This is a genomic window from Streptomyces sp. NPDC097617 (genome assembly GCF_044761485.1).
Lineage (GTDB): Bacteria > Actinomycetota > Actinomycetes > Streptomycetales > Streptomycetaceae > Streptomyces.
Window position 1 is genome coordinate 465,902 of sequence record NZ_JBIWCL010000001.1, and the last position, 55,645, is coordinate 521,546.

A 55,645-nucleotide genomic window follows, 5' to 3' on the forward strand; every position below is an offset into this window, starting at 1 on the left:
CGTACGTCCGCGGCCCGGACCCCTTCACGTCCTGCCCAGCCGCGGCGGCCGGGGTGCTCGTGGCCCCCGCCAACGCCACAGCCGCACCCGTCGCAGCCGTGGTACCCAGAAAAGTCCTACGGTCGAACGCCATACCATCTCCCCTTTTGAGGCGTGAACAACGCGCGTAGATTCTGGCCCACCAGCAACAGGACGCAACACCCCCGCCAGGTTTCGATCCGGTGACCACACCCGAACGAGCGACAGTGCGACAGTGGAAACCATGACCCAGGACGCAGCGCACACACCGCACGCATCCCACCAGCCCTACGGAACCCCCGAAGTACCCCGCGTAGCAGTCCGCGGCGAAGCCCGCATCGAAGTCGACCCCGAGATCGCCCGCATCGGCATCACCGTCAGCGCCCGAGGCACCGACCGCCGCACCGCGCTCGAAGACCTCACCCGCCGCAACAACGCCGTCCTCGACCTCATCAAGAGCTACGGCGACCCCGTCGAAAAGCTCGAAACCGGCGCCTTCTCCATCACCCCCGAACTCACCCGCCACGGCCGCGCCGAACGCGTCCGCGCCTACCACGGCCGCGTCCACATCACCGCCGAACTCAGCGACTTCACCACCCTCGGCGAACTCACCACCCGCCTCGCCGACCTCGAACTCACCCAGATCGACGGCCCCTGGTGGGCCCTGCGCCCCACCTCACCCGCCCACGGCCAGGCCCGCCGACAAGCCGTACTCGAAGCCGTCCAGCGCGCCCGCGAATACGCCGAAGCCCTCGGCGCGAACCTCGCCGCCCTCGTCGAACTCGCCGACCTCGGAGCCGAGAACGCCGAACCCTTCCCCTCCCACCCCGGCGGCGGCATGCGCACCATGGCCTTCAGCGCCACCGAGGACGCCGGCCCCCCGCCGCTCGACCTCGAACCCCAGCGCCAGACCGTCCACGCACAGGTGAACGCCCGCTTCACCATGACCCCGCCACAACTCTGAACGACTCTGAACAACTCTGAAGAACCCACAAAAGAGGCCCCCGGGGGTGCTCATCAGAGCACCCCCATGCACATTCAACAGTTGTCAACAACCCTTTTGCTCAAAGGTTGTTGAGTGGACACCCGGAAGCGATTACCTACCCGCAGGTAGGGGAATACGCTCGACCCATGCGCCGAGCGAAAATCGTATGTACCCTGGGCCCCGCAACCGACTCATACGACCAGATCAAAGCCCTGGTCGAAGCCGGAATGGACATCGCCCGCCTCAACCTCAGCCACGGCACCTACGCCGAACACGAGGAGCGCTACCAGCGCGTACGCAAGGCCTCCGACGAGACCGGCCGCAGCGTCGGCATCCTCGCCGACCTTCAAGGCCCGAAGATCCGCCTCGGCCGCTTCCGCGAAGGACCCGTACTCCTTGAACGCGGTGACGCATTCACCATCACCGTCGAAGACCACGAAGGCGACCGCCACACCTGCGGCACCACCTACAAAGGCCTCGCAGACGACGTCACCACCGGCGAACGCATCCTCGTCGACGACGGCCGCGTCACCCTCGAAGTCACCGCGGCCCAAGGCCCCCACGTCCACACCCGCGTCATCGAAGGCGGCATGGTCTCCGACCACAAAGGCCTCAACCTCCCCGGAGTAGCCGTCTCCGTCCCCGCACTCTCCGAAAAAGACATCGAAGACCTCCGCTGGGCCCTGCGCACCGGCGCCGACGTCATCGCCCTCTCCTTCGTCCGCAGCGGCCGCGACATCCAAGACGTCCACCGCATCATGGACGAAGAAGGCCGACGCCTCCCCGTCATCGCCAAAATCGAAAAGCCGCAAGCCGTCGAAAACATCGACGACATCGTCGCCGCCTTCGACGGAATCATGGTCGCCCGCGGCGACCTCGGCGTCGAAATGCCCCTGGAACACGTCCCCATCGTCCAAAAGCGCGCCGTCAAACTCGCCAAGCGCAACGCCAAACCCGTCATCGTCGCCACCCAGATGCTCGACTCGATGATCGACAACTCCCGGCCCACCCGCGCCGAAGCCAGCGACGTCGCCAACGCCATCATCGACGGCACCGACGCCGTCATGCTCTCCGGCGAAACCAGCGTCGGCAAATACCCCGTCGAAACCGTCCGCACCATGTCCCGCATCGTCGAAGCCGCCGAAGAAGACATCCTCGCCAAGGGCCTCCCCCCACTCACCGACCGCAACAAGCCCCGCACCCAAGGCGGAGCCGTCGCACGAGCCGCCGCCGAAATGGGCGACTTCCTCGACGCCAAATTCCTCGTCGCCTTCACCCAGAGCGGCGACACCGTCCGCCGACTCTCCCGCTACCGCTCACCCATCCCCCTCCTGGCCTTCACCCCCGACCAGGCAACCCGCTCCCAGCTCAACCTCACCTGGGGCGTCGAAACCTTCCTCGGCCCCCACGTCGACTCCACCGACGCCATGGTCGCCCAGGTCGAAGAAGAACTCCTGCGCATCGGCCGCTGCGTACCCGGCGACGTCGTCGTCATCACCGCCGGCTCACCCCCCGGCGTCACCGGCTCCACCAACCTGGTCCGCATCCACCACATCGGCGACCCCGTCCACTGACACACGCACCACACCGCGTCGGGCCACCACCCACCGCCCGACGCGGTCACCCGCCACCCCCGGACCCCACCAGGACACCGGCAACGGCCACCCGCAATCAGCGGCCACCCGGGCTCAGCAACGCAGCCGCGGCAGCGACGAAAGCCACGGCCGCCTCCTTCGCCGCACGCCGCCGCGAGTCCAACTCGGCACGACCAGTCGCCTTGCGCAGCGCATACGTAGCATCCGCAGCCTGCTCAGCCGCGCCGGACAACTCAGGGACCAAAACCTGAAGCCGGATATGCGGCGCAGTGATCGCCGCCCGCGTGTCATGAGACCTCGTCTGCGCCTCCAACTGATGCTCCGCACCAGCCTCGGCCAAAGCCAGCCGCTCCCGATGAAACATCGCCGAACGATGCGCATCCAGAGCCGCCGCGAACTCCGTGACAGCGCCCAGCTGATCCTGGAGATAACTGTCGGCACGCTGCTCGGCGCGTGCCGTACGTGCCGAACGGTGCTGGAGGAGACCAGCGGTCAAGGCACCGGCAAGAGTGCCGAGCACGGCAACGATCGAAGGCCATATGGACATCAAGGCCGGGTCCTCTCGGGTAGACGGATTCTGCGACGGGGTCACGTCCGGGCGCGTACCGGACCCAACTGCCGGCCAGATCGCGGCCGGGCCGATCCAGGAGTCCGGAGTCGGCCCCTTCGACCGCATCAACTCCCGTCATCATCCAGGCCGAGCGCAACGAACAACTCCCGGGCCCGCGCACCCATCACACAACTCCTCGGCCAGGAAGATCCCTTGACCTCAACCTGACCTGAGGTCATACGGTCATCACATGACGATCAAGGAACACACCCAGCAGCAGCTCGCCGCCCAGCCCATCGGCTACTGGACCCGCGAAGCCGCCAACCTCGTGATCGGCCGCCTCCGCGCCCACGACCGCAACGCCAAGGTCCACACGACGATGCGGGAAGGCATCGACGACGCCGAGTACGCAGCCACCATCAACACCCTCCGCCGCCTCGTCGCCAACCTCGGCGGCAACGGCGACCTCCCGTAACGGCACACTGGACCCCGACAACGCATCCACACGGGAAAACGGACCGAATGACCACGAGGCCGCCACACGACGACTGCACACCCCGCCCGGGCACCTGCCGACTGCCCGAACCATGGATGTGCGACGTGTTCTACATCGACGGAAGCCTCCGCGACATCACCGTCACCGACACCGACGACACCGACTGGCAGCAGGTCCTGCACCACTTCCGCGGCGCCGCCGACCAGCTCACCTGGTACGACGGCGCCGAAGGACGGGACCTCGGCCGCAACGACACCGAGGACCCCTTCAGCACGATGGAGGAGGGCTGCACCGCAGCCCTCGGCATCCAATGCGGCCGCACCCGATTCACGGGCCACCTGCCCGTCGACGGGATCGAATTCTCCCTCTGGCCCGACGGCATCGAGGACGGCGACCACGTCGCCGACGTCCTGCGCTTCCTCACCGAACTGGGCACGGCCTGCGGCCGCCCGGCCGTCCTGACCGCCGAGACGGTCACCGGCCACCACGAACTGCCGCCCCTGATCACCTACGACCCGTCCACCGGGACCGTCACCCACCGCGGGAGCTAGTACTTCGGCCCGATGTGGGCGTCCATGAGGGCGACGGAGTCCTTCCGCGCGATGGAGACATTGAACGGATCGCTGCCCCGGGCCAGCACGGTCCATCGGACCCCGACCGCGGTGAGCGTGTCGGTGCAGAGCCTCCGGATGTCGTCGGACTTGTTGGTGAAGAAGTACCGCGGGTACTCGTAGCGCTTCCCGTTGCGGACGGTCCAGTTGGTGACCCGACACCCGTCGGAATGGATCAGCCCCCGCAGGAACTCCCACGGATGCGCATCGACGATCGCCTGGTGCCACCCCTCGAGCACGATCCGCCGATCATGCTTCCTGCCGGGCCCGTGCTGAGGGAACAGACACTCGAGGTGTTTCGAATAGACCTTGACGTTGTGGCATCCGACTCTGCGGACCCGGCACACTCGATTGAACGGGAACACTTGATGCATCGCCTGTTCGGCGCAATTCATGAGCCCCGGCCAGTTGTCATCGCAGGTGATCATGAGATTGGGGACACGGTGCGCCGAGTAGTGGCTTATGTGTCCGTCGCCCAGGTAGAGGCCCAGTAGGTAGGCGTACGCCTTGGCGTCCAAGTGACTGGCGTCGCATCGAGGGCAGCCCGGGTCGTGAGCCCCAGGGCACTCGCCGCGCTTCGCCCGATCTAAATGTTTCCAGTACCCGACCGTGCCCAGCGGCACATTCAGTCGACGCGCGACCTCGGCGTTCCTTGTGCCTCCGCGGAGCAGGGCAAGCGCCGACTGTCGCGTTTCTAGGCTGTGCAACTTCATGGAGCCACTGTCCGTGACGATGGCTAGCCTTGTGTAGCAAAAAGCGGACGTTCACACGAATGTGAACGTCCGCTTTTCGGACGTGTACCGGGTGCGGGATTCGAACCCGCACGTCCTTTCGGACAGATGTGTTTGAGACATCAGCGTCTGCCATTCCGCCAACCCGGTTTGGTCGCTGGTCGGAGTGTACCGGGTGACGATCGTGCACTGCAGCTAGGTAGGCTCATCCAAGCAGCAGAGCCCCGCAAAGAGGAGCATCCGTGACCGCCGAGCACGAGTCGACGCCCACGCCCGACGCCGACCAGTCGCACGTTCCGCCGCTGACGACACGCGTCGTCATCGCCGAGGACGAGGCGCTCATCCGTCTCGATCTGAAAGAGATGCTCGAAGAAGAGGGCTACTCCGTCGTCGGCGAGGCCGGCGACGGTCAGACGGCCGTCGAGCTGGCCCGCGAGCACCGTCCCGACCTGGTGATCCTCGACGTGAAGATGCCCGTCCTGGACGGAATCTCCGCCGCCGAGAAGATCGCGGAGGAGTCCATCGCGCCCGTCCTGATGCTGACCGCGTTCTCGCAGCGCGACCTCGTCGAGCGGGCCCGGGACGCGGGCGCCATGGCGTACCTCGTGAAGCCGTTCAGCAAGAGCGACGTGGTGCCGGCCATCGAGATGGCCGTGTCCCGCTTCGCGGAGCTGCGTGCGCTGGAGCAGGAGGTCGCCGACCTCTCGCAGCGGCTGGAGACCCGAAAGCTGGTGGACCGCGCGAAGAGCATCCTGCAGACGCAGTACGGCCTGACGGAGCCCGCCGCCTTCCGCTGGATCCAGAAGTCGTCCATGGACCGCCGGATGTCCATGCAGCAGGTCGCCGAGGTGGTCATCGAGGACGCCGAGGCGAAGAAGAAGGAGAGCGGCAAGTAGGAGCCGCCCCCGGACATGCGTGAGGCCCGCCTCCCCCCGAGGGGAGGCGGGCCTCACACGTGCTGTCAGTCCTCGCCGAGGTAGGCCTTGCGGACGTCCTCGTTGTGGAGGAGTTCGCGGCCGCTGCCGGAGAGAACGATCTTGCCGATCTCCATCACGTGCGCGCTGTCGGAGAGCGAGAGCGCCGCCTGGGCGTTCTGCTCGACGAGCAGGATGGTCATGCCCGTCGCCTTGAGTTCCTTGATGGTCGCCATGATCTTCTGCATCATCAGCGGCGACAGGCCCATGGAGGGCTCGTCCAGCATCAGGAGCTTGGGGCGGGACATGAGCGCGCGGCCCATGGCGAGCATCTGCTGCTCGCCGCCCGAGAGGGTGCCGGCGGCCTGCTTGCGACGTTCGCCCAGGATGGGGAACATCTCGTAGGCGCGCTGGACGTCCTTCTCGATGCCGTCCTTGTCGGTGCGCAGGAAGGCGCCGAGCTGGAGGTTTTCGGCGATCGTCAGCCGGGGGAAGATGTGGCGTCCCTCGGGGGAGTGGGCGAGGCCCAGGGAGACGATCTTGTGTGCCGGTACGGCGGCCAGGGGCTGGCCGTCGAAGGTGACGGTGCCGCTCTTGGGCTTGATGAGCCCGGAGAGGGTGCGCAGGGTGGTCGTCTTGCCGGCGCCGTTGGTGCCGACGAGGCAGACGATTTCGCCTTCGTTGACTTCGAAGGAGATTCCCTTGACGGCTTCGATCTTGCCGTAGGCGACCTTGAGGTCTTCGACCTTGAGCAGTGCGGTCACTTGGCCTCTCCTTCCGTGCTGGTGGTGCTGGTGGTGCTGGTGGTGCTGTCCGCGTCCGCGTCCGCGTCGGCGTCGGTGTCGGTGTCGGTGTCCGTGGTGGACTCCGTGTCGGCCTCGACCTCCGTGTCGGCCTCGGCGGCGGCTGCCTCCGGCTCGGCCTCGGCCTCGGCCTCCGCATCGGCCTCGACCTCGGCGGCCGGCTCGGGCTCGGCTTCCGCCGCCGCTTCTTCGGCGGCGGCTTCCGCGGCCTCGACCTCGGCCACCTCGGCGGCGCCCGGGTCGCCCTCGAAGGGCTCGCCGAGGTAGGCCGCGATGACGCGCTCGTCGCCCTGGACCTCGGCCGCGGTGCCTTCGATGAGCTTCTCGCCCTGGACGAGGCAGGCGACGCGGTCGCAGAGGTTGAAGATGAAGCGCATGTCGTGCTCGATGACGAGGACGGCGATGCCCATGTCGCGGATGGCGAAGATGAGTTCTTCGGCAGCGCGGGTTTCCTGCGGGTTCATGCCGGCGGTGGGCTCGTCGAGGAGGATGAGGCCGGGGTCGCTGGCGAGGGCGCGGGCGATTTCCAGCTTGCGCTGTTCGCCGTAGGGGAGGTTCTTGGCCAGGTGCTGGGCCTTGTTCTCCAGCCCGATGAACTCGAGGAGTTCCATGGCGCGGGCTTCGCTGGCGGCTTCGGCCCTCTTGAAGCCGGGGCCGCGCAGGAGTGCGGACCAGAGGCCTTCCTTGGTGCGGGTGTGGCGTCCGACGAGGACGTTCTCCAGCACGGTCATGTTGTGGAAGAGCCGGATGTTCTGGAAGGTGCGGGCGATGCCGGCCTCGGTGACCTTGTGGGGCTTGGGAGGCAGGACCGTGCCCTTGTAGCTGACGGAGCCCTCGGTGGGGACGTACAGCCCGGTGAGGCAGTTGAAGAAGGTGGTCTTGCCGGCGCCGTTGGGGCCGATGAGTCCGACGATCTCGCCCGCGTTGACCTGGAGGTCGACGCCCTTGACGGCGGTGAGGCCGCCGAAGCGCATCGTGACGCCCTTGGCTTCGAGAACCGTGGTCTTGGTGGTGGTGCTCGTGGTGGTGTCAGTGGTGGTCGTCATGTCGTTCACGCCCCCGCCTTGGCGGTGGCCAGGTCCGTGGGGGCCTGGTCAGCGGTGTCGTCGTGGTACTCGAGCTGCGCGCGCTTGTTGGCGATGAGGCCTTCGGGGCGGAAGCGCATGAGCAGGATGAGGGCGATGCCGAAGGCGAGGAGCTGGTAGTCCTGGAGGAAGGCCAGCTTCGCCGGGATGAGGAAGAGGAGTGCGGCGCCGAGGATGGGGCCGCGGATGGTGCCCATGCCGCCGAGGATGACCGCGGCGAGGAGGAACGCGGAGTTCGGCGGGACGGGCCCGGCGAAGACGTAGTTCTCGGGGACCACGGTGCTGTTGACGTGTGCCTGGACGGTGCCGGCGAGGCCGGCGAGGGTGGCGCCGAGGGCGAAGGCGATGAGCTTGACCTTGAAGCCGTTGATGCCCATGGCTTCGGCGGCGGTCTCGTCCTCGCGGATGGCGACCCAGGCGCGGCCGATGCGGCTGCTGCCGGCTCGGGCGAAGACCACGACGACCAGTGCCATGACGAGCAGCATCAGGAAGTAGTAGTTGGCGTAGGCGCCGAGGGTGATGCCGCCGACGATGTGGGATTCCCCGAAGTTCCACCCGAAGATTTCGAGGTGGGGGATGTTGGGGATGCCGTTGGGGCCGTTGGTGATGTCCGGGCCCGAGGTGCCGTCGAGGTTGCCCATGGCGATGCGGAAGATTTCTCCGAAGCCGAGGGTGACGATGGCGAGGTAGTCGCCGCGCAGGCGCAGGGTCGGGGCTCCGATGACCACGCCGAAGATGAGCGAGGCGAGGGCGCCGACGATGACCGCCGCCCAGAAGGGGAGGTGGATGCCGAAGGCGGATGCGGTGCTTCCGGAGACCAGGGCCGCGGCGTAGGCGCCGACGCCGAGGAAGGCGACGTAGCCGAGGTCGAGGAGGCCGGCGAGGCCGACGACGACGTTGAGGCCGAGGGCGACGGTCGCGAAGATCAGGATGTTGACCGCGATGAGCGTGTAGGTGTCGCCGCTCTGCTGGATGAACGGGAAGGCGATCGCTGCGGCCGCGGTTCCGATGAGGGTGACCTGGCGGTGCTTGGCGGTGATGCCGCCGAGGCGTGCGAAGAGGCCGGCCTTGTTCAGTGCGAGGGCGGCGAAGCCGACGGTGATGAGGTAGGCGACGAAGAGCTGCGGTTCTTTGTCATCGGTGTCGATGCCGAAGGTGATGACGAAGAGGCCGAGGGCGAAGACGCCGGTGATGATGAGGATCTCGGCCCAGGAGGGCAGCTGCTTGGCGGGGGCCGCCTTGCGGGTGTCGTCCGGGAGCTTGTGTGCGGCGAGGACGGGGATGACCGAGCCGACGAGGGCGACGTAGGCGCCGGGTTCCAGGTTGACGACGCCGCCGAGGACCACGGTGATGGAGAGGACCGTGAACCAGGTGGCGGCGAGGTTGCCGAGGGCGAGGAACCAGATGGCCTTGCGGGAGCCGGCGGGGGTGAGCCAGCCGAGGCCCTTGACGCCGAGCGCGGAGAGCGCGTAGGCGAGGGTGAGGGCGGCTCCGGCGAGGGTGACGAACTGGAGGCTGGCGGGGCTTCCGTAGTAGGTCAGGTCGCCGGGGAATTCGGCGGTCCAGGTCCAGGCCAGGAAGGCGCTGATGAGGGTGAGGAGGCTGCCGCCGATGACCGCGTACAGGAGCGTGGTGGGCGCGGGGCCCTGCTTCACCGTTTCGGTCTGCGGGGTGGTGATGGTGGTCATGGTTCTCACGCCCGATCCGCGACGCGCTCACCGAGCAGGCCTTGTGGCCGCACGAGGAGGACGACGATGAGGAGTACGAACGCCCAGACGTTGGACCAGGCTCCACCGCCGAGCTGCGACATGCCGGGGATCTCTTCGATGTAGGCGATCGAGAGGGCTTCGGCGAGTCCGAGGACGACGCCGCCGACCATGGCTCCGTAGATGTTGCCGATGCCGCCGAGGACGGCCGCGGTGAAGGCCTTGAGGCCGAGGATGAAGCCCATCTCGAAGTTGATCTGGCCCTTGTCGAGGCCGTAGGCGACGGCGGCGACGGCGGCGAACGCGGCACCGATGGCGAAGGCCATGACGATGATGCGGTCGGTGTTGATGCCCATCAGCTTCGCGGTGTCCGGGTCCTGCGCGGTGGCCTGCATGGCGCGGCCGCTGCGGCTCTTCTGGACGAAGACGCCGAGGGCGAGCATGCAGAGCGGGGCGAGGATGAGGACGAAGAGGTCCGCGCGCTGGATCGCCAGGCTGTCGGTGATCTTGAAGGCTGCGCCCTTGAACTCAGGGAAGCTGACGGCCTTCTTGGCGTCCGGGTAGAACTGCCAGACGAGCTGCTGGAGCGCGATCGAGAGGCCGATTGCGGTGATGAGGGGTGCGAGCCGGGGGGCGCTGCGCAGGGGGCGGTAGGCGAAGCGTTCGGCTGCGCATGCCACGGCGACGGAGCAGATGGCACCGCCGACGATCATGACGGGTATCGCGATCAGCAGGGAGGTGCCGGTCGGGAGGATGGCGTAGGCGGTGAGCGCGCCGAAGCCGCCGATCATGAAGATCTCGCCGTGGGCGAAGTTGATGAGCTGGACGATGCCGTAGACCATGGTGTACCCGATGGCGATGAGACCATAGAGAGCGCCGAGGGCCAGGCCGTTGGCCAGCTGTTGCGGCAGTTCGTGCACCGCAGGGCCTCCGATGAGCGTGTCGGATAAGACTCCGCGCGAGGGCGCTGTTTGCGCCCTCGCGCGGCGGATGGTTCAGGTGTTGCGGGTGGTGCTGGGGACTACGGGCTTACTGGTTGAAGGTGTCGCTCTTGACGTCGACCCACTTGCCGCCCTCGACCTTGTAGACGGTGAGCTGCTTGTTGGTGGTGTCGCCGTACTCGTCGAAGGCGACCTTGCCGGTCACACCCTCGAAGGAGACCTTGCCGAGCGCCTCGACGACCTTGGCGCGGGCGTCGGTGGGCAGCTTGCCGCTGTTGGCGGCGGCGACGGCCTTGACGGCCTGGATGACGGCCCAGCCGGCGTCGTAGGAGTAGCCACCGTAGGCGGCGTACGGGTCCTTGTAGCCCTCGGTCTTGTAGTCCTCGATGAACTTCTTGGCGGTGTCCAGCTTCTCGACCGGGTAACCGATGGAGGTGGCGAGGTCGCCCTCGTTGGCCTCACCGGAGGCGCTGATGAAGGCGGGGTCCTGGATGCCGTCGCCGCCCATGAGGGGGATGTTGGCGCCGGTCTTCTTGATCTGGTCGGCGAGCAGGCCGCCCTCGGGGTACTGGCCGCCGAAGTAGACGGAGTCGGCGCCGGAGGACTTGACCTTGTCGGCGCTGGAGGAGAAGTCGGTCTCCTTCACGGTGACGTGGTCGGTGCCGACGACCTCGCCGCCGAGCTTCTTGAACTCGTCGGCGAAGATCGCGGCGAGGCCGGCGCCGTAGGTCTGCTTGTCGTCGACGATGAAGACCTTCTTCTTGCCGGCGTCCTTGAAGAGGTACTGGGCGGCGAACTTGCCCTGCACGACGTCGGTGGCGGCGGTGCGGAAGTAGGTCTTGAAGCCGCGCTTGAACTCGCCCTTGCCCCAGTTGTCGCCCTGGCTGAGCGCGGGGTTGGTGTTGGCGGGGGAGACCTGCGCCAGGTTGGCGGAGTTGAAGACGCCCTGCATCTGCTGGGCGACGCCGGAGTTCAGCGGGCCGACGACGCCGAGGACGTCCTTGTTGCCGACGAGCTTGGTGGCGTTGGCCTGACCGGAGGCGGGGACCGCCTGGTCGTCGAGGGCCTCGACCTTGAACTCGATGCCGGGGACCTCGTTGTTCTTGTTGGCCGTCTTGGCCGCGAGGTCCACGGAGTTCTTGATGCCCTGGCCGAGCGCGGAGAGCGAGCCGGTGAGCGGGGCGTCCACGCCGATGACCACGACGGTCTTCTTGCCGCCGCCGTTGTCCTTGGAGTCTCCGTCGCGCGATCCGCAAGCGGTGAGGGTCAGTGCTCCCGTGGTGATCACGGTGGTGAGGACGAGCAAAGAACGGTGTCGCACGATTCTTCCTTTCCCTGGCGCGGCTGCCTCGTGAGAGGTGCCGTTAGGTCGCCGGGCCGCACTGGGAGGTCCACGGCCGTGCTGATTCGCGCCCTGCGGCGCGGTGACTGGCCGTGACTCTAGGCCCGAGGTGGTGAGCACGGGGAGCAGGGAAAGGAGGATGTGACGCTCTTGTTATGCCAAGGCCAAGAATGTGTGGCGGGAGTGTGGACAAAACGGACGTTTTCTTACCTTGGTGGGTGTCCGCATCCTGAGAATCACCTGTTCTTCTAAGGGGCTTGAGGCCTCCATGCACCTGTCTTAGATCATTTTCGGCCGAATGTGGCTGCGCGTGCCCAAAGGATTCCTCCGGGTGGTCTTTCTTAAGGGAAAAGGCGGATTAAGGCCCTCATGGGCATGACGCACAGTGACGGTCAAGCCCTCGCTTTCGCATGCGAGTGGATCTTGTCCGAGTGGGCGTATGACCTCTCACCTGCGGTTCGGTGATGCGGGGGCACCTGACCGGAAGGCGGACACCGCATTCGGGAATGCGGTGATGCCGGTCACGTCGGCGGACGCCAGTTCTCCGAACTCGCGGTCGCACCGCCCTGTTCGGCGCAGCGCTGCGCGACGAACCGGTCGATCAACTCAAGTGCCTTGTCCCGTCCGGCAGTTCGCTCCTCGGCCCGTCCTGCCGCCACGGCGTCCTCGTGGATCAGGTACTGGGCGTTCGACAGGCCCTTCTGTTCCCAGTCGAGGCCCGACCGCTTGGTGCCCAGGAGGGTCTCCTTCGCCCAGTACGAGACGAGGTCCGTGCAGACCCGCACGGGCGAGGGAGGGGTGGTGGAGGGTTCGCCGGAAGGGCTGGCGGAGGGGGCCCCGGAGTCCGCCGCGGAGGGTGGTGCGGAGGATCGGCATCCGGACAGGGCGAGCGCCGCGAGGAGGATGTGGGCGGCGTACCGGGCCGTGCGTGGCATGGTCCCCATGAGGGGAAGGTAGGCGGTGACCATCGGTGACACAACAGCTGCTGCCGCGAAGCGTGCGGAGTGGCGGATTCCGGGCGGTTGCGGGCGTTGCCCGGTCCGATAACGGCGCAGGCCCGGATCCGCCGCCTCGCGGGACGGGATCCGGGCCTGTGGTTGCCGGGCGCGCGCGGCCGGGTCAGGCCTGTGCGGGGGCCTGGGAGGCGGCCGCGACGGCCTGGTCGACATCGCGCAGCAGGCAGGTCAGGCGGGCGGTGCAGATCCGCTTGTCCTGCTCGTCGGTGATGACGATCTCGAAGGTGGTGGTGGTCCGGCCGCGGTGCACGGGGGTGGCGACGCCCGTGACGATGCCGCTGCGGGCGCCCCGGTGGTGGGTGCAGTTCAGGTCCACGCCGACGGCGATCTTGGTGATGCCGCCGTGCATCATGGCGCCGACCGAGCCGAGGGTCTCGGCCAGCACGGCCGAGGCCCCGCCGTGCAGCAGCCCGTACGGCTGGGTGTTGCCCTCGACGGGCATGGTGGCGACGACGCGGTCGGCCGAGGCCTCCAGGATGCGGATGTCCATCCGCTCGCCGAGGTGTCCCGCCGAGAACAGCGTGGGCAGGTCGATGCCCAGGGCCGCGTACTCGTCGAGCACCTCCTGCGGGAACTTCACTGCGTGCTGCTCGCCCATGGTCAGGCTCCGTTCGTCAACGCTCGTTAACCTTCTTGTCCTGAGGTCGTTCTATCAGGCCGGTTCGAAGCGCACGACGACGGACTTGCTGGCCGGGGTGTTGCTGACGTCCGCGGTCGAGTCCAGCGGCACCAGCACATTGGTTTCCGGGTAGTACGCGGCCGCGCAGCCGCGGGCCGTCGGGTAGTACACGACGCGGAAGCCGGGAGCCCGCCGCTCCACGCCGTCCTTCCACTCGCTCACCAGATCCGTGTACGCGCCGTCGGCCAGGCCCAGCTCGGCCGCGTCCGCGGGGTTGACCATGACGACGCGGCGGCCGCCGGTGATGCCGCGGTAGCGGTCGTCGAGGCCGTAGATCGTGGTGTTGTACTGGTCGTGGCTGCGCAGGGTCTGCAGGAGCAGCCGCCCCGCCGGGACCCGCGGGTACTCCACGGGGGCGGCGGTGAAATTGGCCTTGCCGGTCTTCGTCGGGAAGCGGCGCTCGTCGCGCGGGGCGTGCGGGAGCTGGAAGCCGCCGGGGCGGGCCACCTTGGCGTTGAAGTCCTCGAAGCCGGGGATCACGCGGGAGATCCGCTCGCGGATCGATGCGTAGTCCCGCTCGAACTCCTCCCACGGGGTGGCGGAGGCCCCGCCGAGGACGGCGCGGGCCATCCGGGCCACGATCGCGGGCTCGGACAGCAGGTGCGGGGAGGCCGGGGCGAGGTTGCCGCGAGAGGAGTGGACCATGCCCATGGAGTCCTCGACGGTCACGAACTGCTTGCCGCTCTCCTGCACGTCCTTGTCGGTGCGGCCGAGGGTGGGCAGGATCAGGGCCCGCCGGCCGGTGACCGCGTGGGAGCGGTTGAGCTTGGTGGAGACGTGCACGGTCAGGGCGGCCGTGCGGATCGCGGCCTCGGTGACCTCGGTGTCGGGGGTGGCGCCGACGAAGTTGCCGCCCATCGCGAAGAGGACCTTGGCCTTGCCGTCGCGCAGGGCCTGGATGGAGCGGACCACGTCGTAGCCGTGCCCGCGGGGCGAGGTGATGCCGAATTCCTTGTCGAGGGAGTCGAGGAAGGCGGGCGCGGGGCGTTCGAAGATCCCCATGGTGCGGTCGCCCTGCACGTTGGAGTGGCCGCGGACGGGGCAGACGCCGGCGCCGGGGCGGCCTATGTTGCCGCGCAGCAGGAGGAGGTTGACGACCTCGCGGATGGTGGCGACGGCGTGCTTGTGCTGGGTGAGGCCCATGGCCCAGCAGACGATGGTGCGCTCCGAGGCCAGGACCATGGCCAGGGCCTGCTCGATCTCGGGGCGGGTCAGGCCCGTCGCGGTGAGGGTCTCGTCCCAGTCGGTGTCCTTCGCGGCGGCCGCGAGGTCCTCGTAGCCGTGGGTGTGCTCGCGGATGAAGGCCGCGTCGGTGGCGCCGTCCGTCTCCATGACGAGCTTGTTCAGGAGGCGGAAGAGGGCCTGGTCGCCGCCGATGCGGATCTGCAGGAAGAGGTCGGTCAGGGCGGTGCCCTTGAACATGCCGATCGGGGTCTGCGGGTTCTTGAACCGCTCCGTCCCGGCCTCGGGCAGCGGGTTGACGGAGATGATCCGCGCGCCGGCGGTCTTGGCCTTCTCCAGGGCGGAGAGCATGCGCGGATGGTTCGTGCCCGGGTTCTGCCCGGCGACGATGATCAGGTCGGCCTGGTGGAGGTCCTCGAGGGAGACGCTGCCCTTGCCGATGCCGATGGTCTCGGTCAGTGCGGAGCCCGAGGACTCGTGGCACATGTTCGAGCAGTCGGGCAGGTTGTTGGTGCCGAACTCGCGGGCGAAGAGCTGGAAGAGGAACGCGGCCTCGTTGCTGGTGCGGCCCGAGGTGTAGAAGAGGGCCTCGTCGGGGGAGTCGAGGGCGGTCAGCTCCTCGGCGATGACCGCGAAGGCCTTCTCCCAGCTGACCGGCTCGTACCGGTCGCCGCCGTCGGGCTGAGCTCCGCGCTCCAGGAGCATGGGCTGTGTGATGCGGCCCTGCTGGCCCAGCCAGTACCCGGAACGGGTCGCCAGGTCGGCGAGGGGGTGCGCGGCGAAGAACTCGGGGGTGACCCGGCGCAGCGTGGCCTCCTCCGCGACGGCCTTGGCGCCGTTCTCGCAGAATTCGGCCGTGTGCCGCTTGTCGCCCTCGGGCCAGGCGCAGCCCGGGCAGTCGAAGCCGTCCTTCTGGTTCACCTTGAGCAGGGTGCGGGCGGTGCGGGCCAGGCCCATCTGCTGCTGGGCGATCCTCAGGGTGTGCCCGATCGCCGGAAGGCCGGCGGCCGCGTGCTTGGGCGGCGTGACCTGCGGTGCGTCTTGTACCGGATCGCCTGTGGGCGGCTTGGTCGCCATCGCGCTCCCCTTCGAGCGTGTGTACGGATGCAGCACGTATGGCCGCGCCCTTCGATCCTTGCACGGCACACGGAAAGAGGGGAGGGCGGTCCGGTGCTCACCGCTCTCCGGTCGGGTGCGCCGGGGGCGTCCGGTGGGGCGGGTGCGCCGGGGGAGACCGCGCGCGCCGGGATTGTCGGTGGGGAGCCCTAGGATCGGGGCGTGGCAGATTCATCAGCGAAGAAGACCGACCAGCCGCCCGCAGCGGACCGTCCCCGCCTGATGCTCATGGACGGGCACTCCCTGGCGTACCGGGCGTTCTTCGCGCTGCCAGCGGAGAATTTCACGACCGCGACGGGGCAGCCGACCAACGCAATCTACGGTTTCGCGTCGATGCTGGCGAACACGCTGCGCGACGAGGCCCCCACGCATTTCGCCGTGGCGTTCGACGTCTCCCGCAAGACGTGGCGTTCGACGGAGTTCCCCGAGTACAAGGCGAACCGCTCCAAGACCCCCGATGAGTTCAAGGGGCAGGTCGAGCTGATCGGCGAGCTGCTCGACACGATGCACGTGCCGCGGTTCGCGGTCGACGGCTTCGAGGCCGACGACGTGATCGCGACGCTCGCGACGCAGGCCGAGGCGGCCGGCTTCGACGTGCTGATCGTCACCGGCGACCGGGACTCCTTCCAGCTCGTCTCCGCGCACACCACCGTGCTCTACCCGACCAAGGGCGTCTCCGAGCTCACCCGGTTCACCCCGGAGAAGGTCGAGGAGAAGTACGGCCTCACCCCGCAGCAGTACCCGGACTTCGCGGCGCTGCGCGGCGACCCGTCCGACAACCTGCCGGGCATCCCGGGCGTCGGCGAGAAGACCGCAGCCAAGTGGATCACCCAGTTCGGGTCGTTCGCCGAGCTCGTCGAACGCGCCGAGGAGGTCAAGGGCAAGGCCGGGCAGAACTTCCGGGACCACCTGGAGGCCGTCAAGCTCAACCGGGTCCTGACCGAGATGGTCAAGGACGTGGAGCTGCCCAAGGGCCCCGCCGACCTGGTCCGCGCCCCCTACGACCGGACCGCCATGCTCGGCGTGCTGGACGTCCTGGAGATCCGCAACGCCTCGCTGCGCGAGCGGCTGCTCGCCGTGGACCCGGGCGCTGCGGTGGAGGAGGCCCCGGCTCCCGCGGCCGGGGTGGAACTGGACGCGTCCGTACTGGCCACCGGTGAGCTGGCGCCGTGGCTGGAGAGCCACACGGGCGGGCCGCTGGGCATCGCGACTGTCGACACCTGGGCGCTCGGCCAGGGCAGTGTCACCGAGATCGCGCTGGCCGCGGCCGGCGGCGCCGCCGCCTGGTTCACGCCCACCGAGCTGGACGAGGCGGACGAGCGGGCCTTCGCGGCCTGGGCGGCCGACGCGGCGAAGCCGAAGGTCGTGCACAACGCCAAGGGCCTGATGCGGGTCTTCCCCGAGCACGGCTGGACCCTGGCCGGGGTGGCCATGGACACCGCGCTCGCCGCCTACCTGGTCAAGCCGGGCCGCCGGTCCTTCGCCCTGGACGCCCTGTCCATGGAGTACCTGCACCGCGAGCTGGCGCCCGCCGCCGTCGACGGCCAGCTGGCCTTCGGCGCCGACGAGACCGCCGAGGCCGAGGCCCTGATGGCGCAGGCCCGCGCCGTCCTGGACCTGGGCGACGCCTTCACGGACAAGCTTGCCGAGGTGGGCGCCGCGGAGCTGCTCCACGACATGGAGCTGCCCACCTCCGAGCTCCTCGCCCGGATGGAGCGGGCCGGCATCGCCGCCGACCGCGACCATCTGGAGGCCATGGAGCAGCAGTTCGCGGGAGCCGTGCAGCAGGCCGTCAAGGAGGCGCACGCCGCCGTCGGCCACGAGTTCAACCTCGGCTCGCCCAAGCAGCTCCAGGAGGTCTTCTTCGGCGAGCTGGACCTGCCGAAGACGAAGAAGACCAAGACCGGCTACACCACGGACGCGGACGCGCTGGCCTGGCTGGCCACGCAGACCGACCACGAACTCCCGGTGATCATGCTCCGGCACCGGGAGCAGGCCAAGCTGCGCGTCACCGTCGAGGGCCTGGTGAAGACCATCGCCGCGGACGGCCGGGTGCACACCAGCTTCAGCCAGACCGTCGCCGCGACCGGCCGGCTGTCCTCCACCGACCCCAACCTGCAGAACGTGCCGGTGCGCACCGACGAGGGCCGCGCCATCCGCCGCGGCTTCGTCGTCGGCGAGGGCTTCGAGTCCCTGATGACGGCCGACTACAGCCAGATCGAGCTGCGCGTCATGGCCCACCTCTCCGAGGACGAGGGCCTGATCGAGGCCTTCGCGACCGGCGAGGACCTGCACACCACCGTCGCCTCGCAGGTGTTCGGGGTGGAGCGGTCCGCGGTCGACGCCGAGATGCGCCGCAAGATCAAGGCCATGTCGTACGGGCTGGCCTACGGGCTCTCCGCCTTCGGTCTCGCCCAGCAGCTGAACATCGAGCCCGCCGAGGCGCGCGGCCTGATGGAGACCTTCTTCGAGCGGTTCGGCGGGGTGCGCGACTACCTCGGCCGGGTCGTCGACGAGGCCCGTGCCACCGGATACACGGCGACGATCTTCGGCCGCCGCCGGTACCTGCCCGACCTCAACAGCGACAACCGCCAGCGCCGCGAGGCCGCCGAGCGGATGGCGCTCAACGCCCCGATCCAGGGCACCGCCGCCGACATCGTCAAGGTCGCGATGCTGCGCGTGGACCAGGCGACCGCCGAGGCCGGCCTGCGCTCGCGCATGCTGCTCCAGGTCCACGACGAAATCGTGCTGGAGATCGCCCCGGGCGAGCGCGAGCAGGTCGAGGAGCTGGTGCGGCGCGAGATGGGCGCCGCTGTCGAGCTGCGGGCCGCGCTGGACGTGTCGGTGGGCGTCGGCCCGGACTGGGAGTCCGCCGCGCACTGATCCCCGTACGGCAGGACCGGCGCCCGTCCCCGCCGCTCAGGCGGTGGGGACGGGCGTCCGCGTTTCCTCGTCCGCGGGGAGCCCGCTCCGGTCGTGGCGGTGCCGGAGCCGGACGAGGACCCCGTAGAGCAGCAGCGCCACGGCCAGGCCGCCGCCCGCACCGAAGCAGATGGTCGGGATGATGTCGAGCGGCGTACGGATCCGGTCGAAGAAGTCGAAGAATCGGAACACGCGCCGGGTGGCGCCGGCCGCCACGCACACCACGAGCAGGGCGAGCGCACCCCGGAGCTCCCCGCGGGAGAGCACCGGTACGGACGCGGGGGCCGGGAGGTCCGGAAGCCGGCGCAGGGCGGTCACCGTGAACCAGAGCAGGGCACATGCGGCGACGGCCGAAGTGCCGTACTGGAGGAAGGTGTAGGGCGGGAAACCGAAGGCGATCGGCTCGCCGAGCCAGGGCAGCGCGTTCGTCCCCCACCGGTCCATGTGCGTGAAGCTGTCCCACCCCACGTGGGTGAGGGAACCGACGACCGCCGATACGTAGAACCAGGCAGCGAGCACGGCCGGCCGGGGCCGCTCCCGCCACTCCTCACCCCGTACGAAGGCGTGGACCCTGCCCCGCCGGCCGTGCGGCAGGAGCGCGATCAGCGGGTCGCGCAACAGGAGCCAGAAACCCACCAGGACGGCGGTCAGCACGGCGTCCAGCGTGAAGACACCCGCCGGCGAGTGCGTGAAGGCCCCGTAGGCCATGACGCCCTCGACGATCGCGTCCGTGAAGTAGAAGGTGTCCGGCGCGAACGACCCGAGGACGAGGGCCGAGGCGACAAGGGGTCCCCGCGCACGCCCGGTCCGACGGATGGCCGGAAGCACGGCGGCCGCGTGGCTGAGAGTGAACGGCATGGCGCCTCTCCTCGATGTCCCTGCGGACGTTGCTTACTTCGGGCCAATGCTCCCGAAGGGTCCAGACAGTATGCGTGACCTGCCCGGGGACGTGGTGATGTGGTGAATTCCGGGTGACCTTGCGTGCGGTGTGCAGGGAGCTGACGTAGGGTCACGCGGACGTCGAGGGGGAGGGGTCCGGCTCATGTCGGCTCGAATAATCGGACGCAGGCTGCGCAGGGGTACGACAGCCGCCCTGGTCTCCGCTCTGGTGGTCGCCGCGCTGACCGCGTCCCAGGGCCCGGCGGGAGGGAGCACCGACCGGCTCTCCGCCGCCGGGGAGGGCGCCGCGCAGCAGCCGCCGGCGGCGGACACGGCAGGCGGCGACGCCGCCTACCTCACCGAACTCCCGCCACTGACGAGCCCGCAGCCGCCGGGTGTGCTGCTGCCGGAGGAGGGGCAGCCGGCGCAGCCGCAGGCGCCGACGGGGTCGCGGGCCGAGCCCGCGTCGGTCGTGACCGGGCCCGCGGAAGGGGCTCAGGGGATACCGGCGAGCGTGCTCGCGGCCTACCTGGGCGCGGAGAAGACGGTGGGGCGCAGCGACCCCGGCTGCGGACTGCGCTGGCAACTCCTCGCGGCGATCGGCAAGGTGGAGTCGGGGCAGGCGCGCGGCGGGCAGGTCGACGCGGCCGGGACCACGTTGCGGCCCATCCTGGGGCCCGCGCTCGACGGCAACGGCTTCGCGAACATCTCGGACACGGACGGCGGGGCCTACGACGGGGACGTGCGCTACGACCGGGCGGTCGGGCCGATGCAGTTCATTCCCTCCACGTGGGCGTCGTGGGGCCAGGACGCGGACGGCGACGGCCGGCGCAACCCGAACAACGTGCACGACGCGGCCCTGGCGGCCGGCCGGTACCTGTGCGCGGGGACCCGGGACCTGCGGGTGGACGCGGACCTGGACCGGGCGGTGCTGTCCTACAACCGGTCCACGGAGTACCTGCGTACGGTGCGGTCCTGGTTCACGTACTACCTGAAGGGGACGCACGAGATCCCGGACCGGGCCGGTACGGGTACGCCCGAGCCCTCCACGCCGGGGCCGAAGCCGAGCCCGACGCTGCCCAAGCCGACGCCCACTCCCACGCCGGACCCGAAGCCGACGCCTACTCCCACGCCGACGCCTACGCCGACGCCGACTCCCACGCCGACGCCTACGCCTACTCCCACCCCGACGCCCACCCCGACGCCCACCCCGACGCCGACTCCCACGCCGACCCCGACGCCCACCGCGGTACCGACCCCGACGCCGAGCCCGTCACGCACGTCGAGGCCCGCGCCGTCCCCGTCCTCCACCCCGGCGGCGCCCCGGCCGACCCCGGGGGAAACCCGTAGCCGAGGCTGACGTCCCGTGGCCGCGGGTCGAGCCGGGGTCAGTTCGTGCAGCCGGGAACCGACCCGACAGGCCGGCAGTTGTTGGGCGTGTTGTCGGTGACCCGGCTGTTGGCGAGGGTCAGGACACTGGAGGAAGGTCCTTGCCAGACGCCGCCGCCGTTGAGCGCGACGTTCTGCCGCACCCGTGAGTTCGTCAGCGTGGTGGTGCCGTCATTGGCGATACCGCCACCCGTGAGGCCCGCTCGGTTGTCGGCGATGGTCGTCGACCTGATGTCCATCGGAGACCGGTCGTTGTAGATTCCGCCGCCCTGCTGGAAGGCGCGGTTGCCGCCGATGCGCGAGTTCTTGATGGTCAAGGCGGCCCCGGCGGTGAAGATGCCGCCCCCCAGCTCCGTGGCCTGGTTCCCCACCACTGCGGTCCTCTGCAGCAGGGTGGTGCTGGCCGGTCCGTTGTAGATGGCGCCCCCTCGCAGGGCCGCACTGTTCCGCAGGACGCTGTCGTGGATTTCGAGGGTGCTGCCCTGGTTGACGAAGATGGCGCCGCCCTGGTTCGCCGTGCTGTTGGTCACGGTGCTGCGCCGGAGGATGAGCGTCGCTCCGTCCGTGGGCAGGTAGGTGCCGGCGTATTCGAGATAGCCGCCACCGGTCGCGGTGACGCCCTCGACGGTCAGGCGTCCGTTGGGGCCGTTGATCTCCGCGATGCGGAAGCCGTCGGCCGCGTCGGGGTCCCGTCGGATGGTGGTCTTGTTGCCCAGCAGCGTGACGGTTCCTGTGATCCGGGGCAGGGCGTTGGCGCCGAGGGCACCGGTCGACGCCGGAGCGAGGACGTTGTAGACGCATTTGGGCGCGAGCCGGATGGTGTGCGGTCCGGTGTTGTTGTTCGCGGCGATGATCGCGTTGTTGAGAGCAGTCACGTCGCACGGGATGGCCGCCAAGGAGGTCGCCCCCGCCGGGCTGCCGAGACCGAGCACAGCTGCGACCGGCACGGCCAAGGCCACGGTCGTGAGTCGGCGTCTGCGCATTTCATTCTCCGATCGCCATGAGTAATCATTTGATCACCCTAAGTGTTGGCGGTCAGTGTTCCACGGGGTCGTCGGCCTGCCGTGCGCGACACGTGCACGGCAGGCCGACGGCGGAGACCGGTGTGCGCCGGGCCGGGCGGTGCCGCCTGGGATCCGGGCCTCCCCGCGGGGAGCGGTGGGGTGGTCGACGGCTCCCCGGTCGGCCCGGTCGTGATCCATGGCCTGAACGGTTCTCATCTCGCGCCCGCGTTGCTACGGTGCCTCCGCCCTGACGCCCTATCAGATTCCGGAGGCCCGGCATGCGCGCATTCTTCGCCGCCGCCATCGGGCTTGCCGCCGCGCTGGCCCTCGTGTTCGCCATCACGGCGCTCGGGGCGCCCGACGGCAAGACCTCGCCCAAGCCCCTGCTCACCACCGCGCCCAGCGCGCCCGGACAGTAGAGGAGGCCCGGCCTTGAGACGTACCGCCAGCCTCGTCCTGCTCGCCCTCGCCGTGTTCCTCGCCGCCCTGGCACCCCTGCTGCGCTGGTACGCGTACCCCCGCCTCGCCAAGATCCCCCCGAACCAGTACCAGGAGATGGTCCTTGAGGCGAAGGACGCGACGCTCCTCGACTACACCGGCGGCATGCAGCCCAAGAAGGTCGACAAGGTCACCATCGTCCAGACCCTCAAGGGCAACGTGGAGGCGGCCGAGGAGATAGAGGCCGGCGCGGGCAAGGACGTCGTCGTCTGGGACACGCTGTCCTACATCATCGGCCCGGACGGCAGGATGGTCTCCCAGATCCCCGAGCGCTACATCTTCGACGCGCACACCCAGGACCCGGTCCACGCCACCGGGGAGATGGTCGACGGGGACCCGGTCAAGCGCGAGGGCATCGAGTTCAAGTGGCCCTTCTTCACCGAGCCGCGCGACTACCTCTACTTCGACGCGCAGACCCGTACCTCCTCGCCCATCCACTACGTCGGGCCGCGGACGTTCAAGGGCATGGACGTCTACTACTTCGAGCAGACCGTCCCCTGGACCAAGGTCCCCATGCCCAAGAAGATGCCGATCGAGGGCATCGACCCGTCGACGATCGAGGCGGCCACCGGCACCACCCTCTGGTACACGGCCAAGGCGAAGTTCTGGGTCGACCCGGTGACCGGGGCGCCCGTCAATGCCGAGCAGGACATCCAGCAGGAGATGCGCGGCGGCATCGCCGCCGGCGGCCCCGACGGCAAGCTCACCGCCTTCGCCGGACACGTCACCTTGCGCGAGGACTACTCCGACTACACGGTCGACCTCGTCAAGTCGAACCGTACGAAGGTCCTCGCCCTGCACACCTACGCACCGATCGGCCTGGGAGCCGCGGGGCTCGTCCTGCTCGGTCCGGCGCTGTGGCTGGAGGCCCGAGGCCGCCGCGGGAGGGCCGAACCCCTGCCGGAGGCGGAGGTCAGCGCCTGAGACGGGCGTTGGTGTGCCGGGTGGGCGCGGCGGTGGCCGGATCCTCCGGCCAGGGGTGCTTGGGGTAGCGTCCGCGCAGCTCCGCGCGGACGGCCCGGTAGCCGCCCTGCCAGAAGGAAGCCAGGTCGGCGGTGACGGCGGCGGGCCGGCCGGCCGGCGACAGCAGGTGCACCAGCACCGGTACGCCCGCCACCCGCGGGGTCTCGGCCAGCCCGAACAGCTCCTGCAGTTTCACCGCGAGGACCGGCTGGCCGTGCTCGGCGGAGTAGTCGAGCCGGATCCGGGAGCCACTGGGCACCTCCAGGCGCTCCGGAGCCAGCTCGTCCAGCCGAACGGCCTCCCCGGTGGCCCACGGCAGCAGCCGGTTCAGGGCCTGCGCGGCATCGATCCGCCCCAGGTCGGCGCGGCGCCGGGCCCGCGACAGCTCGGGCTCCAGCCAGTCGTCGGCGCGCTCCAGCAGGGCCCGGTCGTCGGCGACGTCGGGCCACGCGCCGCCGAGGGTCCGGTGCAGGAACCCGAGGCGGGCCCGGAGCGTCAGCGCGTCCGGGGACCAGCGCAGCAGGCCGAGGCCCTCGGTGCGCAGCCCGTCGAGGAGGGCGGCCCGGACGAGCGTCGGGTCGGGGGTGCGCAGGGGGCGTACGGCCAGCTCGATCGCCCCGAGGCGGTGCGCGGCCCGGGCGACGAGATCGCCGTCCTCCCAGTGGACCTCCTCGCCGTCGGTGAGCAGGTGCGCGGCGGCGTCCCGGGCGGTGTCCTCGTCGAGGACGGCGCCGAGGCGGACGCGGGCGGACGCGGAATGCGGGGGCCTGTCGGCGACGGCGACGGCCAGCCAGGGCGCGCTGCGCAGGTGCGAGCCGTCGCCGAGCTCGGCCGCGGTGCCGTTGGCCATGAGGAAGGCCCCGTCGCCCTTGGCCTTCGCCACCCGCTCGGGGAACGCCAGCGCCGCGATCAGCCCGGCGGCGCCGTCGTCAGGTGCGGCGCCGCTGCCGGGGCTCCGCCCCGGACCCCGCTCCTCACGCGCCGGAGGGGCTGAAAATGCGGTCCCGGCAGTGGTGCCCGCCGCGCGTTCCAGGCGGCGGGTCTCCGTGCGCCAGCGGGCCGCGTACGCGTCGCCGCCCGCGCGGGCCCGCCGCCAGGCGCCGGCCAGATCGTCCCCGTACTCCCGCGGCGGCTCCTCGCCGATGAGGGCCACCACCTCCGCCGCCCGGCGGGCACCGATCGCGGCGGAGCCGTCCAGCAGGGCGCGGGCGAGCCGCGGGTGCAGTCCGAGCCGGGCCATCCGCTGCCCGCGCGCGGTGACCGCGCCGGCCGGGGACACCGCGCCGACGGCCACCAGCACCTCCCTCGCCGCGGCCATGGCCCCGGCCGGCGGCGGGTCCAGCAGCGCCAGCCCGGTCGCGTCCGGGTCGCCCCAGCACGCGGCCTGCAGTGCGAACTGCGCCAGGTCGGCGATCCGTATCTCCGGCGAGGGGAACGCGGCCAGGCGGCCGTCCTCCGCCTCGGCCCAGCAGCGGTAGACCGTGCCCGGCGCCTCACGCCCGGCCCGGCCCGCGCGCTGGCGCCCGGCCGCGCGCGACGCCCGTACGGTCGCCAGCGCGCCCAGCCCCCGGGCGTGGTCCACCCGCGGCTCGCGGGCCAGCCCGGAGTCGACCACCACGCGCACCCCGGGGACGGTCAGGCTCGACTCCGCCACGGCGGTGGACAGGATCACCCTGCGGTGCCGCGCCACGGAGAGCACCGCGTCCTGGACGGCCGCCGGGGCCCGGCCGTGGATCTGGAGGACCTCGGCGTCCACCGCGCCCAGCTGCCCGGCGACCCGGGCGATCTCGCCGACGCCGGGCAGGAAGCACAGCACGTCGCCGTCGCGCTCGCCCAGCGCCCGCCGCACCACCGAGGCCACGTGCGCCAGCTGCGCCGGATCCACCCGCATCCCGTGCGGGGGCCGCACCGGCCGGGCCGGCGGCGCCCACACCGTCTCCACCGGGTACGAGACGCCCGCGGCCTCCACCACCGGCGCGCCGCCGAGGACCCCCCGGTCGAGAACGCGGGCCCAGCCGGCGGAGTCCGTGGTCGCCGAGGCCGCCACCAGCCGCAGCTCCGGGCGCAGGGTCTCCCGTACGTCGAGGAGGAAGGCGGCGACCGTGTCGGCGTCCAGGTGCCGCTCGTGGCACTCGTCCAGGATCACCACGTCGACCCCGGTCAGTTCCTGGTCGCGCTGGAGGCGCTGGAGGAGCACTCCGGTGGTGACCACTTCCACCACGGTGTCCGGGCCGGCCACCCGCTCCCCGCGCACGGTGAAGCCCACCGCCGCGCCGACCTGCTCGCCCAGCAGCCAGGCCATCCGCCGCGCGGCGGCGCGGGCGGCGATCCGCCGGGGCTCGGCCACGACCACCCGGCGCCGCGGCCCGCCGCCCACCAGCCCGGCCAGGACCAGTGGGACCAGAGTGGTCTTGCCGGTGCCGGGCGGGGCGCAGAGCACGGCCGTGCCGTGGCCGTCCAGCGCCGAGACGAGCGCGGGCACGGCCTCCCGTACGGGCAGGGCGTCGAGGGCGGCGGTCCGGATCACGTCAGCCGCGCTCGCAGACGAAGATCGCGGTGCCCGGGACCAGGTTGCCGCGCAGCGGGGACCAGCCGCCCCACTCCTGGCTGTTCCAGGCGGGCCATTCGGGTTCGACCAGGTCGAGCAGCCGGAAGCCGCCCGCCACCACGTCGCGGACCCGGTCGCCGATCGTGCGGTGGTGTTCCACGTATACGGCGCGGCCCTGCCCGTCCTGCTCCACGTAAGGGGTGCGGTCGAAGTAGGAGGCGGAGACGGACAGCCCCTCGGGCCCGGGCTCGTCGGGGAAGGCCCAGCGGATCGGGTGGGTCACGGAGAAGACCCAGCGGCCGCCGGGGCGCAGGACCCGGTGCACCTCGCGCATGACGTTGACCGGGTCGGCGACGAAGGGGACGGCGCCGTAGGAGGAGCAGGCCAGGTCGAAGGAGGCGTCCCGGAAGGGGAGGCGTCCGGCGTCGGCCTCGACCAGCGGTACGTCGTCGCCGATGCGCAGGGCGTGCTGGAGCTGGCGGTGGGAGAGGTCCAGGGCCACCGGGCGAGCGCCCCGGGCGGCCAGCCAGCGGGCGCACTGGGCGGCTCCGGCGCCGATCTCCAGGATGTCCTTGCCCCGGAGGGACGCGGCGGGGCCGAGGAGGGCCGCCTGCGCCTCGTCCAGCCCCTCGGGTCCCCAGACGAAGCGGTCGTCGCCGAGGAAGGCGCCGTGGTCGCTCTGGTACTCGTCGGCGTTGCGGTCCCACCAGCTGCGGCTGGCGCGGCTGCTCTCCGCTTCCCCCGCGTCACGCCGGGTGGCCTCGGCGTCCTCACCGGAGCCCGAAACGGCTTCGTACGCTTCTTCCGCTTCTTCGGAGGCGTAGTCCTCTTGGTTCATGGGGCCCGTCGTCGTAGTCTGCGAATGTCTTCTGAATGTGGCAGGAAGCGCCAGGAAGGGCTTCCCGCCCATGAATTGTGCCGGTTGTGCGGTGATCCGCCCGGGCTGTGCGCCTTCGCGCATTGACCCTGTCCGGCTGCCCCCGTATGCTACAAGTTGCGCTGCGAGCCTGTGCTCCTCAGACCTAGCAGGCTGCGCTTGTATTTGTTGAGGTCCCCTCGGTTTTCGAGGCCCCTCCGCATCTGCGGAACGGGGGTCTCCTTGGCTGTCCGGCTTCGGCAGATGCCGATAAGGGCTCCCGGCGTAGCAGTACCTACGACTTTCTGTCCGTAACCGGAGCCCTTTCCCACATGACGAGCAGCACCGAGACCACCGCCACCACCCCGCAGGTTGCGGTCAACGACATCGGCGACGCGGACGCATTCCTCGCGGCGATCGACGAGACGATCAAGTACTTCAACGATGGCGACATCGTCGATGGCGTCATCGTCAAGGTTGACCGGGACGAGGTTCTCCTCGACATCGGTTACAAGACCGAAGGCGTCATCCCGAGCCGCGAGCTCTCGATCAAGCACGATGTCGACCCGAACGAGGTCGTCAAGGTCGGCGACGAGATCGAGGCCCTGGTTCTCCAGAAGGAGGACAAGGAAGGCCGCCTGATCCTCTCGAAGAAGCGCGCTCAGTACGAGCGTGCCTGGGGCACCATCGAGAAGATCAAGGAAGAAGACGGCATCGTCACCGGTACCGTCATCGAGGTCGTCAAGGGTGGTCTCATCCTCGACATCGGCCTCCGCGGCTTCCTGCCGGCCTCTCTCGTCGAGATGCGTCGCGTCCGCGACCTCCAGCCCTACGTGGGCAAGGAGCTCGAGGCGAAGATCATCGAGCTGGACAAGAACCGCAACAACGTGGTCCTGTCCCGCCGCGCCTGGCTCGAGCAGACCCAGTCCGAGGTGCGCCAGACGTTCCTCACCACCCTGCAGAAGGGTCAGGTCCGCTCCGGCGTCGTTTCCTCGATCGTCAACTTCGGTGCCTTCGTGGACCTGGGCGGCGTCGACGGTCTCGTGCACGTCTCCGAGCTGTCCTGGAAGCACATCGACCACCCGTCCGAGGTTGTCGAGGTCGGCCAGGAGGTCACCGTCGAGGTTCTCGACGTGGACATGGACCGCGAGCGTGTCTCCCTGTCGCTGAAGGCGACGCAGGAAGACCCGTGGCAGCAGTTCGCCCGGACCCACCAGATCGGTCAGGTCGTCCCGGGTAAGGTCACCAAGCTGGTTCCGTTCGGTGCGTTCGTCCGCGTGGACGAGGGCATCGAGGGTCTGGTCCACATCTCCGAGCTGGCCGAGCGCCACGTGGAGATCCCGGAGCAGGTCGTCCAGGTCAACGACGAGATCTTCGTCAAGGTCATCGACATCGACCTTGAGCGTCGCCGGATCTCGCTGTCGCTGAAGCAGGCCAACGAGTCCTTCGGTGCCGACCCGGCGTCGGTCGAGTTCGACCCGACCCTGTACGGCATGGCCGCGTCGTACGACGACCAGGGCAACTACATCTACCCCGAGGGCTTCGACCCCGAGACCAACGACTGGCTCGAGGGCTTCGACAAGCAGCGCGAGGCCTGGGAGACCCAGTACGCCGAGGCGCAGCAGCGCTTCGAGCAGCACCAGGCCCAGGTCATCAAGAGCCGCGAGGCCGACGAGGCCGCTGCTGCCGAGGGCGCTGCCGCCCCGGCCGCCACTGGTGGCAACGCCGGTGCGGGCATCTCGGGTGGTTCGTACTCCTCGGAGTCGGACGAGACCTCCGGCGCCCTGGCGTCGGACGAGGCCCTGGCCGCGCTCCGCGAGAAGCTGGCCGGCGGCCAGAGCTGATCGCAGCGCGCATCACACTCCGGTGTGAGCAGAGCTGAACTGCGTTGAACGGTAAGGCCCGTCCCCTTCGGGGGGCGGGCCTTACCGCGTTTCACGTGCACCGTCCGGTCCCTCTCCCCGCCCTGTGATCCATTGCGTTCCTGTGAATGCGGCCAACTGGGGAATGGCGGGGCCGCCTTGGACGTTCTTGGCTGAGAACGAGGCGAGGAGGAGTGGTGACGGTGCTTGATCCACAGGGTTTGTACGAATGGGATGCCAACGGCCTGGCGGTGGCCGACCTGGCAGTCGCCCAGGACTCGGCCGGGCTGGTCATGCTGTACCACTTCGAGGGGTACATCGACGCGGGTGAGGCCGGGGAGCAGATCGTCGAGCGGCTGCTGGACACGCTGCCCCACCAGGTGGTCGCCCGGTTCGACGCGGACCGGCTGGTGGACTACCGGGCCCGCCGGCCGCTGCTGACGTTCCAGCGCGACCACTGGACGGAGTTCGAGGAGCCGAAGCTGGAGGTGCGGCTCGTCCAGGACGCCACCGGAGCCCCCTTCCTGCTGCTGTCCGGCCCGGAGCCGGACGTGGAGTGGGAGCGCTTCGCCGTCGCCGTCCGGCAGATCGTCGAGCGCCTCGGCGTCCGCCTCTCCGTCAACTTCCACGGCATCCCCATGGGCGTCCCGCACACCCGCCCCGTGGGCATCACCCCGCACGGCAACCGGACCGACCTCATGCCGGGCCACCGCAGCCCCTTCGACGAGGCGCAGGTGCCGGGCAGTGCGGAGTCCCTGGTCGAGTTCCGCCTGGGCCAGGCCGGGCACGACGTCCTGGGTGTCGCCGCCCACGTACCGCACTACGTCGCGCGGTCCCCGTACCCGGACGCCGCGCTGACGGTGCTGGAGGCGATCACGGCGGCGACCGGGCTGGTGCTGCCGGCCGTGGCGCACGCGCTGCGCACCGAGGCGCACCGTACGCAGACGGAGATCGACCGGCAGATCCGCGAGGGCGACGAGGAGCTGGTCAGCCTGGTGCAGGGGCTGGAGCACCAGTACGACGCGGCCGCCGGGGCCGAGACCCGGGGCAACATGATCGCCGAGCCGGCGGAGCTGCCGTCGGCGGACGAGCTCGGCCGTGAGTTCGAGCGGTTCCTCGCGGAGCGCGAGGGTGAGAACTGACGTACGGGCGGGGCCCCCTATGCTGCGGGGCATGCTGAAAGTAGGCCTGACGGGCGGAATCGGTGCCGGCAAGAGCGAGGTCTCGCGACTGCTGGCGGGGTACGGGGCGATCGTCGTCGACGCCGATCGGATCGCACGCGAGGTCGTGGAGCCCGGTACGCCGGGGCTCGCGGCCGTCGTGGCGGCCTTCGGGGAGTCGGTGCTGACCGTGGAGGGGACGCTGGACCGGCCGAAGCTGGGGTCCATCGTGTTCGCGGACCCGGCGAAGCTCCAGACGCTCAACTCGATCGTGCACCCGCTGGTGGGGGCGCGGTCGGCCGAGCTGGAAGCGGCCGCGGGGGCCGACGCGATCGTGGTGCACGACGTCCCGCTGCTCGCGGAGAACGGCCTGGCGCCCCTCTACGACCTGGTCGTCGTGGTGGACGCGGCTCCGCGGACCCAGCTGGCGCGGCTGACCGCGCTGCGCGGGATGGCCGAGGAGGAGGCGCGGGCCCGGATGGCCGCGCAGGCCACACGGGAGCAGCGGCTCGCGGTGGCGACCCTCGTGATCGACAACGACGGGCCGCTGGAGGCGCTCGAGCCGCAGGTGCGCAAGGTGTGGGAAGAGCTCGTGGAGCGGGCGTCGCGCGGGACTGCCTGACGTGTGCATGGTTGTGTGCATGGCCGTGTGCATGGAATAGCGGGTGGGGCGGGGGCGTTGAACGCGCCCGTAGAGGGAAGGATTTCGACCGTGTCCGAAACCACGCGCCCCACGCCGTCCAGCCCGGAAACCCACGTCATCGACTACCGGGCCGCCGAGCACCTGCTCGCCGCCCGCGACCCCCGCGGTGCGGTCAAGCTGCTCGACTCGGTGATAGCCGCGCACCCGGAGAACACGGCGGCCCGGCTGCTGCGCGCCCGGGCCTTCTTCGCCGCGGCGCAACTGCGTCCGGCGGAGCTGGAGTTCGAGCTCGTGCTGGAGCGGGAGCCGGACAACGCCTTCGCCCACTTCGCGCTGGCCCGGACGTTCCAGCGGGCGGGCCGGCCGGAGCAGGCGCGCAAGCACTTCCGCCTCGCCGCGGCCCTCGACCCGCAGCCCGAGTACCTGGCGGCGGCCCGCTTCGAGGGCCCGGCCGCGGGCGACTCCGCAGACTCGGCCGACTCCGCCTGACTCACCGGCCGCGGGGCGGTTCGTACGGAGGGACGTCCGGGCCGGGCTGGTAGTGCGGCCCCTGGTGCAGGTGGCGCACGATCATGAACAGGTCCACGGCCACGACCACGGCGAGCACCCCGCAGGCGGCCGCCCATCCCGAGCGGCCCACCAGCGAGAACACGACCGTGCCGGCGGCGGCCCAGACGAGCCCCCAGACACCCAGCCAGAACCGCAGCCGCAGTGGACTGCGCGCGGTCACCGGCTCATTTCCGGAACGCATGGACATCGCCTCTCCGTCCATGGTCCCACTCCGGTCGGCGGCTACGGGTTGAGCTTGTTCACAGCCCTGGTGGTCGTCTTCTTGAAGCCGGCGACCGGCGCGTGGGACAGGCCGCCCATCTCGCCCCACTGCACGACGGTCACGGTGGAGCCGTCGCGCCCGATTCCGAACAGGTGCACCCCGGGCTCGGACTCGGGCATCGAGGTGTGGACCCCGTAGACGTGCGCGCCCTCCTCGACGGGGAGCGTGCCGTAGTCCTGCCAGGAGGCGGTGCCGCCCGGGGTGGTCCGCAGCCAGTCGGCGGCGCATGCGGCCACCTTGCGCTCCAGGGCGCCGGCGAGCCTGGCCGCCGCAGAGGGCGAGGAGGAGCGTACGGAGACCTGCACGGCGCCGGTGTCGTACTCGGTGCCGAAGGCGCGGTGCCAGCTGCCCGCGGCCGGCAGCACACCGTCCAGGCAGAACGGCGCGGACTCGGGCAGGCCCTTGGTGACCGCGCCCGCGTACCAGGGCGAGGTGGCGTGCGGCGGAAGGTCGGCCCCGGCCAGGAAGCCGGGGGCGGCCGCGGCCGCGGCCGCGGCGGAGGTGGAGGCGGTCAGGACGAGGGCGGCTGCCGCCGCGACGAGGGCGGTGGCGAGCGGTGGCCCGCCGGGTCCGGTACCGGCGGCGGGCGGCCGTGGTCGCCGCGGCCGGGGTGACGGCCGGCGCGGTGGCCGTGGCGCTGCTGGCGGCGGCCGGTCCCGACTCCCGCACGCCGCGCACGGGCGGCGGTACGGGGCCGGGCGCGACCCCTCCCGTCGCGTTGGCACCGGCTGCGCCGGGCGCACCGGAGCCGGACCGGACGCCACCGGTCGAGCCGGCCGGGTCGACGGCCCCGGCGGACGGATCGGCCCCGGCGTCCGTCCCGTCCTCCGGGGCGCCGTCGGCGTCGCCCCCGGGCCGGGCCCCGGCCGTGCCCCTGAAGGCGGCGGTGCGCTCGCATGTGTGGACCGCGGGCTGTGACCACGCCTACCTGTCCGAGCGCGGGCCCGGGTCGGTGGCCCCGCCGCCGGTGGAGGCGGACGCGCCCGCTTGGGCGTCGGCCCAGCGCGCCGTGCACGCCGGGTCGCAGATCGTGGAGGTCACCCTGCACGGCACGGGCGCCGGCGCCGTGGTCCTGGAGGACCTGGAGGTATGGGTGGCAGCCCGCCGTAAGCCGCCGGCCTGGAACGTGTACCAGATGTCGCAGGGCTGCGGCGGCGGGCTCACCCCGGCCGTCTTCGCCGTCAACCTGGACGCGCCGCGCCCGCTGGCCCGGCCCGTCGCCGGGAACGACGGCGGCAGCCCGCTGCCCGCCCCCGTCCTCCCCCTGCGCGTCTCGGCGGCCGAGCCGGTCGTCCTGCGGGTGGAGGCGGCGACCACGGGATGCGACTGCGACTGGTCCCTCGATCTGCGCTGGACCGGCCCGTCCGGCTCGGGCACCCTGCGCATCGACGACAACGGACGGCCGCTGCGCACGAGCGCCGCGACCGGTCGGCCGGTGTACGGATACGCGCTCGAGCAGGGCCACTGGGGCCGCTGAACCGCAGGTCAGAAGGCGTTGTCGGTGGCCGCGCCTAGACTCGTCGACACAGGGACGCACCGACGGGGAGGGGAACACCGTGACACCGCAACCGCAGGCCACCGCACTGCTGCGGCACGCTGCTGTCTTCCTGCCCGCCGCCGTCCCCCGGGAGGGGCGCGTCGTCTTCTGGGCGCCCGACGGGGACGCCCTGCCGGAGGCGGGCGAGCCCGGGCCGCTCACCCTCGTACGCCCGCACGGCGACGGGGTCCGCAGCCGGACCGTGCCCGCGGTGGCCTTCTCCGTCAGCGCCGCCCTGCCCCTGCTCGCGCAGGCGCCCCGCAGTCCCGCCGCGCATCCCGCCACCCGTGCCTGGGGCACCGCCGCCCGGCAGGCGCTCACCCTCACCGCCCGGGGCCGGCTCCTTCCCGGACTCACCCCCGAGGGCGTCGACGCCTGGCGGGCCGGGCCGCTCGACGCCGCCGACATCGACCACCTCCGCGCGATCGCCGCCGCGCTGCCGCACGAGGGGTACGCGACCCCCTTGGCCGGCCGCCGCCCGCTCCAGCTGCCCGAACCGGAGGCACTGGTCCGCGCGTTCCTCGACGCGGTCGCCGACAGCCTGCCCCGGACCCCGGCCGCCGCCGTGGCCGCCGGGCGGCCGTTCGCCGCGCGGGAGCCGCAGCGGGTGCCCGGGATACAGGACTGGGCCGCGCAAGTGGCCGCCGGAGCCGACACCGGGGTCGGGGTCTCGCTCCGGCTCGACCTGTCCTCCTTCCGCCTCTTCGACGAGGCCGAGGAGGACGACATCCGCCGGGCCGGAGCCGCCGTCGTCCAGGTCCACAGCCTCGCCGATCCGACCCTGGTCACCGATGCCGGGCAGCTGTGGGCGGGCACCGCGGCGGCCGGCTTCGGCCCGCGCGCCAGGATCGACGCCGTGCTCGCGCTGCGCCGGGCCGCCCGGGTCTGGCCGCCGCTGCTGCGCCTGCTCGACCAGCCCGTGCCGGACGCCCTGGCCCTGTCCGACCCGGAACTGGAGGGCCTGCTCGGGATGGCGGCGAGCCGGCTGGCGGCCGCCGGGGTCCTGGTCCACTGGCCGCGCGAGCTGGCCCGTACGCTGTCGGCGACCGCCGTCGTACGGTCCACCGCGCCCGGGTCCGCCACCGACGGCACGGCCTTCTTCGACGCCGAACACCTCTTCGCCTTCTCCTGGGAGCTGGCGCTGGGCGGCGACCGGCTCACCCCCGGGGAGATGGACGCGCTGGCCCAGGCGCACCGGCCGGTCGTCCGGCTGCGGGACCAGTGGGTGCGGGTCGATCCGGAGCTGGTGCGCAAGGCGCGCAAGCGGGAGCTGGGCGTGCTGGATCCGGTGGACGCGCTGGCCACCGTACTGACGGGGACGGCCGAGGTCGACGGAGCGCCCGTCGAGGCGGTTCCGGTGGGGGCGCTGGCCGCCCTGCGGGACCGGCTGACGGGGGAGCAGGCTCCGCTGCCGCAGCCCGCCGCGCTCAAGGCCACCCTGCGCGACTACCAAGCGCGAGGCCTGGCCTGGCTGGACCTGATGACCTCCCTCGGCCTCGGCGGCTGCCTCGCCGACGACATGGGCCTGGGCAAGACCGTCACGCTGATCGCGCTGCACCTGCACCGGGACCGGCCGGAGCCGACGCTCGTCGTGTGCCCCGCGTCCCTCCTCGGCAACTGGCAGCGCGAGATCGAGAAATTCGCCCCCGGCACACCCGTGCGCCGCTTCCACGGCGGCAGCCGCAGCATCGAGGACCTGACGTCGTGTGCGGGCGGGTTCGTCCTCACCACGTACGGGACGATGCGCGCCAGTGCCGCACTGCTCGCCGAACAGAGCTGGGGCATGGTCGTCGCCGACGAGGCGCAGCACGTCAAGAACCCGCATTCGGCGACGGCGAAGGCGCTGCGCACGGTTCCGGCGCCGGCCCGGGTGGCGCTGACCGGCACCCCGGTGGAGAACAACCTCTCCGAGCTGTGGGCGCTCCTCGACTGGACCACGCCGGGGCTGCTGGGTCCGCTGACGGCTTTCCGGGCCCGTCACGCCCGCCCGGTGGAGCACCAGCAGGAGGAGGACGGCGGCAATGAGGCGGCGGTCGCCCGGCTGTCCGCGCTCGTGCGGCCGTTCCTGCTGCGCCGCAAGAAGTCCGACCCGGGCATCGTGCCCGAGCTGCCGCCGAAGACCGAGACCGACCATCCGGTGTCCCTCACCCGCGAGCAGGCCTCGCTGTACCAGGCCGCGGTGGACGAGGCGATGGCCGTGATCGAGTCGAGCGAGGGCATGGAACGGCGCGGCATGATCATGAAGTTGCTGGCCTCGCTCAAACAGATCTGCAACCACCCCGCCCAGTACCTGAAGGAGGAGCAGCCCCGGATCGCGCACCGCTCCGGGAAACTCGCCCTGCTGGACGAGCTGCTGGACACGATCCTGGCGGAGGGCGGCTCGGTGCTGGTCTTCACCCAGTACGTGACGATGGCCCGCCTGATCGAACGGCACCTCCAGGCCCGCGGGATCGCCTCGCAGCTGCTGCACGGTGGGACGCCGGTGCCGCGCCGCGAGGAGCTCGTGGACCGTTTCCAGGCGGGCGAGGTCCCCGTCTTCCTGCTGTCCCTGAAGGCCGCCGGCACCGGCCTGAACCTCACCCGGGCGGGACACGTCGTCCACTTCGACCGCTGGTGGAACCCGGCCGTCGAGGATCAGGCCACCGACCGGGCCTACCGCATCGGCCAGACCCAGCCCGTCCAGGTCCACCGGATCATCGCCGAAGGCACCGTCGAGGACCGGATCGCCGAGATGCTGGAGGCGAAGCGGGCCCTGGCGGAAGCCGTCCTGGGCTCCGGGGAGTCGGCGCTGACCGAGCTGACCGACCGCGAGCTGGCCGATCTCGTCTCGCTGCGGAGGCCCGGATGATCATTGCGCGGGACGACCGCCGCCGTACCTTCGAGACCGTGCCCGCCGGGGCCGAGGCGGTCAGCTGGTGGGGCCGGGCCTGGGTGTCGGCGCTGGAGGAGGTCTCCCACGACGCGGCCCGCCTGGGCCGCGGCCGTGCGTACGCCGAGGAGGGGCACGTCGACGCGGTCACCGTCACTCCCGGCCGGATCGTGGCCTACGTCCGGGGCAGCCGGCCCCGCCCGTACCGCACCGAGCTGACCCTGCCCGCCTTCGCGGACCCGGAGTGGGAGGAACTGCTGGAGGCGGTCGCGGCCGAACCCGCCGCGCTCGCCGCCCTGCTGGAGCGGGAGGTCCCGCAGTCGCTCGCGGGGGCCGTCCTGCCCGGCGCGGGCGAACTCGTCCCGCACTGCTCCTGCCCGGACTTCGGGCGTCCGCCGTGCAAGCACGCCGCGGCCCTCTGCTACCGCGCGGCCCGTCTCCTGGACGAGGACCCCTTCGTCCTGCTGCTCCTGCGCGGCCGCGGGGAGCGGGAACTCCTCGACGAGCTCACCCGCCGCAACGCCGCCCACGCGGCGCGCGAACAACCCGACACGGCGCCCGGCTTTCCCGGTGTCCCGGCCCGGGCGGCGCTCGCCCGCACGGGTCTGCCGCCGCTGCCCGCGCCGTTGCCCGCGCCCGCCGCCGTGGGCCTGCCGCCCGCCTACCCGGCCGACCCGGCGGCCCCGGACCCGCTGGCGCTCGACCAGCTCGCCTCCGACGCGGCCGCCCGCGCCCTCGCGCTGCTGATCACCGGCGAGGATCCGATCGCGGGGCTCACCCTCTGGCAGGACGCGGTCCGGCTGGCCTCCGCGCACCCCACGGCAGGCCTGACAGGAGCGGCCCGCAGCCTCTACCGGGAGCTGGCCCGGGCCACCGGCCGCAGCACGACCGACCTCGCCCGGGCGGCGGCGGCCTGGCGCCAGGGCGGCCGTGCCGCTCTCGCCGCCCTCGAAGAGCCCTGGGATCCGCCGGCCGGCCCCTTCGACCGGGCCCGCCCGGCCCTGCTCGCCGCCGGCCAGGGCTCCTTCCGGCCCGACCGCAACCGCCTGACGATCCACGCCCGTCAGCTCCGCCTCGGCCGCGAGGGCCTCTGGTACTGCTACGAGGACCGCCTGGGGGACAACGACTGGTGGCCGCTCGGCAGGCCCGCCCCGGACCCGGTCAGCGCGCTGCTGGGCTGATGCCCTCCGCCCAGCGGGTCAGGGTGGTGAAATCGCGGTCGCGCAGGCCGTGGCGCGGGTGGATGCGCAGCAGGAGGGCCGGGGCCGGATGGTGCTCGGTGACCCAGGCCCGGTCGCGGGGGGTGATCATGTCGTCGACCCAGGCGAAGGGGCGGCCGGCGGCCCAGTCGCGCAGGTGGCGGGTCTTCCACGAGAGGCCGTCGGGGTCCTCGGCGAACAGTTCGGGCCACTCGACGACGGACAGGTCGCCCGGCAGCCCGATGTGCGGGGAGATCATCGTGTTGGCCTGGTGCGTCCAGGCGGTGGCCCAGGTGAGTTCGAAGGGCAGGGCCAGCAGCCGGGCGCCGTGGGAGGGGTGGAGGCGCACCCGCGCACCGCGCCGGGCGCGGCGGGACTCCGGGTCGCGGTAGGAGAGCCAGACGTCCGGCCACATCCGGTGGCTCCGGTATCCGCGCAGGCCGGCGAGGGGGGAGCGGAACGGGTTGAGGGGGCCGTCCACGTCGAGGAGGAGCAGCGGGCGATGCGTCATGAAGTACCCAGTACCCAGTACACGATTGAGTGAAATGCCTACCGCCTCTATAACCCAAATGGGGTCAGAGCGTTGTTTCCGGTGCGGGGACGTTACCCGCGAACTTCTCCGGAAGGCAGGAAAACTGATGCGTCACAGTCGTCGGAATGGCTTGATCGCGGCGGTGGTTGCGGGAGGCGGACTGGCGGTCGCGGGTGTGGGCGGGTTCGCCCACGCCGACGCGGACGCGGGAGGCCGGGCCGAGCGCTCGCCGGGGCTGCTGTCCGGAAATCTCGTACAACTGCCGGTGAACGTCCCGGTGAACGCGTGCGGGAACACCGTGAGCGTGGTCGGCGTGCTCAACTCGGCTGCCGGGAACCGCTGTAGCAACGAGGCGCCGGGAGGTGGCGGCGCGCAGTCCGGTCCGGGCTCCGCGCATTCCTCGCAGTCGGCCGGCGGAAACAGCGGCGGAGCCACCGCTGAGGGTCGCGGAAAGGATTCTCCGGGAGTGCTCTCCGGCAACGGGCTCCAGCTCCCCATCGACCTCCCGCTGAACATCAGCGGCAACGCGGTGAGCGTCGTCGGCATCGGGAACTCCTCGCACGGCAACACGTCCGTCAACGGCGAGGAGCCCACGGGTGGCAAGCCCGTCCAGCCGCCCGTCGTCGTCGAGGAGCCGGTGATCACGCCCACGGCCGAGCCCCCCGCCCCGCTCCCGGTGCGGCCCGCCCCGCCGCGGCACAGTGAGGCGCTCGCCCACACCGGGTCCGACGGCGTCGGCTACCTGCTGCCCAGTGGCGGCGCGCTGCTCCTCGGCGGTGTTCTCCTCTACCGTCGCTTCCGCCTCAACTGAGCGGATCGGCAGACAGGTCGGGAGCGGGGGAGGGCGCGAACCCGCGCCCCCGGGCCGGAGTGCGCCACCCGTCCAGGATCGCGTCGATCCGCGGGGCCAGCCGGGCACGGGCCGCGAACCGGGGGACTCCCGCCATCAACAGGGCGTCGTACTCGGTGTCGGTGTGCCGCACCGCCGCGCGTACCGCGACCGAGACCGCCAGTTCGTCGAGGGCGCGCCCGGCCGCGGTACGGCCCACCCGGCCGCTGCCGCGCACCGAGGCGTGCGTGGCGATCGCCACCGCCCGGTCGACCGGACACCCGGGGAACAGCCGCACGATCTCGGCGGCGAAGGCCGCCGTGAACCGGGTGTCCTCGACCGCGCGGCGGCGCCGGTCCCGCTCCCTGCGGCGTGCCCGCGCCTCGGAGTCCGCGAGGCAGGCGCGCTCGGCGCGCGCCAGCGCCGCCTCCTCGACGAGGAGCCCCAGCCGCTCGTACCGGTGTCGGCGCTTGTTGAAGCGGACGACGACGGCGCACAGCGCACTGCCTTCACGGGAACGGCGGGTGAGCGCCGTGTCCCCCCGCGGCAGATAGACGAGATGGCCGAGATCCGTACAGTCCAGGCAGCGCGGGATGCCCGACTCGCGCACGAGGTGCCGGAGCGGGCCCTGCCGGCAGTCGGCGCAGTGGATCTGCTTCAACGACTCAAAAACCACCAGGCTCATGATGGTGTGATACCGCTGTATGACCCTCATATCACCTGGTGAAGAAGGCATGTTGATGTTTCTCCGACTGTTCCTCGATGGCCGGAGACCCTCTTACCGTGGAGCGGTGGACCGCTGAGGGTCCCGCCGAGGAGGGCACATGGGTGGGCGGCAGATGATGACGGACAGGCCGGGCGGGGCATGCGTCGCCACGCTCGCGACTGGCCGGGAGATAGTCATCCCGCCGGGCGGCTGCACCGGCTGGCACTTTCACCGGGTGCGGCTCGACGCGGTGGTCCTGGCGGGCACCCTGACCCGGGTCCTGCACGACCGCACCGTGGAGGTGCACACGGCCGGAACCACCTTCGTGGAACCCGCGGGCATCGGGCACATCCACCTGGGCCACAACCTCGGCACCGAGCCGGTCGTGCTCCACGTGACCCCCGCGCTCCCGGAAGGGACGCCCTTCTCGATACCCACCCCGGCCCCGCCGGGTGTCACGGCAGTGGTTTGCGGGCAGCACACCCCCTGAACCCGGCCCGGCCACGCCCCGCCGGCCAGCAGGCAGGCGCGGACTCAGACCAGTCGGCGTATCTCCCCGCGGACCCGGTAGAAGCCGCCCGAAGCGGCGTGCAGCCCGTCCACCACGTACCGGGCGCCGGCCTCGCGTATCCCGCGCGGGAACTGCACGTTCCACGAGGATTCGAAGCCGCCCGAGACGACCTGGACCCGCATCCGGCCGCCCTCCTGGACGCACTCCACGACCACGCCGCCCGCCGGGGCCGCGGCCATCGAGACCGTCGCCACCGCCGAGGCCGACACGGCCGGGGTGAACACCGGCAGCGCCTCCGCCGACTTCACGTCCATCGGCGCGGGCACCGTGCCCTGCTGGGCCGCCGCGATGGCCTGCTCGGTCGCGTCCACGCAGACCAGCGACCCGTCGGTGGTGACCAGGTACAGCCGCCCGTCGAGGTACTGCATGGACAGCGCCGAGCCGCCGCCCGTCCCGAGCTTCCACAGCCGCCGGCCGTCGGCGTCGAAGCAGTAGACCGAGGAGGAGGAGTCGCCGGCGAAGACGTGCCGGCCGTCGGGTGAGGTCGCGCAGGAGTACACCGCCGCGTCGCACGCGTAGGAGGCCTCCACCGCCCCCGTCGCCTTCGACAGCCGCTGCACGGTGTTGCGGACCGTACCCGCATACACCGCGTGGTCCTCCTGCCAGCCGAACAGCACCCCGCCCGGGGTCCTGGTGTGCCACAGCTGCCCGCTGCCGTCTGCCGCGTAGGCCGTGACACCGCCGCTGTGCCCGTGGAAGACCGCCCGCTCGTCCGCCCGGACCATCCAGGCGCCGTTGCCCGCGGACTTCCGCGACCACTGGTGCTCGTCCTCGTGGTCGATGACGGTCAGGCCGCCGTTCGCGTCGGAGACGTTCAGCACGCCCTCGTGGATGTCGAGCCAGTAGATGTCCACGTCCGCCGCGATCGCGTAGGCCCCGAAGGGGACCTTCGACGACAGGTCGTACACCGTGCCGTCGTCACAGCCCGCGTATATCCAGAACTCGTCCGCCACCAGGCACTTCACCCCGTCCGGCAGCGAATACCGGGCCAGCACCTCACCGCCGTGGCTCAGCGTGTAGACGTCGCCCGCCTGGTTGCCGACCCAGCACCGGTCCTCGTCGACATGGATGCCGAAGGCCGAGGAGCCGGTACGGAAACGCCACAGCACCGGAGCCACCGCCCGCGCCGTCGACGGGGCCGAGGCCACCTGGCGGCGCGTCACCGACCGGGCGGCGCGCTGCCCCCGTACGGCCGGGGCGTACCCCTTGCGCACCTTCTCGCCGATCTTCTTGGCGGCGGCCGCCCGGGCCTTCTCGGTGGTCGGGAACGAGGAGTTCTGCAGCTGGCCGTCCGCGCCGATGCGCCCGTACCGCACGGACACGGCCGTGCCGTCCACGGTCACCTCGTAGAACTTGTGCGCCCCGCCGTCGTCCTGCGACAGCTCCAGATACGTCGTCTCCCGAGCCATGACAAACCCCTCCCCACAGGCAGGGCCGCCGACTTCCTTCCGGCCGGTGATCCCTCGTGAAAAAAGCTACGGCCCACCACTGACAATGGGCCGGTGCAGTGGGAAGCGATCACATGGCAGCGGATGGCCGAGCGGCTCGCCGGTCACCTCGACGACCCCGAGAACGCCCCTGATCAGGGCAGTTGGCAGCGGGTGGGCTTGGATGGAGCCCCCGCGGCCGAGACCGGCGTGCTCGCCGGTCACCTCGCCGACGCGCTGCGGCAGCGCGGGCGCCCCTGTCTGGTGGTAGCGGTCGACGGCTTCCTGCGGCCGGCCTCCCTGCGCTTCGAGTTCGGCCGCCAGGACGTGGACTCCTACCTCGGCGGCTGGTACGACACGGCCGCGCTCTGGCGGGAGGTGTTCGGCCCGAGCGACCCCGGCGGCACCGGCCGGGTGCTGCCGGACCTCTGGGACCCGGTGACCGACCGGGCGACCCGCAGCCCGTACGCCGAACTCCAGCCCGGCGGCGTGCTGATCGTGCACGGCCCGCTGCTGCTGGGCCACTGGTTCCCCTTCGACCTGAGCGTCCACATCCGGCTCTCGGAGGGAGCCCTGGCCCGCCGCACGGAGGCGTCGACGCGCTGGACGCTGCCCGCCTTCGCGCGCTACGAGGCCGACACCGACCCGGCGTCGGCCGCCGACACGGTGGTCCGTGCCGACGACCCCCGCCATCCCGCCTGGACGGGCATCCGGAGCCGCTGACGGACTGCCCCCGACACCGGCATCGGCACCGACAACCCCCCGCCCCCGGCCCGCCCCGACGCCACCCCGCTACGGCCGGCCGCCCGGCCGGGTCACCGCCAGAGCCGCCGCCCGGCACCCGGCGCGGGCGGCCTCCGCCGGGTCCGCGCCGTCCAGCCGCGCGGCGAGGAAGCCCCCGGTGAAGGCGTCCCCGGCGCCCGTGGAGTCCACCGCTTCGGCCGGCTCCGCCTCGACCTCGGCGGTGATCCGGCCGCCTTCGGCGATCAGCGCCCCGGCCGCGCCGCGGGTCACCACCACCAGCGGCACCCGCCGGCTGAGCGCCGCGGCCGCCCGCGCCACCCCCGCCGGCTCCGGCAGCCCGGCCAGCAGCCGGGCCTCGTCCTCGTTGGGCAGCAGTACGCCCGCCCCCGCCACGGCGTCCATGAAGCGCTGCGGTCCCAGAGCGGCCAGGAATCCGGCCGAGGCGGGGTCCACGCTCACCGGCACCCCGTGGGTCCGGGCCGCCCGCAGCGCGACCATGGCCAGCTCCCGGCTGCTGTCGGCGAAGAACAGATAACCGGACAGGTGGAGATGGGCCGCCCCGTCCAGCAGGGAAGGGGACCAGTCGGCGGGGCACAGCCGCAGCGAGGCCCCGCTGTCCGTCAGGAACGTCCGCTCCGCGTCCTTGCCGACCAGCGCCACCACCGTCCCGGTCGGCTCCTGGGTGTCGATCACCAGTCGCGGCCGCACCCCCGCGTCCACCAGCGCCCGCTCGTGCCAGCGCGCCGACTCGGCGCCCACCCGCGCCAGGAGGCGCACCTCCGCGGTCCCCGTACGAGCGGCCCAGCAGGCCGCGTTGGCCCCGGCGCCGCCCGGCAGGGTCCGGATGCGGGCCGTCGTGTCGGTGGCCGGTGCCAGTGGCTCCGGATGGATGGCCACCACGTCCGTCACCACGTCCCCGACGACCAGCAGCGCCCCCGGACCGGTCATGCCCGCGCCGCCCAGGCCCCCGCGATCCGCGCCCCGAGCCGAACGTTTCCGCGGACCGCGGCCAGGTTCGCCTCCAGCGAGGCGCCGTCCGTCGCCCGCACCAGGAACCCCAGCAGGAACGGGCTCACCGCCTGCCCCGTGATCCCGCGCTCGCGGCACTCGGCGAGCGCCTGCGCCAGCACCCGGTCGTGCAGCTCCGGATCCAGCTGCTGCTCCCGCGCCACCGGATTGGCCACCAGCAGCGCCGACTCCGGCCCGCCCAGCACGTCCTGAGCGGCCATCACCGCCGCCACCTCCTCGGGCCGGTGCACGGTCCAGTCCACCGGTTCGCCGGAGTCGGCCAGGTAGAAGCCGGGGAAGCGGTCGGTCCCGTAGCCGAGCACCCCCACCCCCAGCGTCTCCAGCCGCTGGAGCGTGCCGGGCACGTCCAGGATCGACTTCACCCCGGCGCACACCACGGTGATCCGCGTCCGCGCCAGCAGCGCCAGGTCCGCCGACTCGTCCTGCGTCTCGGCCCACTCCCGGTGCACTCCGCCCAGCCCGCCCGTGGCGAAGACCCGCAGGCCCGCCCGGGCCGCGAGGAAAGCCGTCGCCGACACCGTCGTCGCCCCGGTCGCCCCCGACGCGAGCGCGGGCGCCAGGTCCCGGTGACCGAGCTTGCGCACGCCCTCGCCGGCCGCGATCCGCTCCAGCTGATCCTTGTCCAGACCCGCGTACGCCACCCCGTCCAGGACCGCGACCGTCGCCGGAACCGCGCCCTCCGCGCGGACCAGAGCCTCCAGTTCGAGGCCCACCGCCAGATTGCGGGGGCGGGGCAGACCGTGCGCGATGATCGTCGACTCCAGGGCCACCACGGGCTTCCCCCGGGCGAGTGCCTCGCGTACCTCCGCCGACAGGACCGGTCCACCGGACAGGGGCGCATCTGCTCTGTGCTGTGACATGTCCCCATCCATGGCACGGGATTGACACCCCCAAACGCCCACCCGCCACACCCGCCCCAACCTGTCCGAGTAGCGTTCCCCCATGGACACGCGCGGCTTCTACGACGAGCTGGCCGGCCGGTACGACCTCATCTACGCGGACTGGGCCGCGAGTACCGCCCGCCAGGGCCGGGCCCTCGACGCCCTGCTCACCGCCGCTCTGGGACCGGGACCGCACACGGTGCTCGACAACGCCTGCGGCATCGGAACCCAGTCCCTGGGCCTCGCGGCGCTGGGCCACCGGGTCATCGGGACCGACCTCAGCCCCGCCTCCGCGGCCCGGGCCGCCCGCGAGGCGGCGCAGCGCGGGCTCGCCCTGCCCGTCGCCGTCGCCGACATGCGGGCCCTGCCCTTCGCGGACGCCTCCTTCGACGCCGTGGTCTGCGCCGACAACGCGCTGCCGCACCTGCTGACCGCACGGGACGTGGGCACGGCCCTGGCCGAAACCCTGCGGGTGCTGCGCCCGGGCGGGCTGCTGCTGCTCTCCACCCGTCCGTACGGGGAGCTGCGCCGGACCCGCCCGCAGAGCGATCCCCCGCATGTCCACACCGGCCCCGAGGGGCGGACGGTGACCTTCCAGCTGTGGCACTGGCACGCCGACGGGGAGCGGTACGACGTGGAGCTCTTCCAGCTGCTGCCGACCGGCGACACCTGGACCACGCGGACGTCGAGCGCGACGTACTGGGCGCTGCCGGAGGAGGAGACGGCCGGGTACGCCCGGCGGGCCGGGTTCGCCGACCCGCTCTGGCGGGGGCCGGCGGACACCGGCTTCCCTCAGCCGCTGCTCGCCGCCAGGCGGCCGGCCGCGCAGTGAGGGGCGGCCGGCGGGCGGTCGGCGGGTGGTGGGCCGGCCGGGAGCTGGACAGGGTGACTCGTCCGGCGGGCCGTTCCTGGACGCTGTGGTCACCGCGGCGCGCGGTGGGCCGCACTAGGCTGGCGCGCCATGAGCACCAGCGATCACTCCGCCGTCCCCGCCCCTGCGCCCGCTTCCTTCTCCGTCTCCGTCGCGGACGTCGAGCTGGAGGCCGACGACCTCGACCCCGGGCAGATCGTCTCCGGGGACCCCGTCGTGACGGGCAAGGTGCTGTGGGAATCCGCGGACGGCAAGCAGGTGCGCGGGATCTGGCAGATCACCCCCGGCGTGGTCACCGACATCGAGGCCAACGAGCTCTTCGTGGTGGTCAGCGGCCGCGCCACCGTCGAGGTCGAGGGCGGCGAGACCCTGGAGGTCGCACCCGGCTCCGCCTGCGTGCTGCGTGAGGGCGACCGGACGACCTGGACCGTGCACGAGACGCTGCGCAAGGCCTACCACATCAGCTACTGACGGCCCCCTTGGCGGGCGCGGCCGGGGGCACCGGGTGGCGGCGCGAGGTGAACAGCGCGAGCGCGGCCATCGGCAGCAGCAGCGCGGCGCCGACGGCGTTCAGCCAGCCGTAGCCCGCCTGGGACATGATCAGCCCGGCGGCCGCTCCGCCCAGGCCCGCGGCCGTGTTCATCGTGAGGTCGCCCAGTCCCTGTACGGCGGCCCGCGCGGGCTGCGGCACCGAGTCCGTCAGCAGGGCCGAACCGGCCACCATTCCGGCGGACCAGCCGAGGCCGAGCAGGAAGAGGCCGAGCGCGCTCCGGCCGTGGTCGCCCCCGGCCGTTCCGGCGAGCAGCGCGGCGACCGACAGGAGGCCGGCGGCCAGTCCGATCACGGAGAGCCGGCCGAGCCGGTCCGCGAGCCAGCCCATCACGGGGGAGAAGGCGAACATGCCGGCGATATGACCGCTGATCACCAGCCCGATGAGTTCCAGGCCGGCGCCGTGGTGACTCAGGTCCATCGGGGTCATCACCATGATCGAGACCATGGTGGTGTGGGACACGGCGACGGTGAGGAGGGCGAGCCGGGCCCGCGGAGAGGCTTTCACCGCGGCGAAACCGGCCCGCAGCGAGCGCCCTTCGCGGGTCTGCTCCTCGGGCGCGGCCAGCGCCCGGGCCGTCAGCAGCGGGTCGGGGCGCAGGAGCACGCCGATCAGCGTGCCGGTGAGCAGGAAGACGACGGCGGCCCAGACGAACGGGCCGGCCGTCGCGGGTATCGCGGTGCCGGCGAAACTGCGGCTGGCCGGCGCGGACAGGTTGGGGCCGAGCACCGCGCCGACGGTCGAGGCCCACACCACGACCGAGATGGCCCGCGCGCGGTGGTCCGGGGCCGCGAGGTCCGCGGCGGCGAAGCGGGCCTGCAGGTTGGCCGAGGAGGCGGCGCCGAAGGCGGCCATGCCGAGCAGCAGCAGCGGGAAGTTCCCGATGGTGGCGGCGAGGACGACCAGGCCCGCTCCGGCGGCGCCGATCGCGTACGCCAGGACCAGCCCGGGACGGCGGCCGCGCGCGTTCATCAGCGCGGCGAGCGGCAGTGAGACCACGGCGGTCCCGATCACCGCGGCGGTGGAGGCGACGCCGGACAGCGCCTCGGTTCCGCTGACCTCGGTGGCGAGTACGGGGGCCAGGGCGATGCTGATCGGCACGCCGAGGCCGCCGAGCACCTGGCCGGCCATGAGGACCCGGGAGGTGCGCCGCTGCAGCCGGGCCAGCTCGGACGGACCGAGGGGCCGCGGGGGCGCGGGCACGGGCCGGTCGGTGCCGGGCGAGGCGGTCACGGCGTACACCGGCTTCGCGGGTGCGTGACACGGGGCGCGGGGAGCGCGGGGAGGCCGGGTGCGGCGGCAGGAGTAGTCACCGCCGCAGTGTGCCAGTCCTTACCGCCCGGCGGAACCGTACCGGAGCCGGGCCATTTCCGGTACGGCTCCGAGCGGGTGCGCGGCCGGCTCCGCACAGCTCTTGCGCAGGTCAGGGCCCCGCTCAGAACAGCGGCTGCGGGAGCACTCCCTCCAGCGCCAGCAGCTGCCGCTTGGTCTCCACCCCGCCGCCGAATCCCCCGATGCCCCCGTCGTTCTCCACGACCCGGTGACAGGCCACCACCAGCGGCAGCGGATTCGACCCCATGGCGTTGCCCACGGCCTGGGCGGCGCCGGGCTGTCCGACGCGGGCGGCCAGCTCCCCGTAGCCGACGACCGATCCGTAGGCCACGGAGCGGTCCAGCTCCTGGAGCACCTGCCGGTTGAAGCCGGAGCTGAGGCGCCAGTCCAGCGGCAGCTCGAAGCGCCGCAGCGAACCGGCGAAGTACGCGGTGAGCTGGCGTATCGGCTCGGCCAGCAGCTCTTCCCCGCCCGGTGCGGGCCGCAGGGCGTCGGCGCCGAGCCGGGAGACGAGCGGGCCGATCATCCGGTCGACCCGGTCCGGCTCGGCATGGAACTCGACCCGGACCAGACCCTCGGGGGTCGCGGCCAGGAGCAGAGGCCCGCCGAGGACACCGTCGCCGGCGATGACGGTCCATTCGAGGTGCGGCCCGCGGGGGCGCTCGGTGCTGTCCACGGGTCCACGGTACGGCCAGCCGCAGACAGTGCAGACAGCGCAGACAACGCCGTCGCCGAGCTCCGGCCCGGCCTCAGAACCCGCCGACCGCGTCCTGGACCACGTCCGGCGCGTTGGTGATGATCCCGTCCACCCCCATGGCCTGCACCTTCCGGGCGGTCGCCGCGTCGTCCACGATCCAGGTGTCCACCTCCATGACCTTGCCGTGGGCGCCGCGCAGGCCGTGCACCGCCGCGACCCAGTCGGCCGAGATCGTGGTGTGCCACGGGTTGATCCGGTCCGTGAACTCCGCGTAGCGCGGCAGGTCCGCCACGGTGGGGGTGCCGAGGAAGGCGGTCACCAGGTCCGGGCGCAGGCCGTGGACGATGCGCACGGAGTCGGCGCTGAAGCTCTGCACCACCAGGCGCCGGGCGACGTGCCGCTCGTCGAGCCAGCCGGCCTCGTCCAGCACCTTCAGGGTCTGCTCCTCGATCCCCGGGTAGAGCTCAGGCTTCTTGATCTCCAGCAGCAGCCGCTGCTGGTTGCGCTGTACCCGGTCGAGGTACTGCCGCAGGGTCGGTACGGAGGCGCCCGCGTACTCGGCGCCGAACCAGCTGCCCGCGTCCAGCTGGGAGATCTCGGCCCAGGTGAAGTCCCTGACCCTCCAGGGCGCCCGGCCCGGGAACCGCTGCTCGACGTCGGTGGTCCGGGCCAGGGTGTCGTCGTGGATCACCACCAGCACGCCGTCCTTGGTGCGCTGCACGTCGTTCTCCACCCAGGGGAAGCCCATCCGCATCGCCAGGTCGATCGCGTCGAGGGTGTTCTCCGGGGCGTACGCGGAGGCGCCCCGGTGCGCGTACACGACCGGTCCGCCCAGCGCGGCCCGGACCGTGCCCGTTCCGGTGCCGGTGTCGGTGCCGGTGCCGGTGTCGGTGGTCGAGCCGGATCCGGATCCGTGGCCGGCGGCGGCGTACGAGGCCGTCCCGCCCAGCAGGGTGAGAGTGAAGCCCAGGAATGCGGCCGCGGCCGCGGCGGCGGGTCGGACGTACATGTGCGTTCTCCTCGGGTCGTGAGCCCTGTTCCTGCGTCAGACGGGTGCGGAGCGGCAGACGTTGTGGCGATGCACTGCACCGCGATCATGGGGTTGAAGATCACCGAGCCGCCACCGAACTACGACAAACGGACCAGAACGAATGACGGCGGCGCGGGCGGTCGGCGGCGGGCCGGAGCGCGCCGCCGACCGGCGGCGCTACGTGAGTGTCAGTGGGGGGTCGTACGGTTGACCCATGCGGCCCGTATCGAAGATCGAACGCACGGTGGCGCCTTTCGAGGTCGTCAGCTCCTACCAGCCCAGCGGCGACCAGCCGGCGGCCATCGCCGAGCTGGAGAAGCGCATCCGTGCAGGTGAGAAGGATGTCGTCCTGCTGGGTGCGACCGGCACCGGCAAGTCGGCGACCACGGCCTGGATGATCGAGAAGCTCCAGCGCCCCACCTTGGTCATGGCGCCGAACAAGACGCTCGCCGCCCAGCTGGCGAACGAGTTCCGCGAGCTCCTGCCGAACAACGCCGTCGAATACTTCGTCTCGTACTACGACTACTACCAGCCCGAGGCCTACGTACCGCAGTCGGACACGTACATCGAGAAGGACTCCTCGATCAACGAGGAGGTGGAGCGGCTGCGCCACTCCGCGACCAACTCGTTGCTGACCCGGCGGGACGTGATCGTCGTCGCCTCCGTGTCCTGCATCTACGGCCTCGGTACCCCGCAGGAGTACGTCGACCGGATGGTCTCCCTCAAGGTGGGGGAGGAGACCGACCGGGACCAGCTGCTGCGCCGCTTCGTGGACATCCAGTACACCCGCAATGACGTGGCCTTCACCCGCGGCACCTTCCGGGTGCGCGGGGACACCATCGAGATCTTCCCGGTCTACGAGGAACTGGCCGTCCGCATCGAAATGTTCGGCGACGAGATCGAGGCCCTCTCCACCCTGCACCCGCTGACCGGCGAGGTCATCAGCGAGGACCGCGAGCTGTACGTCTTCCCCGCCAGCCACTACGTCGCCGGGCCCGAGCGCATGGAGAAGGCGGTCCGCGGCATCGAGGCGGAGCTGACCGAGCGCCTCGCCGAGCTGGAGAAGCAGGGCAAGATGCTGGAGGCGCAGCGGCTGCGCATGCGCACCACGTACGACCTGGAGATGATGCGCCAGATCGGGTCCTGCTCCGGCATCGAGAACTACTCGCTGCACATGGACGACCGCGAGCGCGGCTCCGCGCCCAACACCCTCATCGACTACTTCCCGGAGGACTTCCTCCTGGTCATCGACGAGTCGCACGTCACCGTGCCGCAGATCGGCGCCATGTACGAGGGCGACGCCTCCCGCAAGCGGACCCTCGTCGACCACGGATTCCGGCTGCCGTCCGCCCTCGACAACCGGCCGCTGAAGTGGGAGGAGTTCCAAAAGCGCATCGGGCAGACCGTCTACCTCTCGGCGACCCCCGGAAAGTACGAGCTCTCGCGCGGCGACGGCTTCGTCGAGCAGATCATCCGCCCCACCGGCCTCATCGACCCCGAGGTCGTGGTCAAGCCGACCGAGGGGCAGATCGACGACCTGGTCCACGAGATCCGTCAGAGGGTGGAGAAGGACGAGCGCATCCTCGTCACCACTCTCACCAAGAAGATGGCCGAGGACCTCACGGACTACTTCCTGGAGCTCGGCATCCAGGTGCGGTACCTGCACAGCGACGTGGACACCCTGCGCCGCATCGAGCTGCTGCGCGAGCTGCGGGCCGGCGAGTACGACGTCCTGGTCGGCATCAACCTCCTCCGCGAGGGCCTCGACCTGCCCGAGGTGTCCCTGGTGGCCATCCTCGACGCCGACAAGGAGGGCTTCCTGCGCTCCGGGACCTCCCTCATCCAGACCATCGGCCGCGCGGCGCGCAATGTGTCGGGCCAGGTCCATATGTACGCGGACAAGATGACCCCGGCGATGGAGAAGGCCATCGACGAGACCAACCGGCGCCGCGAGAAGCAGATCGCCTACAACACGGCGAACGGGATCGACCCGCAGCCGCTGCGCAAGAAGATCAACGACATCGTGGCGACCATCGCCCGCGAGGAGCTCGACACCGAGGAGCTCCTCGGTACCGGGTACCGGCAGGCGAAGGACGGCAAGGGGGCCAAGGCCCCGGTGCCGGCGCTCGGCGGCCGGGCGGCCGCGGCGAAGTCGGGTGGAAAGGGTTCGAAGGGGACGGGCAGGGGCAAGGGTGCCGAGGTGCTCACCGACCGGCCCGCGGCCGAACTGGCCGCGCTCATCGAGCAGATGACCGAGCGCATGCGCGGGGCGGCCGCCGAGCTGCAATTCGAGGTCGCGGCCCGGATCCGGGACGAGGTGGGCGAGCTGAAGAAGGAGTTGCGGCAGATGAAGGAAGCGGGCCTCGCCTGACCGGAGGCCGGTCAGTAGGGTTGGGTCTCAGCCGCAGGTACACGCTGCACGCTCGTCATGGGGCGGGCCAGGGAGAGGGGACAGTACGTGACGGTCAACATGACCAAGGGTCAGGCCATCAGTCTGCAGAAGGCGGACGGAGGCACGCTGACCGCGGTCCGGATGGGCCTCGGCTGGCAGGCGGCGAAGCGCCGCGGGCTGTTCGGCTCGCGCACCCGGGAGATCGACCTCGACGCCTCGGCGGTGCTCTTCGCCGACAAGCAGCCCGTGGACGTGGTGTTCTTCCGCCACCTGCAGAGCGACGACGGCTCGGTGCGCCACACCGGTGACAACCTCGTCGGCGGCGTCGGCCAGGGCGGGGACGACGAGGCGATCCTCGTCGACCTCCAGCGCGTGCCGGTGCACATCGACCAGATCGTCTTCACGGTGAACTCCTTCACCGGCCAGACGTTCCAGGAAGTGCAGAACGCGTTCTGCCGCATCGTCGACGAGACCAACGGCCAGGAGCTGGCCCGCTACACCCTCGACGGCGGCGGTCAGTACACCGCGCAGATCATGGCCAAGGTGTCCCGCGCGGGTACCGGCTGGCAGATGACGGCCCTCGGAAACCCGGCCAACGGCCGCACCTTCCAGGACCTCATGCCGGCGATCCTGCCGCACCTGTAGGACCGGACGAAGAGAAGAAGGCACGGGGGAGGGGCTGCACGATGACGGCCGAACTGGTCCGGGGGCAGAACCACCCCGTGTCCCGGAGCCGGGTGGAGATCAGGGTCTCGGCGGGCACACCTGTGCTCGCCCTGGCCTCGTTCGCCGACGAACAGGGCCGGTTCTCCGGCAACGGCATACTGGCCCACCCGGGCGCCAGGTCCCTCCCCGGCGTGCAGTCGCCGAGCGAGCTCGCCGAACGGCACGCCTTCGCCGTCGACCTCGACGAGGTCGCGGCGGACGTCCACCGGCTCGGCGTCCTGCTCGTCCTGCCGCCCGGCGGCCCGGTGCGCTTCGGCGCGGTACCGGCCTCCTACGTGGCCGTGGCCGACCCGGACGGCGCCGAGCTCGCCGGATACACCCTGACGGGGCTCGACGCCGAGACGGCCGTGGTCGCCCTGGAGCTGTACCGGCGCCAGGGCGCCTGGAAGGTCCGCGCCGTGGGCCAGGGGTACGCCGAGGGCCTCGGCGCCCTGCTCACCGACGGCGGGCTCGCCGCGCCCGCGGCCGCGGAGCTGGCCGCCGCCGCGCTGGGCACGATCCCCCGGACCGCGGGGGCCGACGCCACCCTCGCGGCCATGCCGACCCTCGTCGGCGACCTGCGCGCCCCGCAGGCCCCGGCGCAGGCTCCCGGGCCCGCCCCGGAGCCGCCGGACCAGGTCCCCGTCTCCGGGCACCCGTACGCCGGTACGGCCGGGACCGCGGCCGGTGGTGACACCCCGGCCTCCCCGCCGACCATCAGCTACGCCCACCCGCGGCGCCGCCGTACGAGCACCGAGCCGCCCGAGCCCGCGCCGCGGGCCGCCGCTCCGCAGGAACCGGGCCAGGCCCCGCGGCCGGTCGCCGGGGACGCCAGCGGCTGGTCCATGGAGGAGCGGCTCTACAACCAGGTCTGGGGGATGTTCGAGGACCTGGCCCGCACGGTCGCCGCCTACCGCGGCGCCGTCGAGTTCGCCGACTCCCGCATGGACCGCGAGCTCGACGAGGCCCTGTCCGACCCGCGCCACCGCCTCGGCGGCTCCGGGAACGCGGCCCGCGACACCGCCCGGGCCCGCCGCGAGGAGCTCGTCGCCCAGGCCCAGGCCGTCCTCGACCGGGACCTGGCCCAGCTGATCGCCGAGTCGGAGGTCGTCGAGCCCGCGCTGCCGGCCGCGTACGCCCGCTGGGACAACCCCGTCTGGCACGGCCACCGCACGCCCGAGGAGAGCCCGCTGGCCCTGCGCCTGGGCGACCTGCACCTGGCCGAGCGGCCCGACCTGCGCATCCCCATGCTGACCCGGGTCCCGCTGGAGCGCGGGCTCTGGATCGACAACGGCCGCACCGGTTCCGAGGCCGCGATGGCCATGGACACCGACCGGCTGCGCCGGGCCGCGATGGACATGGCCGTCGCGCTCGCGGTCCGGCTGCTCGCGGTCCACCCCGCCGACCGGTTCTCCGTGCACGTCATCGACGCAGCCGGAGCCGGTGCCGCCTCCCTGGCGCCGCTGGTGGGCGCCGGGGTGCTGGCCGGGCCGCCCGCCGCCGGGGCCACCGGGGTCACCCAGACCCTGGCACGGCTGACCCGGCGGGTGGACCTCGTACAGATGGCGCTGAGGGCCGGCGCCCCCGAGGACCTGCCCGCCGATGTGGACACGGCCGACCAGCTGCTGATCGTGCACGACTTCCCGCACGGCTTCGACGACCGCGCCGTCACCCAGCTGCGCTACCTCGCCGACGAGGGTGCGGCGGTCGGCGTGCACCTGCTGATGGTCGCCGACCGCGACGAGGCCTCGGCCTACGGGCCGCTGCTCGACCCGCTGTGGCGCTCCCTGATGCGGCTGTCGCCGGTTCCGGACAACCATCTCGCCGACCCCTGGGTGCACCACGCGTGGACCTTCGAACCGGACCTGCCCCCGCAGGGCAGCCGGGTCCTCGACCAGGCACTGGACCGGGTGGCGGAGGCCCGGCGCACTACCCGCCCGTGACCATCCTTTGGGACTCTCTTTACCTTTACCGTCTCTGACGGGTATGCTCGTGTGTGCGGAGGGGAGTATTCCTGCTTTCCTGCTACGGCGTACCCGTCAATACGGACCACTTCGGCTGAACGAGCGAAGAAGGTCCCGGGGCGTCGGCCCACGGCCTCCAGGTCGTCAGGGTGGAAGAGACCTCCGGCAGCGATGACGCTGACGAAGTGCTGAGCCATCCGCCGGAGGCGTGTTTCACCATGGAAGTTTCCTGGGCCCTTTGGGCACTGACCATCCTCGGTCTGTCCCTCCTGATCGGCGCCGATTTCTTCATCGGCCGCAAACCGCACGACGTGTCCATCAAGGAAGCGGGCACCTGGACGGTCGTCTGGATCGTCCTCGCCGTCCTCTTCGGGCTCGGCCTGTGGTTCTTCGGTACCCCGCAGGCCTCCCAGGAGTTCTTCGCGGGCTTCATCACCGAGAAGTCCCTGAGCGTCGACAACCTCTTCGTCTTCGTCCTGATCATGGCGAAGTTCGCCGTGCCCTCCCACCTCCAGCAGCGCGTACTGCTCATCGGCGTACTGATCGCCCTGGTCCTGCGCGCGGTCTTCATCGCCGCCGGCGCCACGATCATCGCCAGCTTCTCCTGGGTCTTCTACATCTTCGGCGCCTTCCTGATCTACACCGCGTGGAAGCTGATCCAGGAGGCCCGCAAGGACGAGGGCGAGGACGACTTCGAGGAGAACCGCCTCCTGAAGGCCGTCGAGAAGAAGTTCGGCGTCGCCGACCGCTACCACGGCACCAAGCTCTTCGTCCAGAACAACGGCAAGCGCGTGCTCACCCCGCTGATGGTCGTCATGCTCGCCATCGGCACCACCGACGTGCTGTTCGCCCTGGACTCCATCCCCGCGATCTTCGGCCTGACCCAGGACCCGTACATCGTCTTCACCGCCAACGCCTTCGCCCTGATGGGTCTGCGCCAGCTGTACTTCCTCATCGGCGGACTGCTGAAGAAGCTGGTCCACCTCAGCTACGGCCTGTCGATCATCCTCGGCTTCATCGGTATCAAACTGGTGCTGCACGCCCTGCACGAGTCCGGTGTGCACGTCCCGGTCATCTCGATCCCGGTCTCCCTGGGAGTCATCTGCGGTGTCCTGGTCATCACCACGATCACCAGCCTGATCGCCTCGAAGAAGCAGGCGGCGGCCGAGGCCGCCGCCCGCCCGGAGAACATCGACGCGTAACCGGATCCGCGGATCCACAGTCCTACGGATCCACAGCCCTACGGATCCACAGCGCTGCGGATCAAAGGACCTGCACGGGGGCGGCCGCTTCGGCCGCCCCCGTTTCCGCGCCCCGGACCGCGGCCGCCCGCTTGCGCACCACCGCCGGACCCGTCTCCGGCAGCAGCGCGAAGCAGACCAGGCTGACCAGGGCGATCCCGGTCAGGTACAGCGCCACGCCCCACGGCGGACCCGAGCCGTCCGCCAGCGCCGTCGCCACGATCGGGGTCAGCGCCCCACCCATCACGCCGCCCAGGTTGTAGCCGACGGCCGCGCCCGTGCAGCGGATCCGCGGCGCGTACAGCTCCGGCAGGTACGCGGCCACCACCGAGAACATCGTCACCATGCCGATCAGCGCGCCGGTGAAGCCGACCGTCATCAGCAGCGGATCGCCCGTCCGCAACAGCGCCACCAGCGGGAACATCCACACGGCGCAGAGAGCGCACCCAACCAGGCACAGGGGCCGCCGCCCGTAGCGGTCGCCGAGCATCGCGATCAGCGGGGTCACCAGGCCCTTGATGGCGACCGCGATCATGATGCAGGCCAGCATCACCGTGCGGTCCACCGTGAGGTGCTCGGTGGCGTACGCGAGGGACCATGTGGTGACCGCGTAGAAGACGGCGTACCCCACGGCGAGCGCCCCACCGGTCAGCAGGAGCAGCCGCCAGTGGTCCCGGAACACCTCGGTGAGCGGGGCCTCGGCCCGCCGGTCCGTCGCGGCGAGCGCCCGGAACTGCGGGGTCTCCTCCACCGAGTGGCGCAGCCACAGCCCGGCCAGCGCCAGGACGCCGGCCGCCCAGAAGGGGACCCGCCACCCCCAGGAGGTGAACTGGGCGTCGGTCAGCGACGCGGACAGCCCGAGCATCAGGCCGTTGGCGAGCAGGAAGCCCACCGCCGGTCCCATCTGCGGGAAGCTCGACCACAGTCCGCGCCGCCGCTCGGGGGCGTGCTCGGCGGTGAGCAGTACGGCGCCGCCCCACTCGCCGCCGAGGCCGAGGCCCTGCAGGAAGCGCAGCAGGAGCAGGAGTACGGGCGCCGCCACGCCGATCGAGCCGTACGAGGGCACGCAGCCGACCGCGACCGTGGCGAGGCCGGTGAGCAGCAGGGAGGCGAGCAGGACCGGGCGCCTGCCGTAGCGGTCGCCGATGTGGCCGAAGACCGCCGAACCGAGCGGGCGGGCCAGGAAGCCGACGCCGAAGGTGCCGAAGGCGGC

Annotated in this window: 51 protein-coding genes and 1 tRNA gene (2 of these 52 cut by a window edge); 25 read left to right on the forward strand and 27 right to left on the reverse strand. The window is 71.6% G+C overall.

All coding sequences use genetic code 11. The features are described from left to right. Positions 1 to 133, reverse strand: the 5' end (the start) of a protein-coding gene (locus ACIQZO_RS02250) for a bifunctional metallophosphatase/5'-nucleotidase (RefSeq protein WP_403618693.1). 1,670 nt of this gene lie to the left of the window's left edge; the window shows 133 of its 1,803 coding nt (coding positions 1-133); it begins with the start codon at positions 131 to 133; its stop codon lies off the left edge, out of view. A gap of 129 nt (positions 134 to 262) precedes the next feature. On the opposite strand from ACIQZO_RS02250, the gene ACIQZO_RS02255 reads away from it, so the two are divergent. Both ACIQZO_RS02255 and pyk read left to right on the forward strand, forming a co-directional pair. Next, on the forward strand, positions 263 to 982 hold the full coding sequence (locus tag ACIQZO_RS02255; protein WP_403618695.1) for an SIMPL domain-containing protein: 720 nt from the start codon (positions 263 to 265) through the stop codon (positions 980 to 982). A gap of 167 nt (positions 983 to 1,149) precedes the next feature. Next, positions 1,150 to 2,577: a pyruvate kinase gene (gene pyk / locus ACIQZO_RS02260; protein WP_403618698.1), complete on the forward strand. Its 1,428-nt coding sequence runs from the start codon at positions 1,150 to 1,152 to the stop codon at positions 2,575 to 2,577. A 97-nt stretch (positions 2,578 to 2,674) separates the two neighbouring features. Here pyk and ACIQZO_RS02265 read toward each other — a convergent pair whose 3' ends face one another. After that, the gene (locus ACIQZO_RS02265; RefSeq protein WP_403618701.1) at positions 2,675 to 3,145 is read right to left on the reverse strand and encodes a hypothetical protein; all 471 of its coding nucleotides are present in this window, start codon (positions 3,143 to 3,145) and stop codon (positions 2,675 to 2,677) included. Positions 3,146 to 3,398: 253 nt separating this feature from the next. On the opposite strand from ACIQZO_RS02265, the gene ACIQZO_RS02270 reads away from it, so the two are divergent. Together ACIQZO_RS02270 and ACIQZO_RS02275 are read left to right on the forward strand one after the other, a co-directional pair. Then, complete coding sequence (locus ACIQZO_RS02270) at positions 3,399 to 3,623, forward strand: hypothetical protein (protein WP_403618704.1); 225 nt, start codon at positions 3,399 to 3,401, stop codon at positions 3,621 to 3,623. Between the two features lie 125 nt (positions 3,624 to 3,748). Further along, complete coding sequence (locus ACIQZO_RS02275) at positions 3,749 to 4,195, forward strand: hypothetical protein (RefSeq protein WP_403618707.1); 447 nt, start codon at positions 3,749 to 3,751, stop codon at positions 4,193 to 4,195. On the opposite strand, the gene ACIQZO_RS02280 is transcribed toward ACIQZO_RS02275, so the two are convergent. Together ACIQZO_RS02280 and ACIQZO_RS02285 are read right to left on the reverse strand one after the other, a co-directional pair. After that, a complete protein-coding gene (locus ACIQZO_RS02280; RefSeq protein ID WP_403618710.1) occupies positions 4,192 to 4,968 on the reverse strand; it encodes a helix-turn-helix domain-containing protein in 777 nt (258 codons plus the stop codon). The two genes, ACIQZO_RS02275 and ACIQZO_RS02280, sit on opposite strands and share 4 nt — an antisense overlap. 85 nt (positions 4,969 to 5,053) lie before the next feature. Further along, positions 5,054 to 5,136: transfer RNA gene (locus ACIQZO_RS02285), tRNA-Leu, on the reverse strand. A 92-nt stretch (positions 5,137 to 5,228) separates the two neighbouring features. On the opposite strand from ACIQZO_RS02285, the gene ACIQZO_RS02290 reads away from it, so the two are divergent. Beyond that, positions 5,229 to 5,882, forward strand: a complete 654-nt coding sequence (locus ACIQZO_RS02290; protein ID WP_030008501.1) for an ANTAR domain-containing response regulator — start codon at positions 5,229 to 5,231, stop codon at positions 5,880 to 5,882. A 65-nt stretch (positions 5,883 to 5,947) separates the two neighbouring features. On the opposite strand, the gene ACIQZO_RS02295 is transcribed toward ACIQZO_RS02290, so the two are convergent. The 8 genes from ACIQZO_RS02295 to ACIQZO_RS02330 form a co-directional block, all read right to left on the reverse strand. Then, positions 5,948 to 6,664 carry an ABC transporter ATP-binding protein gene (locus tag ACIQZO_RS02295; RefSeq protein WP_403618713.1) on the reverse strand — a complete coding sequence of 239 codons (717 nt, stop codon included), beginning with the start codon at positions 6,662 to 6,664 and terminating at the stop codon, positions 5,948 to 5,950. Continuing rightward, a complete protein-coding gene (locus ACIQZO_RS02300; RefSeq protein WP_403619228.1) occupies positions 6,661 to 7,749 on the reverse strand; it encodes an ABC transporter ATP-binding protein in 1,089 nt (362 codons plus the stop codon). Before ACIQZO_RS02300 ends, ACIQZO_RS02295 begins: the two co-directional genes overlap by 4 nt. 5 nt (positions 7,750 to 7,754) lie before the next feature. Then, complete coding sequence (locus tag ACIQZO_RS02305; protein ID WP_403619231.1) at positions 7,755 to 9,476, reverse strand: branched-chain amino acid ABC transporter permease; 1,722 nt, start codon at positions 9,474 to 9,476, stop codon at positions 7,755 to 7,757. Positions 9,477 to 9,481: 5 nt separating this feature from the next. Next, a complete protein-coding gene (locus ACIQZO_RS02310; RefSeq protein WP_327261956.1) occupies positions 9,482 to 10,414 on the reverse strand; it encodes a branched-chain amino acid ABC transporter permease in 933 nt (310 codons plus the stop codon). Positions 10,415 to 10,523: 109 nt separating this feature from the next. Continuing rightward, positions 10,524 to 11,756: a branched-chain amino acid ABC transporter substrate-binding protein gene (locus ACIQZO_RS02315; protein ID WP_403618717.1), complete on the reverse strand. Its 1,233-nt coding sequence runs from the start codon at positions 11,754 to 11,756 to the stop codon at positions 10,524 to 10,526. Positions 11,757 to 12,298: 542 nt separating this feature from the next. Beyond that, a complete protein-coding gene (locus tag ACIQZO_RS02320; protein ID WP_403618720.1) occupies positions 12,299 to 12,721 on the reverse strand; it encodes a hypothetical protein in 423 nt (140 codons plus the stop codon). 175 nt (positions 12,722 to 12,896) lie between these two features. Next, positions 12,897 to 13,391: a PaaI family thioesterase gene (locus ACIQZO_RS02325; protein WP_403618723.1), complete on the reverse strand. Its 495-nt coding sequence runs from the start codon at positions 13,389 to 13,391 to the stop codon at positions 12,897 to 12,899. Between the two features lie 54 nt (positions 13,392 to 13,445). Next, entirely contained in the window at positions 13,446 to 15,731 is a 2,286-nt protein-coding gene (locus ACIQZO_RS02330) for an FdhF/YdeP family oxidoreductase (RefSeq protein ID WP_403618726.1), read from the reverse strand. Between the two features lie 267 nt (positions 15,732 to 15,998). Between ACIQZO_RS02330 and polA the strand changes: the two genes are divergently transcribed. Then, positions 15,999 to 18,653 carry a DNA polymerase I gene (gene polA / locus ACIQZO_RS02335; protein ID WP_403619234.1) on the forward strand — a complete coding sequence of 885 codons (2,655 nt, stop codon included), beginning with the start codon at positions 15,999 to 16,001 and terminating at the stop codon, positions 18,651 to 18,653. Positions 18,654 to 18,689: 36 nt separating this feature from the next. On the opposite strand, the gene ACIQZO_RS02340 is transcribed toward polA, so the two are convergent. Continuing rightward, the gene (locus ACIQZO_RS02340) at positions 18,690 to 19,550 is read right to left on the reverse strand and encodes a DUF4184 family protein (RefSeq protein WP_403618729.1); all 861 of its coding nucleotides are present in this window, start codon (positions 19,548 to 19,550) and stop codon (positions 18,690 to 18,692) included. A gap of 184 nt (positions 19,551 to 19,734) precedes the next feature. Between ACIQZO_RS02340 and ACIQZO_RS02345 the strand changes: the two genes are divergently transcribed. After that, a complete protein-coding gene (locus tag ACIQZO_RS02345) occupies positions 19,735 to 20,931 on the forward strand; it encodes a lytic transglycosylase domain-containing protein (protein ID WP_403618732.1) in 1,197 nt (398 codons plus the stop codon). Between the two features lie 28 nt (positions 20,932 to 20,959). On the opposite strand, the gene ACIQZO_RS02350 is transcribed toward ACIQZO_RS02345, so the two are convergent. Next, entirely contained in the window at positions 20,960 to 21,943 is a 984-nt protein-coding gene (locus tag ACIQZO_RS02350) for a hypothetical protein (RefSeq protein ID WP_403618734.1), read from the reverse strand. Between the two features lie 299 nt (positions 21,944 to 22,242). On the opposite strand from ACIQZO_RS02350, the gene ACIQZO_RS02355 reads away from it, so the two are divergent. Both ACIQZO_RS02355 and ACIQZO_RS02360 read left to right on the forward strand, forming a co-directional pair. Beyond that, positions 22,243 to 22,383 (forward strand): SPW_0924 family protein, encoded by a 141-nt coding sequence (locus ACIQZO_RS02355; protein WP_403618737.1) that lies wholly within the window; start codon positions 22,243 to 22,245, stop codon positions 22,381 to 22,383. Positions 22,384 to 22,396: 13 nt separating this feature from the next. Continuing rightward, positions 22,397 to 23,386, forward strand: coding sequence for a DUF3068 domain-containing protein (locus ACIQZO_RS02360; RefSeq protein ID WP_403618740.1), 990 nt, complete (start codon positions 22,397 to 22,399; stop codon positions 23,384 to 23,386). Here the strand turns inward: ACIQZO_RS02360 and hrpB are convergent. Continuing rightward, entirely contained in the window at positions 23,376 to 25,952 is a 2,577-nt protein-coding gene (gene hrpB, locus ACIQZO_RS02365) for an ATP-dependent helicase HrpB (protein ID WP_403618742.1), read from the reverse strand. The genes ACIQZO_RS02360 and hrpB overlap by 11 nt on opposite strands. A gap of 1 nt (position 25,953) precedes the next feature. Then, positions 25,954 to 26,811: a class I SAM-dependent methyltransferase gene (locus ACIQZO_RS02370; protein WP_403618745.1), complete on the reverse strand. Its 858-nt coding sequence runs from the start codon at positions 26,809 to 26,811 to the stop codon at positions 25,954 to 25,956. A 350-nt stretch (positions 26,812 to 27,161) separates the two neighbouring features. Here ACIQZO_RS02370 and rpsA point away from each other — a divergent pair, with 350 nt between their 5' ends. From rpsA to ACIQZO_RS02390, 4 genes are all read left to right on the forward strand, one after another. Next, positions 27,162 to 28,673 carry a 30S ribosomal protein S1 gene (gene rpsA, locus ACIQZO_RS02375; protein ID WP_069919806.1) on the forward strand — a complete coding sequence of 504 codons (1,512 nt, stop codon included), beginning with the start codon at positions 27,162 to 27,164 and terminating at the stop codon, positions 28,671 to 28,673. A 221-nt stretch (positions 28,674 to 28,894) separates the two neighbouring features. Then, positions 28,895 to 29,833, forward strand: coding sequence for a PAC2 family protein (locus tag ACIQZO_RS02380; RefSeq protein WP_403618748.1), 939 nt, complete (start codon positions 28,895 to 28,897; stop codon positions 29,831 to 29,833). A 31-nt stretch (positions 29,834 to 29,864) separates the two neighbouring features. Continuing rightward, the gene (coaE, locus tag ACIQZO_RS02385) at positions 29,865 to 30,473 is read left to right on the forward strand and encodes a dephospho-CoA kinase (protein WP_403618751.1); all 609 of its coding nucleotides are present in this window, start codon (positions 29,865 to 29,867) and stop codon (positions 30,471 to 30,473) included. A gap of 90 nt (positions 30,474 to 30,563) precedes the next feature. After that, entirely contained in the window at positions 30,564 to 30,983 is a 420-nt protein-coding gene (locus ACIQZO_RS02390; RefSeq protein ID WP_403618754.1) for a tetratricopeptide repeat protein, read from the forward strand. A gap of 1 nt (position 30,984) precedes the next feature. Here ACIQZO_RS02390 and ACIQZO_RS02395 read toward each other — a convergent pair whose 3' ends face one another. Next, positions 30,985 to 31,245 (reverse strand): DUF6343 family protein, encoded by a 261-nt coding sequence (locus ACIQZO_RS02395; protein WP_403619237.1) that lies wholly within the window; start codon positions 31,243 to 31,245, stop codon positions 30,985 to 30,987. 41 nt (positions 31,246 to 31,286) lie between these two features. After that, a complete protein-coding gene (locus ACIQZO_RS02400) occupies positions 31,287 to 32,051 on the reverse strand; it encodes a hypothetical protein (RefSeq protein WP_403618757.1) in 765 nt (254 codons plus the stop codon). 161 nt (positions 32,052 to 32,212) lie between these two features. Here ACIQZO_RS02400 and ACIQZO_RS02405 point away from each other — a divergent pair, with 161 nt between their 5' ends. The 3 genes from ACIQZO_RS02405 to ACIQZO_RS02415 all read left to right on the forward strand — a co-directional run bounded on the left by ACIQZO_RS02405 (position 32,213) and on the right by ACIQZO_RS02415 (position 36,913). Further along, positions 32,213 to 32,803 (forward strand): hypothetical protein, encoded by a 591-nt coding sequence (locus ACIQZO_RS02405; RefSeq protein ID WP_403618760.1) that lies wholly within the window; start codon positions 32,213 to 32,215, stop codon positions 32,801 to 32,803. 79 nt (positions 32,804 to 32,882) lie between these two features. Then, a complete protein-coding gene (locus ACIQZO_RS02410) occupies positions 32,883 to 35,711 on the forward strand; it encodes an SNF2-related protein (RefSeq protein WP_403618763.1) in 2,829 nt (942 codons plus the stop codon). After that, complete coding sequence (locus ACIQZO_RS02415) at positions 35,708 to 36,913, forward strand: SWIM zinc finger family protein (protein ID WP_403618766.1); 1,206 nt, start codon at positions 35,708 to 35,710, stop codon at positions 36,911 to 36,913. The genes ACIQZO_RS02410 and ACIQZO_RS02415 overlap by 4 nt, the downstream gene beginning before the upstream one ends. Here ACIQZO_RS02415 and ACIQZO_RS02420 read toward each other — a convergent pair. After that, positions 36,894 to 37,442, reverse strand: coding sequence for a hypothetical protein (locus ACIQZO_RS02420; RefSeq protein WP_403618769.1), 549 nt, complete (start codon positions 37,440 to 37,442; stop codon positions 36,894 to 36,896). The two genes, ACIQZO_RS02415 and ACIQZO_RS02420, sit on opposite strands and share 20 nt — an antisense overlap. Positions 37,443 to 37,605: 163 nt before the next feature. Here ACIQZO_RS02420 and ACIQZO_RS02425 point away from each other — a divergent pair, with 163 nt between their 5' ends. Next, positions 37,606 to 38,274 (forward strand): chaplin, encoded by a 669-nt coding sequence (locus ACIQZO_RS02425; protein ID WP_403618771.1) that lies wholly within the window; start codon positions 37,606 to 37,608, stop codon positions 38,272 to 38,274. On the opposite strand, the gene ACIQZO_RS02430 is transcribed toward ACIQZO_RS02425, so the two are convergent. Next, positions 38,267 to 38,977, reverse strand: a complete 711-nt coding sequence (locus tag ACIQZO_RS02430; RefSeq protein ID WP_403618774.1) for a DUF2293 domain-containing protein — start codon at positions 38,975 to 38,977, stop codon at positions 38,267 to 38,269. The two genes, ACIQZO_RS02425 and ACIQZO_RS02430, sit on opposite strands and share 8 nt — an antisense overlap. A 139-nt stretch (positions 38,978 to 39,116) precedes the next feature. Here ACIQZO_RS02430 and ACIQZO_RS02435 point away from each other — a divergent pair, with 139 nt between their 5' ends. Then, positions 39,117 to 39,488 carry a cupin domain-containing protein gene (locus ACIQZO_RS02435; protein ID WP_403618777.1) on the forward strand — a complete coding sequence of 124 codons (372 nt, stop codon included), beginning with the start codon at positions 39,117 to 39,119 and terminating at the stop codon, positions 39,486 to 39,488. 44 nt (positions 39,489 to 39,532) lie between these two features. Here the strand turns inward: ACIQZO_RS02435 and ACIQZO_RS02440 are convergent, their stop codons facing one another. After that, entirely contained in the window at positions 39,533 to 40,978 is a 1,446-nt protein-coding gene (locus tag ACIQZO_RS02440; protein ID WP_403618780.1) for a WGR domain-containing protein, read from the reverse strand. Positions 40,979 to 41,071: 93 nt separating this feature from the next. Between ACIQZO_RS02440 and ACIQZO_RS02445 the strand changes: the two genes are divergently transcribed. After that, on the forward strand, positions 41,072 to 41,719 hold the full coding sequence (locus ACIQZO_RS02445; RefSeq protein WP_403618782.1) for a uridine kinase: 648 nt from the start codon (positions 41,072 to 41,074) through the stop codon (positions 41,717 to 41,719). A 69-nt stretch (positions 41,720 to 41,788) separates the two neighbouring features. Here ACIQZO_RS02445 and ACIQZO_RS02450 read toward each other — a convergent pair whose 3' ends face one another. Together ACIQZO_RS02450 and ACIQZO_RS02455 are read right to left on the reverse strand one after the other, a co-directional pair. Then, the gene (locus tag ACIQZO_RS02450) at positions 41,789 to 42,688 is read right to left on the reverse strand and encodes a carbohydrate kinase family protein (RefSeq protein WP_403618785.1); all 900 of its coding nucleotides are present in this window, start codon (positions 42,686 to 42,688) and stop codon (positions 41,789 to 41,791) included. Beyond that, entirely contained in the window at positions 42,685 to 43,629 is a 945-nt protein-coding gene (locus ACIQZO_RS02455; RefSeq protein WP_403618788.1) for a pseudouridine-5'-phosphate glycosidase, read from the reverse strand. Before ACIQZO_RS02455 ends, ACIQZO_RS02450 begins: the two co-directional genes overlap by 4 nt. Positions 43,630 to 43,711: 82 nt before the next feature. Between ACIQZO_RS02455 and ACIQZO_RS02460 the strand changes: the two genes are divergently transcribed. Both ACIQZO_RS02460 and ACIQZO_RS02465 read left to right on the forward strand, forming a co-directional pair. Beyond that, positions 43,712 to 44,482 carry a class I SAM-dependent methyltransferase gene (locus ACIQZO_RS02460; protein WP_403618791.1) on the forward strand — a complete coding sequence of 257 codons (771 nt, stop codon included), beginning with the start codon at positions 43,712 to 43,714 and terminating at the stop codon, positions 44,480 to 44,482. A 129-nt stretch (positions 44,483 to 44,611) separates the two neighbouring features. Further along, positions 44,612 to 44,992, forward strand: coding sequence for a cupin domain-containing protein (locus ACIQZO_RS02465; RefSeq protein ID WP_403618794.1), 381 nt, complete (start codon positions 44,612 to 44,614; stop codon positions 44,990 to 44,992). Here the strand turns inward: ACIQZO_RS02465 and ACIQZO_RS02470 are convergent. The 3 genes from ACIQZO_RS02470 to ACIQZO_RS02480 form a co-directional block, all read right to left on the reverse strand. After that, positions 44,982 to 46,202, reverse strand: a complete 1,221-nt coding sequence (locus ACIQZO_RS02470) for an MFS transporter (protein WP_403619240.1) — start codon at positions 46,200 to 46,202, stop codon at positions 44,982 to 44,984. The genes ACIQZO_RS02465 and ACIQZO_RS02470 overlap by 11 nt on opposite strands. Before the next feature lie 304 nt (positions 46,203 to 46,506). Beyond that, complete coding sequence (locus ACIQZO_RS02475) at positions 46,507 to 47,079, reverse strand: methylated-DNA--[protein]-cysteine S-methyltransferase (RefSeq protein ID WP_403618796.1); 573 nt, start codon at positions 47,077 to 47,079, stop codon at positions 46,507 to 46,509. 73 nt (positions 47,080 to 47,152) lie between these two features. Continuing rightward, a complete protein-coding gene (locus ACIQZO_RS02480) occupies positions 47,153 to 48,109 on the reverse strand; it encodes a glycerophosphodiester phosphodiesterase (RefSeq protein WP_403618799.1) in 957 nt (318 codons plus the stop codon). Between the two features lie 235 nt (positions 48,110 to 48,344). Here ACIQZO_RS02480 and uvrB point away from each other — a divergent pair, with 235 nt between their 5' ends. The 4 genes from uvrB (at position 48,345) to ACIQZO_RS02500 (ending at position 54,393) form a co-directional block, all read left to right on the forward strand. Further along, positions 48,345 to 50,501, forward strand: a complete 2,157-nt coding sequence (gene uvrB / locus ACIQZO_RS02485) for an excinuclease ABC subunit UvrB (protein WP_403618802.1) — start codon at positions 48,345 to 48,347, stop codon at positions 50,499 to 50,501. An 87-nt stretch (positions 50,502 to 50,588) separates the two neighbouring features. Further along, complete coding sequence (locus ACIQZO_RS02490) at positions 50,589 to 51,167, forward strand: TerD family protein (protein ID WP_281208937.1); 579 nt, start codon at positions 50,589 to 50,591, stop codon at positions 51,165 to 51,167. A gap of 41 nt (positions 51,168 to 51,208) precedes the next feature. Continuing rightward, on the forward strand, positions 51,209 to 53,170 hold the full coding sequence (locus ACIQZO_RS02495; protein ID WP_403618805.1) for a TerD family protein: 1,962 nt from the start codon (positions 51,209 to 51,211) through the stop codon (positions 53,168 to 53,170). Positions 53,171 to 53,409: 239 nt separating this feature from the next. Continuing rightward, entirely contained in the window at positions 53,410 to 54,393 is a 984-nt protein-coding gene (locus tag ACIQZO_RS02500; RefSeq protein ID WP_403618808.1) for a TerC family protein, read from the forward strand. Positions 54,394 to 54,454: 61 nt separating this feature from the next. On the opposite strand, the gene ACIQZO_RS02505 is transcribed toward ACIQZO_RS02500, so the two are convergent. After that, a protein-coding gene (locus tag ACIQZO_RS02505) for an MFS transporter (RefSeq protein ID WP_403619243.1) crosses the window boundary here: on the reverse strand, positions 54,455 to 55,645 show its 3' portion. Its footprint extends 135 nt past the window's final position; the window shows 1,191 of its 1,326 coding nt (coding positions 136-1,326); its start codon lies beyond the right edge, outside the window; its stop codon occupies positions 54,455 to 54,457.

What these genes read in the sequence shown, in the direction of transcription:
- ACIQZO_RS02415 (WP_403618766.1), top strand. Translation starts at nt 35,708, where the DNA reads ATGATCATTGCGCGGGACGACCGCCGCCGTACCTTCGAGACCGTGCCC.
- uvrB (WP_403618802.1), top strand. Translation starts at nt 48,345, where the DNA reads ATGCGGCCCGTATCGAAGATCGAACGCACGGTGGCGCCTTTCGAGGTC.
- ACIQZO_RS02500 (WP_403618808.1), top strand. Translation starts at nt 53,410, where the DNA reads ATGGAAGTTTCCTGGGCCCTTTGGGCACTGACCATCCTCGGTCTGTCC.
- ACIQZO_RS02455 (WP_403618788.1), bottom strand. Translation starts at nt 43,629, where the DNA reads ATGTCACAGCACAGAGCAGATGCGCCCCTGTCCGGTGGACCGGTCCTG.
- ACIQZO_RS02350 (WP_403618734.1), bottom strand. Translation starts at nt 21,943, where the DNA reads ATGCGCAGACGCCGACTCACGACCGTGGCCTTGGCCGTGCCGGTCGCA.
- polA (WP_403619234.1), top strand. Translation starts at nt 15,999, where the DNA reads ATGGACGGGCACTCCCTGGCGTACCGGGCGTTCTTCGCGCTGCCAGCG.
- ACIQZO_RS02340 (WP_403618729.1), bottom strand. Translation starts at nt 19,550, where the DNA reads ATGCCGTTCACTCTCAGCCACGCGGCCGCCGTGCTTCCGGCCATCCGT.
- ACIQZO_RS02270 (WP_403618704.1), top strand. Translation starts at nt 3,399, where the DNA reads ATGACGATCAAGGAACACACCCAGCAGCAGCTCGCCGCCCAGCCCATC.
- coaE (WP_403618751.1), top strand. Translation starts at nt 29,865, where the DNA reads ATGCTGAAAGTAGGCCTGACGGGCGGAATCGGTGCCGGCAAGAGCGAG.
- ACIQZO_RS02280 (WP_403618710.1), bottom strand. Translation starts at nt 4,968, where the DNA reads ATGAAGTTGCACAGCCTAGAAACGCGACAGTCGGCGCTTGCCCTGCTC.
- rpsA (WP_069919806.1), top strand. Translation starts at nt 27,162, where the DNA reads ATGACGAGCAGCACCGAGACCACCGCCACCACCCCGCAGGTTGCGGTC.
- ACIQZO_RS02305 (WP_403619231.1), bottom strand. Translation starts at nt 9,476, where the DNA reads ATGACCACCATCACCACCCCGCAGACCGAAACGGTGAAGCAGGGCCCC.
- ACIQZO_RS02465 (WP_403618794.1), top strand. Translation starts at nt 44,612, where the DNA reads ATGAGCACCAGCGATCACTCCGCCGTCCCCGCCCCTGCGCCCGCTTCC.
- pyk (WP_403618698.1), top strand. Translation starts at nt 1,150, where the DNA reads ATGCGCCGAGCGAAAATCGTATGTACCCTGGGCCCCGCAACCGACTCA.
- ACIQZO_RS02480 (WP_403618799.1), bottom strand. Translation starts at nt 48,109, where the DNA reads ATGTACGTCCGACCCGCCGCCGCGGCCGCGGCCGCATTCCTGGGCTTC.
- ACIQZO_RS02330 (WP_403618726.1), bottom strand. Translation starts at nt 15,731, where the DNA reads ATGGCGACCAAGCCGCCCACAGGCGATCCGGTACAAGACGCACCGCAG.
- ACIQZO_RS02420 (WP_403618769.1), bottom strand. Translation starts at nt 37,442, where the DNA reads ATGACGCATCGCCCGCTGCTCCTCCTCGACGTGGACGGCCCCCTCAAC.
- ACIQZO_RS02300 (WP_403619228.1), bottom strand. Translation starts at nt 7,749, where the DNA reads ATGACGACCACCACTGACACCACCACGAGCACCACCACCAAGACCACG.
- ACIQZO_RS02430 (WP_403618774.1), bottom strand. Translation starts at nt 38,977, where the DNA reads ATGAGCCTGGTGGTTTTTGAGTCGTTGAAGCAGATCCACTGCGCCGAC.
- ACIQZO_RS02450 (WP_403618785.1), bottom strand. Translation starts at nt 42,688, where the DNA reads ATGACCGGTCCGGGGGCGCTGCTGGTCGTCGGGGACGTGGTGACGGAC.
- ACIQZO_RS02470 (WP_403619240.1), bottom strand. Translation starts at nt 46,202, where the DNA reads ATGGCCGGCCAGGTGCTCGGCGGCCTCGGCGTGCCGATCAGCATCGCC.
- ACIQZO_RS02320 (WP_403618720.1), bottom strand. Translation starts at nt 12,721, where the DNA reads ATGGGGACCATGCCACGCACGGCCCGGTACGCCGCCCACATCCTCCTC.
- ACIQZO_RS02370 (WP_403618745.1), bottom strand. Translation starts at nt 26,811, where the DNA reads ATGAACCAAGAGGACTACGCCTCCGAAGAAGCGGAAGAAGCGTACGAA.
- ACIQZO_RS02265 (WP_403618701.1), bottom strand. Translation starts at nt 3,145, where the DNA reads ATGTCCATATGGCCTTCGATCGTTGCCGTGCTCGGCACTCTTGCCGGT.
- ACIQZO_RS02435 (WP_403618777.1), top strand. Translation starts at nt 39,117, where the DNA reads ATGGGTGGGCGGCAGATGATGACGGACAGGCCGGGCGGGGCATGCGTC.
- ACIQZO_RS02395 (WP_403619237.1), bottom strand. Translation starts at nt 31,245, where the DNA reads ATGCGTTCCGGAAATGAGCCGGTGACCGCGCGCAGTCCACTGCGGCTG.
- ACIQZO_RS02440 (WP_403618780.1), bottom strand. Translation starts at nt 40,978, where the DNA reads ATGGCTCGGGAGACGACGTATCTGGAGCTGTCGCAGGACGACGGCGGG.
- ACIQZO_RS02495 (WP_403618805.1), top strand. Translation starts at nt 51,209, where the DNA reads ATGACGGCCGAACTGGTCCGGGGGCAGAACCACCCCGTGTCCCGGAGC.
- ACIQZO_RS02355 (WP_403618737.1), top strand. Translation starts at nt 22,243, where the DNA reads ATGCGCGCATTCTTCGCCGCCGCCATCGGGCTTGCCGCCGCGCTGGCC.
- ACIQZO_RS02460 (WP_403618791.1), top strand. Translation starts at nt 43,712, where the DNA reads ATGGACACGCGCGGCTTCTACGACGAGCTGGCCGGCCGGTACGACCTC.
- ACIQZO_RS02325 (WP_403618723.1), bottom strand. Translation starts at nt 13,391, where the DNA reads ATGGGCGAGCAGCACGCAGTGAAGTTCCCGCAGGAGGTGCTCGACGAG.
- ACIQZO_RS02255 (WP_403618695.1), top strand. Translation starts at nt 263, where the DNA reads ATGACCCAGGACGCAGCGCACACACCGCACGCATCCCACCAGCCCTAC.
- ACIQZO_RS02345 (WP_403618732.1), top strand. Translation starts at nt 19,735, where the DNA reads ATGTCGGCTCGAATAATCGGACGCAGGCTGCGCAGGGGTACGACAGCC.